Below are 55590 nucleotides of genomic sequence, written 5' to 3' on the forward strand. Positions count from 1 at the left end.
CTGCTGGACATCTACCGCAAGCTGCGTCCGGGTGAGCCGCCGACCAAGGAGTCGGCGCAGACCCTGCTGGAGAACCTGTACTTCAACCCCAAGCGGTACGACCTGGCCAAGGTCGGTCGCTACAAGATCAACAAGAAGCTCGGGGTCGGCAGTGAGATCAGCCAGGGGACGCTGACCGAAGAGGACGTCGTCGCCACGATCGAGTACATCGTCCGGCTGCACGCCGGCGAGGAGTCGATGCCGGCCGCCGCCGAGGCGCCGATCGACACCGTGATCGTCGAGGTCGACGACATCGACCACTTCGGCAACCGCCGCCTGCGCAGCGTTGGCGAGCTCATCCAGAACCAGGTCCGCCTGGGTCTGGCCCGTATGGAGCGCGTCGTGCGCGAGCGGATGACGACCCAGGATGTCGAGGCGATCACGCCGCAGACCCTGATCAACATCCGCCCGGTCGTGGCGTCGATCAAGGAGTTCTTCGGCACCTCCCAGCTGTCGCAGTTCATGGACCAGACCAACCCGCTGGCCGGCTTGACGCACAAGAGGCGTCTGTCCGCGCTGGGTCCTGGTGGTCTGTCGCGTGAGCGGGCCGGTTTCGAGGTTCGTGACGTGCACCCGTCGCACTACGGCCGGATGTGCCCGATCGAGACGCCGGAAGGCCCGAACATCGGCCTGATCGGTTCGCTGGCCTCTTATGGCCGGATCAACGCCTTCGGTTTCGTCGAGACGCCTTATCGCAAGGTCATCGACGGAAAGGTGACCGAGCAGATCGACTACCTGACCGCCGATGAGGAAGACCGTTTCGTCAAGGCGCAGGCCAACACGATCCTCAACCCTGACGGCACGTTCGCCGACGCGCGGGTCCTGGTCCGTACCAAGGGTGGCGAGACCGAGCTGGCGCGGGCCGACGAGGTCGACTACATCGACGTGTCGCCGCGCCAGATGGTGTCGGTCGCCACGGCGATGATCCCGTTCCTGGAGCACGACGACGCCAACCGCGCGCTCATGGGCTCCAACATGCAGAGGCAGTCCGTGCCGCTGCTCAAGAGCGAGGCGCCGCTGGTCGGCACCGGCATGGAATACCGTGCCGCGACCGACGCGGGCGACGTCATCAGCGCCGAGAAGGCGGGTGTGGTCGAGGAGGTCTCGGCCGACTACGTCACCGTGATGAACGACGACGGCACCCGTACGACTTACCGTGTCGCCAAGTTCAAGCGTTCCAACCAGGGCACGTCGTTCAACCAGAAGCCGATCGTGGCCGAGGGCGACCGGGTGGAGGTCAACCAGGTCATCGCCGACGGTCCGTGCACCGACAGCGGTGAGATGGCCCTGGGCAAGAACCTGCTGGTGGCGTTCATGCCGTGGGAGGGTCACAACTACGAAGACGCGATCATCCTGTCCCAGCGGCTGGTCCAGGACGACGTCCTGTCCTCGATTCACATCGAGGAGCACGAGGTCGACGCCCGCGACACCAAGCTGGGCCCGGAGGAGATCACCCGGGACATCCCGAACGTCTCCGAAGAGGTCCTGGCCGACCTCGACGAGCGCGGCATCATCCGCATCGGCGCCGAGGTCGTACCCGGCGACATCCTGGTCGGCAAGGTCACCCCGAAGGGCGAGACCGAGCTGACCCCGGAGGAGCGGCTGCTGCGCGCGATCTTCGGTGAGAAGGCCCGCGAAGTCCGCGACACCTCGCTGAAGGTGCCGCACGGCGAGCAGGGCAAGGTCATCGGCGTCCGCGTCTTCTCCCGTGAGGAAGGCGACGAGCTGCCGCCCGGCGTCAACGAACTGGTCCGCGTGTACGTGGCCCAGAAGCGGAAGATCACCGACGGCGACAAGCTGGCCGGCCGGCACGGCAACAAGGGCGTCATCTCCAAGATCCTGCCCGTGGAGGACATGCCGTTCCTGGAGGACGGCACCCCGGTCGACATCATCCTCAACCCGCTGGGCGTGCCCGGCCGGATGAACGTCGGCCAGGTGCTGGAGACCCACCTCGGCTGGATCGCCGCCCGCGGCTGGGACATCTCCGGGGTCCAGGAGGCCTGGGCCGAACGGCTGCGTGACAAGGGCTTCGAGAAGGTCGCCCCGCGCACCAACATGGCCACCCCGGTCTTCGACGGCGCCCACGAGGAAGAGATCGTCGGGCTGCTCGACAACACCATCGCCAACCGCGACGGGGACCGCATGGTCCAGCAGAGCGGTAAGGCCAAACTGTTCGACGGCCGCTCCGGCGAGCCGTTCCCGTACCCGATCTCGGTCGGCTACATCTACATCCTCAAGCTGCTCCACCTGGTCGACGACAAGATCCACGCACGTTCGACCGGCCCGTACTCCATGATCACCCAGCAGCCGCTCGGCGGTAAGGCCCAGTTCGGTGGCCAGCGCTTCGGTGAGATGGAGGTGTGGGCTCTGGAGGCCTATGGCGCTGCCTACGCCCTTCAGGAGCTGCTGACGATCAAGTCCGACGACGTCCTGGGCCGCGTGAAGGTCTACGAGGCGATCGTCAAGGGCGAGAACATCCCCGAGCCGGGAATTCCCGAGTCCTTCAAGGTCCTCATCAAGGAAATGCAGTCGCTGTGCCTGAACGTCGAGGTGCTCTCCAGCGACGGCATGTCCATCGAGATGCGCGACACCGACGAGGACGTCTTCCGCGCCGCGGAAGAGCTCGGCATCGATCTGTCCCGGCGTGAGCCGAGCAGCGTGGAAGAAGTCTGAGGGGGAGATCGCACAAAATGCTAGACGTCAACTTCTTCGACGAGCTCAGGATCGGCCTCGCGACGGCCGACGACATCCGTCAGTGGTCGCACGGCGAGGTAAAGAAGCCAGAGACCATCAACTACCGCACCCTCAAGCCGGAAAAGGACGGGCTCTTCTGCGAGAAGATCTTCGGTCCGACCCGCGACTGGGAGTGCTACTGCGGCAAGTACAAGCGCGTCCGGTTCAAGGGCATCATCTGTGAGCGCTGTGGCGTCGAGGTAACTCGCGCCAAGGTGCGTCGTGAGCGGATGGGCCACATCGAGCTGGCCGCGCCCGTCACGCACATCTGGTACTTCAAGGGCGTCCCGTCTCGCCTTGGCTACCTGCTCGACCTCGCCCCGAAGGACCTGGAGAAGGTCATCTACTTCGCGGCGTACATGATCACGCATGTCGACACCGAGATGCGTGAGCGTGACCTGCCCTCGCTGGAGGCGAAGATCTCCGTCGAGCGGCAGCACATCGAGCAGCGCCGTGACGCCGACGTCGAGGCCAGGCAGAAGAAGCTCGAAGGCGACCTGGGCGAGCTGGAGGCCGCGGGCGCCAAGGGCGACCAGCGCCGCAAGGTTCGCGAGGGCGCCGAGCGCGAGATGCGTCAGCTTCGCGACCGGGCCCAGCGCGAGCTGGACCGGCTCGACGAGGTCTGGAGCCGCTTCAAGAACCTCAAGGTCCAGGACCTTGAGGGCGACGAGCTGCTCTACCGCGAGATGCGCGACCGCTTCGGCCGCTACTTCAAGGGCGGCATGGGCGCGCAGGCGATCCAGGACCGTCTGATCAGCTTCGACCTCGACGTCGAGTCTGAGAACCTGCGCGAGACGATCCGCAGCGGCAAGGGCCAGAAGAAGGCCCGCGCGCTCAAGCGGCTCAAGGTCGTGTCGGCGTTCCTCAACACCACCAACTCGCCGCGCGGCATGGTGCTCGACTGCATTCCGGTCATCCCGCCGGACCTGCGCCCGATGGTGCAGCTCGACGGTGGCCGGTTCGCGACCTCCGACCTGAACGACCTGTACCGCCGGGTCATCAACCGGAACAACCGCCTCAAGCGTCTGCTCGACCTCGGTGCCCCCGAGATCATCGTGAACAACGAGAAGCGGATGCTCCAGGAGGCCGTCGACGCGCTGTTCGACAACGGCCGTCGCGGTCGCCCGGTCACCGGTCCCGGCAACCGTCCGCTCAAGTCCCTCAGCGACATGCTGAAGGGCAAGCAGGGCCGCTTCCGCCAGAACCTGCTGGGCAAGCGAGTCGACTACTCCGGCCGTTCGGTCATCGTCGTCGGCCCGCAGCTCAAGCTGCACCAGTGCGGTCTGCCCAAGCAGATGGCGCTGGAGCTGTTCAAGCCGTTCGTGATGAAGAGGCTGGTCGATCTCAACCACGCCCAGAACATCAAGTCGGCCAAGCGGATGGTCGAGCGGGCGCGTCCGGTCGTGTGGGACGTGCTCGAAGAGGTCATCACCGAGCACCCCGTGCTGCTCAACCGTGCTCCGACGCTCCACCGCCTGGGCATCCAGGCGTTCGAGCCGCAGCTGGTCGAGGGCAAGGCCATCCAGATCCACCCGCTCGTCTGCACCGCGTTCAACGCGGACTTCGACGGCGACCAGATGGCCGTGCACCTGCCGCTGTCGGCTGAGGCCCAGGCCGAGGCACGCATCCTGATGCTCTCGACCAACAACATCCTCAAGCCGGCCGACGGCAAGCCCGTGACGATGCCCACCCAGGACATGGTCATCGGCCTCTACTGGCTGACCACCCACAAGGACGGCGCCAACGGCGAGGGCCGGGTCTTCGGCTCGATCGCCGAGGCCCAGATGGCCTTCGACCGCCACGAGCTGGAGATTCAGGCGAAGATCCAGATCAGGCTCAAGGACGTCCTGCCGCCCCGTGAGTGGGTCGCGCCGGAGGGCTGGGAGCAGGGTGACCCGATCCGCCTGGAGACGACGTTCGGCCGGTGCCTGTTCAACCAGACGCTCCCGGCGAGCTACCCGTTCGTCAACTTCCAGGTCGGCAAGAAGCAGCTGTCCACGATCGTGAACGAGCTGGCCGAGACCTACCCCAAGGTCGACGTGGCCAACTCGCTCGACGCGCTCAAGGACGCCGGCTTCCGCTGGGCGACCCGTTCCGGCGTCACGATCTCGATCGACGACGTCGTCGCGCCGCCGAACAAGGCCGACATCATGGAGAACTACGAGCGCCGGGCCGACAAGGTCCAGCGCGAGTACGAGCGCGGCCTGATCACCGACGAGGAGCGCCGTCAGGAGCTCATCGAGATCTGGACGCACGCCACGGCCGACGTCGAGACCGACATGGTCAACGCCTTCCCGGCGACCAACCCGGTCTGGATGATGGTCAACTCCGGTGCCCGAGGCAACAAGATGCAGGTGCGTCAGATCGCCGGCATCCGTGGCCTGGTGTCCAACACCAAGGGTGAGACGATCCCGCGTCCGATCAAGGCCTCGTTCCGCGAGGGCCTGTCGGTGCTGGAGTACTTCATCTCCACCCACGGACAGCGGAAGGGTCTGGCCGACACCGCCCTGCGTACCGCCGACTCGGGTTACCTGACCCGTCGTCTGGTGGACGTCGCGCAGGACGTCATCGTGCGTGAGATCGACTGCGGCACCGACCGCGCGGTCCCGCTGCACGTCGGCGAGCGGGACTCCTCGGGCAACCTGGTCAAGGCGGAGAACGCCGAGTCCAACGTGCACGGCCGCATCCTGGCCGAGGACGTCGAGGTCGACGGCAAGGTCATCGTGGCGGCGGGTGTCGACATCAACGACAACCACGTCACCGCGCTGGTCGAGGCCGGCATCGAGACCGTCCGCACGCGCAGCGCGCTCGTCTGCGAGGCCAAGATCGGCGTCTGCGCGACCTGCTACGGCCGCTCGCTGGCGACCGGCAAGCTCGTCGACGTCGGCGAGGCGGTCGGCATCATCGCCGCCCAGTCGATCGGTGAGCCGGGCACGCAGCTGACGATGCGTACCTTCCACACCGGTGGTGTGGCGGGCGCGGACATCACCCACGGTCTGCCCCGTGTCCAGGAGCTCTTCGAGGCGCGCATCCCCAAGGGTGTCGCCCCGATCTCCGAGGCCGAGGGCAGGGTCCGCATCGACGAGACCGACAAGTCCCGCAAGCTCGTCATCACTCCGGACGACGGCTCGGAGGAGATCGCCTACCCGGTCTCGATGCGTTCGCGCCTGCTCGTCTCTGACGGCATGCGCGTGACGGTCGGCCAGCAGCTGGTCGCCGGTGCGGTCAACCCCAACGAGGTGCTGCGCATCCTCGGCCCGCGGGCCGTGCAGCTGCACCTGGTGGCGGAGGTCCAGCAGGTCTACCGCTCGCAGGGTGTGTCGATCCACGACAAGCACATCGAGATCATCGTGCGGCAGATGCTCAAGCGCGTGAACGTGCTGGAGTCCGGCGAGACCGACCTGCTGCCCGGCGAGCTCGTCGAGCGTCCGCGCTTCGAGCAGATGAACCGCGAGACGGTGGCGGAGGGCGGCTCTCCGGCCGCCGGTCGTCCGGTGCTCATGGGCATCACGAAGGCGTCGCTCGCCACCGAGTCGTGGCTGTCGGCGGCCTCCTTCCAGGAGACGACCAGGGTCCTGACGGACGCGGCGATCCACGCCAAGTCCGACTCGCTCCTGGGCCTGAAGGAGAACGTCATCATCGGTAAGCTCATCCCGGCCGGTACGGGCATGCCCCAGTACCGCAACATCCGGGTCGAGCCGACCGAAGAGGCCAAGGCGGCCATGTACACCGTTGGTGGATACGACGGTTCCGCGGCGGACTACACCTTCGGCACCGGTAGCGGCGAGGCCGTTCCGCTGGAGGAGTACGACTTCGGTCAGTACAACCGCTAGTCAGCTCTTCGAAGCACCGCGTCCGGGTCTTGGTGATCCGGGCGCGGTGCTTTGTTTTGTCGTTACGGCCGGCCCGGTGGGCCCCATCCGCCATACAGGGCCGGGCTCCCTCCAGGGGCACGCTCCTCCGGTTTACGGGGCTGGGCGCCGCTACGTGCGCGCTGTGGGCCGCCTGGGTGGTCGGAGGGTAGCGGGGCTACCTCGCCAGGTTGATGCCCAGTATGTCCATCCAGCGCCCGCATGGCCGTGTGGTCTGCCGCGCGAGTCATCCTGGTGAAGCGCGACCAAATACTCCGCGGGCCGGATACAATAGGCGCGGAGCAGTAGCCGGGCATGCATCGAAGAGGCCCAGCGACCAGCAGTAGTGACAGAAGCGAGTCCGCTTTGTCGCGCTGCTTTGACGTGTCGCGTGGGCCTGGGTAGTCTAGAGCATCGTGCCCGTCGTTAGCGGGCTCTCGGCTGTGCGCTCATATTTGGGAGCGTCGGACGGCTTCCTGGCTCGAAGTCCCCTCGGATGTGTCTGTGCGAAGTGCGCGACACGCCCGAGCGCGGGGGCGCCGAGACAGGGAAAACCAGCAGGTCATGACACCGGCAGAACCTGCGAATGAACAACAGACGTATTACCGGCCAAGGCACGAAACGGAGTGGCAGTGCCCACTATTCAGCAGTTGGTCCGCAAGGGCCGGCAGGACAAGGTCGCCAAGACCAAGACTCCTGCCCTAAGGGCGAATCCGCAGCGGCGAGGTGTATGCCAGCGCGTTTACACCACGACCCCCAAGAAGCCCAACTCGGCACTGCGCAAGGTGGCCCGTGTGCGGCTCACCAACGGCATCGAGGTCACGGCGTACATCCCGGGTGTGGGCCACAACCTGCAGGAGCACTCCATCGTGCTCGTGCGCGGCGGTCGTGTGAAGGACCTGCCGGGTGTCCGCTACAAGATCATTCGCGGTTCGCTGGACACCCAGGGTGTCCGCAACCGCAAGCAGGCTCGCAGCAAGTACGGCGCGAAGAGGGAGAAGAGCTAACTATGCCTCGCAAGGGTTCTCCCGGCCGCCGTCAGCTCATGTCTGACCCGGTTTACAGCTCGCCCCTGGTCACCGCTCTGATCAACAAGGTGCTCCTGGACGGCAAGCGTTCCATCGCGCAGTCGATCGTGTACGGCGCCCTTGAGGGCTGCAGGGACAAGACGGGCAACGACCCGGTCGTCACCCTGAAGCGCGCGCTTGACAACGTCAAGCCGACCCTCGAGGTCCGCAGCCGTCGCGTTGGTGGCGCGACCTACCAGGTGCCGGTCGAGGTGCGCGCCGCGCGCAGCACGACCCTGGCCCTGCGCTGGCTGGTGCAGTACTCCCGCGCCCGCCGCGAGAAGACCATGACCGAGCGCCTCATGAACGAGCTCCTCGACGCCAGCAACGGCCTCGGGGCGAGCGTCAAGAAGCGCGAGGACACCCACAAGATGGCCGAGTCCAACAAGGCCTTCGCCCACTACCGCTGGTAACCCCGGCGGGTTCGACGAGACGACGAGGACGCGAGAGAAGTGGCCGCAACGACCGCCCTTGACCTGGCGAAGGTCCGAAACATCGGGATCATCGCCCATATTGACGCGGGTAAGACCACCACGACTGAGCGCATCCTGTTCTACACCGGCATCAACTACAAGATCGGTGAAGTCCACGACGGCGCAGCCACCATGGACTGGATGGAGCAGGAGCAGGAGCGTGGCATCACGATCACGTCTGCCGCGACGACCTGCGAGTGGGCCGGTCACACGATCAACCTGATCGACACCCCGGGCCACGTCGACTTCACCATCGAGGTCGAGCGCAACCTTCGTGTCCTCGACGGTGCGGTCACCGTGTTCGACGGTGTCGCGGGCGTCGAGCCGCAGTCAGAGACGGTGTGGCGTCAGGCCGACCGCTACAACGTCCCCCGCATCTGCTTCGTGAACAAGATGGACCGGGTCGGCGCGGAGTTCCACCGTTGCGTCGACATGATGGTCACCCGTCTTGCCGCGACTCCCGCGGTCATCCAGCTTCCCTGGGGCGTCGAGGCCGGCTTCCGCGGCGTCATCGACCTGGTGAAGATGAAGGGCCTGCTCTGGAGCGAGGACGCGGCCAAGGGCGAGATGTACGACGTCGTCGACATCCCGGCCGACCACGCCGAGGCAGCTCGCGAGTGGCGTGACAAGCTCGTCGAGACCGTCGCCGAGAACGACGACGAGATGATGGAGCTCTTCCTCGAGGCCATCGAGCCCACCGAGGAGCAGCTGGTCGCGGCCATCCGCCGCGCGACGCTGTCCAGCGCCATCAACCCGGTTCTCACCGGCACCGCGTTCAAGAACAAGGGCGTGCAGCCCCTGCTCGACGCGGTGGTCGCCTACCTCCCCGCGCCGACCGACATCCCGGCCTTCGAGGGCCACGCGGTCGGCAACGAGGACAAGGTCGTCGTACGTCACGCGGACCCGGCCGAGCCGTTCTCCGCGCTGGCCTTCAAGATCGCGAGCGACCCGCACCTGGGCAAGATCACCTACATCCGCATCTACTCCGGCACGCTCGAGGCGGGTTCACAGGTCGTGAACTCGGTGAAGGGCAAGAAGGAGCGGATCGGCAAGATCTACCAGATGCACGCTAACAAGCGTGAGGAGCGCCCGGTGGCCTCCGCCGGTCAGATCGTCGCCGTCATGGGTCTCAAGGACACCACGACCGGCGACACCCTGTCCGACCCGGCCAACCAGGTCGTGCTCGAGTCGATGACGTTCCCGGCTCCGGTCATCAACGTCGCGATCGAGCCCAAGACCAAGGGCGACCAGGAGAAGCTGTCGACCGCGATCCAGCGGCTGGCCGAGGAGGACCCGTCCTTCCAGGTCCGTCGTGACGAGGAGACCGGCCAGACGGTCATCTGGGGCATGGGCGAGCTTCACCTGGAGATCCTCGTCGACCGTATGCGTCGCGAGTTCAAGGTCGAGGCCAACGTCGGTCGTCCGCAGGTGGCCTACCGCGAGACCATCCGCCGCACGGTGGACAAGGTCGACTACACCCACAAGAAGCAGACGGGTGGGTCCGGCCAGTTCGCGCGGGTCATCATCAAGCTCGAGCCGCTGGGCGAAGGCAACGACGGCTACGAGTTCGAGAACAAGGTCACCGGTGGCCGTGTCCCGAGGGAGTACATCCCCTCGGTCGACGCGGGTGCTCAGGAGGCCGCCGAGTTCGGCGTGCTGGCCGGCTACCCGATGGTGGGCGTGAAGGTGACGCTGATCGACGGTGCCGCGCACGACGTCGACTCCTCGGAAATGGCCTTCAAGATCGCCGGCTCGATGGCCTTCAAGGAGGCCGCTCGCAAGGCCGATGCTGTACTCCTCGAGCCGATGATGGCCGTCGAGGTCACCACGCCCGAGGACTACATGGGTGACGTCATCGGTGACCTCAACGGTCGCCGCGGACAGATCCAGGCGATGGACGAGCGGGCGGGAGCCCGTGTCGTTTCGGCGCTCGTACCGCTTTCTGAGATGTTCGGCTACGTGGGCGACCTGCGTAGCAAGACGCAGGGGCGCGCGAGCTACAGCATGCAGTTCGACTCCTACTCGGAGGTGCCCCCGGGCATCGCCAAGGAGATCGTCGCGAAGGCCCGGGGCGAATAGTCCCGGGACCCCCGGCTGGGCCTCGCCAAGCCGTAAAGGGGCTTCGGCCTCTGGTGGGGCGGTGCGAGCCGCCCCACCGTCTAGGGGTTCGGGATCACCCGGGCCCGAGTGTGTAGACGAAAGTCAGACAGATTCTCAAGGAGAGAACCAGTGGGCAAGGCCAAGTTCGAGCGGAACAAGCCGCACATGAACATCGGCACCATTGGGCACATCGACCACGGTAAGACCACGCTCACCGCGGCGATCACCAAGGTGCTTCACGACCGTTTCCCCGAGCTGAACAAGGCGACGCCGTTCGACAAGATCGACAAGGCGCCCGAGGAGAAGGCCCGCGGAATTACGATCTCCATCGCGCACGTCGAGTACCAGACCGAGAAGCGCCACTACGCCCACGTGGACTGCCCCGGTCACGCCGACTACGTGAAGAACATGATCACCGGTGCCGCGCAGATGGACGGTGCGATCCTCGTGGTCGCCGCCACTGACGGCCCGATGCCGCAGACGAAGGAGCACGTCCTCCTGGCCCGCCAGGTCGGCGTCCCCTACATCGTCGTGGCCCTCAACAAGGCCGACATGGTCGATGACGAGGAGATCCTGGAGCTCGTCGAGCTCGAGGTCCGTGAGCTCCTGTCCGCTCAGGAGTTCCCCGGCGACGACCTGCCGGTCGTCCGCGTCTCCGCGCTCAAGGCTCTCGAGGGCGACTCGAAGTGGGCCGACAGCATCATCGAGCTGATGAACGCGGTCGACGAGAACGTGCCCGAGCCGCCCCGTGAGACGGACAAGCCGTTCCTCATGCCGGTCGAGGACGTCTTCTCGATCACCGGTCGTGGCACGGTCGTCACCGGCCGTATCGAGCGCGGTGTCGTCAAGATCAACGAGCAGGTCGACATCATCGGCATCAAGCCGGAGAAGACGACCACCACCGTCACCAGCATCGAGATGTTCAACAAGATGCTCGACGAGGGTCACGCGGGCGACAACGCCGCGCTGCTGCTCCGTGGTATCAAGCGCGACGACGTCGAGCGCGGCCAGTGCATCATCAAGCCGGGCACGACCACCCCGCACACCGAGTTCGACGGCCAGGTCTACATCCTGTCGAAGGACGAGGGCGGCCGCCACACGCCGTTCTTCAACAACTACCGCCCGCAGTTCTACTTCCGTACGACTGACGTGACCGGTGTCGTGCACCTCCCCGAGGGCACCGAGATGGTCATGCCGGGCGACAACACCGAAATGCGCGTTGAGCTGATCCAGCCCATCGCCATGGAGGACGGTCTGAAGTTCGCGATCCGTGAGGGTGGCCGCACCGTCGGCGCCGGCCGGGTCGTCAAGATCATCAAGTAGTACGATCGCGGGGCGGCGGTCGGCCCTCGGAAGAAGGCCGACCGCCGCGCCACGAGGGCAGGAGTCCCTACGGCTTCCGCCCTCAGGCTCCACGGGAAAGCCGTGATCTCGCAGTGGCTTCGGAGTGACCGAAGTAACTGCCGGATCACGGAAGAAAACGGCAGATCGACAACGTCTGTCACGTGGGGCCGTGCGGGTTCGACCTGCACGAACAGCGGCAACAGGCCGCACGATACTTTTTCAGACGACAGCGAAGGACACCGAGGCCACTATGGCGGGACAAAAGATCCGCATCCGGCTTAAGGCCTATGACCACGAGGTCATCGACAGCTCGGCCAAGAAGATCGTCGAGACGGTGACGCGGACTGGCGCGAAGGTCGCGGGCCCGGTGCCGCTGCCGACCGAGAAGAACGTGTACTGCGTCATCCGCTCGCCGCACAAGTACAAGGACAGCCGCGAGCACTTTGAGATGCGCACGCACAAGCGGCTGATTGACATCATCGACCCGACGCCCAAGACCGTCGACTCGCTCATGCGGCTCGACCTCCCCGCGGGCGTCGACATTTCGATCAAGCTCTGAGGGAACGCACTGACATGGCTAAGACGATCAAGGGCGTCCTGGGCAAGAAGCTCGGCATGACCCAGGTCTTCGACGCGGACAACCGGATGGTTCCGGTGACCGTGGTGGAGGCCGGTCCGTGCGTGGTGACCAGGGTCCGCACCGCCGACAAGGATGGCTATTCCGCCGTTCAGCTCGGCTTCGGACAGGTCGACCCGCGGAAGGTCAACAAGCCGCTCGGCGACTACCTGCGTAAGCACGACATCACCCCGCGCCGTTACTTCGCGGAGATCCGCACCGACGACGCGAGCGACTACACCCTGGGCCAGGAACTGCTGGCCGACACCTTCGAGGCCGGCCAGTTCGTCGATGTGACGGGCAAGAGCAAGGGCAAGGGCTTCGCCGGTGTCATGAAGCGGCACGGCTTCAAGGGTCTGGGCGCGTCGCACGGTACGCAGCGCAAGCACCGCTCGCCGGGTTCCATCGGTGGCTGCGCCACCCCGGGCCGCGTATTCAAGGGTCTGCGCATGGCTGGTCGGATGGGTAACGTCCGCACCACCGTGCAGAGCCTCAAGGTTCACGCCATCGACGTCGAGAACGGTCTCATCCTGATCAAGGGTGCGATCCCCGGCGCCAACGGCAGCCTGGTCCTCGTCCGTACCGCTGCTAAGAAGGGGGCTGCCAAGTGACCAGCATTGACGTCCTCGACGCCAGCGGTAGCAAGGCCGGCACCGTCGACCTGCCCGAAGACATCTTCGGCGCCAAGGTCAACATTCCGCTGATCCACCAGGTGGTCGTGGCCCAGCTCGCCGCTCGCCGGCAGGGCACCCACAAGGCCAAGACCCGTGGCGAGGTCAGGGGCGGCGGCAAGAAGCCGTACCGCCAGAAGGGCACCGGTCGCGCCCGTCAGGGCTCGACCCGCGCGCCGCAGTTCACCGGTGGTGGCGTCGTCCACGGCCCGGTGCCGCGCGACTACTCGCAGCGGACGCCCAAGAAGATGAAGGTCGCCGCCCTGCGTGGCGCCCTGTCGGACCGGGCCGGCGGCGGTCGCGTGCACGTGGTGAGCGGCCTGGTCACCGGCGAGACGCCGAAGACCAAGGCGGCTCTCGAGGCCCTGCGTAAGATCACCCAGTCCAGGACCGTCCTCCTCGTCGTCGACGAGGCCGACGAGCTGACCTGGCTGAGCCTGCGCAACGCTCCCGAGGTCCACCTGCTGGACTCCGGGCAGCTCAACACCTACGACGTGCTCTGCCACGACGACGTGGTCTTCACCCAGGAGGCGTACGACCAGGTCGTGGCGCGGCTGTCGGCAGGGTCGGCCAATTCGAGTGAAGGGGCAGACGCCTGATGGAGAAGATCGCCGACCCGCGCGACGTCATCATCAAGCCGGTCGTCTCTGAGAAGAGCTACGGCCTGATCGATGAGAACAACAAGTACACGTTCCTGGTGAAGAAGACCGCGAACAAGACCCAGGTCAAGATCGCCGTCGAGCAGATCTTCGGGGTCAAGGTCACCAGCGTGAACACGATCAACCGGCAGGGCAAGCGCAAGCGCACCCGCACCGGTTTCGGCAAGCGTCCCGACACCAAGCGCGCGATTGTGAGCCTGGTCGAGGGCGATCGGATCGACATCTTCGGTCAGATCGGCTAGCAGCCATAGAAGTAGGCGGGCCGTACGGCCTGCCAGGGGTCGAGACCGTCGCACGTCCGTGCGGCGGGCTCACCCATGTAACCGACGAAGGATGAACGAAAAAGATGGGCATCCGTAAGTACAAGCCGACGACTCCGGGTCGCCGCGGGTCGAGTGTCTCGGACTTCTCCGAGATCACCCGCAGCACGCCCGAGAAGTCGTTGCTTGCGCCCCTTCATGGCAAGGGCGGCCGCAACGTACACGGCCGGGTCACCGCGCGCCACCAAGGCGGCGGTCACAAGCGCGCCTACCGGATCATTGACTTCCGTAGGCATGACAAGGACGGCATCCCGGCGAAGGTCGCTCACATCGAGTACGACCCCAACCGCACCGCCAACATCGCTCTGCTGCACTACGCCGACGGCGAGAAGCGCTACATCATCGCGCCGACCGGCCTCAAGCAGGGCGACCGCATCGAGAACGGCGCCGGGGCCGACATCAAGCCGGGCAACTGCCTGCCGCTGCGCAACATCCCGACGGGTACCTTCATCCACGCGGTGGAGCTCCGTCCGGGCGGCGGCGCCAAGCTCGGCCGCTCCGCGGGCGCTCAGATCCAGCTGCTCGCCAAGGAAGGCCAGTACGCCACGCTGCGTATGCCGTCCGGCGAAATGCGCATGGTCGACGTGCGCTGCCGGGCGTCGGTGGGTCAGGTCGGTAACGCCGAGCAGGCCAACATCAACTGGGGCAAGGCCGGCCGTATGCGGTGGAAGGGCAAGCGCCCGACCGTCCGTGGTGTCGCCATGAACCCCGTTGACCACCCGCACGGTGGTGGTGAGGGTAAGACCTCCGGTGGTCGCCACCCGGTGAACCCGAAGGGCAAGCCCGAGGGCCGCACCCGCCAGGCCAACAAGTCCAGCGACCGGCTGATCATCCGCCGCCGGAGCAAGAGGAAGAAGCGGTAGGAGCAGCCGATATGCCACGTAGCCTTAAGAAGGGTCCCTTCGTGGACGGCCACCTCGCCAAGAAGGTGGACGCCCAGAACGAGAAGGGCACCAAGACCGTTATCAAGACGTGGTCGCGGCGCTCCATGATCGTGCCTGACATGCTCGGGCACACGATCGCCGTACACGATGGCCGCAAGCACGTCCCGGTGTTCGTCACCGAGTCGATGATCGGCCACAAGCTGGGAGAGTTCGCCCCGACGCGCACCTTCCGCAGCCACGTCAAGGAAGACCGCCGCAGCCGGCGATAAACGCCTTCAGAAGCAGTTAAGAGGAGTAAGCGATGGAAGCCAGGGCTCAGGCGCGGTTCGTCCGCGTCACGCCCCTCAAGGCCCGCCGTGTGGTGGACCTTATTCGCGGGCTGCCCGCTTCGGAGGCGCAGGCCGTGCTGCAGTTCGCTCCCCAGTCGGCGAGCGAGCCGATCTACAAGGTGCTCTCGAGCGCCATGGCAAACGCAGAGCACAACTTCGATCTCGACCCCCAGACGCTCTTCGTGAGCCGGGCGTGGGTCGACGAGGGCCCGACGCTGAAGCGGTTCCGTCCGCGTGCCCAGGGTCGTGCCTATCGGATCAACAAGCGGACGAGCCACATCACCGTGATCGTGGAGTCCCGCGAGCCGAAGGGAAGGACCCGATAGTGGGCCAGAAGGTTAACCCGCACGGGTTCCGCCTCGGCATCACGACCGACTTCAAGAGCCGGTGGTACGCCGACAAGCTGTACAAGTCGTACGTCGCCGAGGACGTGTCGATCCGTCGCATGCTGCAGAAGGGCATGGAGCGGGCCGGTATCTCCAAGGTGGAGATCGAGCGCACGACCGACCGCGTCCAGGTCGACATCCACACCGCCCGGCCGGGCATCGTCATCGGCCGTCGCGGCGCGGAGGCCGACCGGATCCGTGGCGACCTGGAGAAGCTGACCAAGAAGCAGGTTCAGCTCAACATCCTCGAGGTGAAGAACCCCGAGATCGACGCCCAGCTCGTCGCGCAGGGTGTCGCCGAGCAGCTCTCCAGCCGTGTCTCGTTCCGCCGCGCCATGCGCAAGGCGATGCAGTCGGCCATGAAGAGCGGCGCCAAGGGCATCCGGGTGCAGTGCTCCGGTCGTCTTGGCGGCGCCGAGATGTCGAGGTCGGAGTTCTACCGCGAGGGCCGCGTGCCGCTGCACACGCTCCGCGCGGACATCGACTACGGCTTCTACGAGGCCCGCACCACCTTCGGCCGCATCGGCGTGAAGGTGTGGATCTACAAGGGCGAGGCGCCCACGAGCCGCGCCGAGCGCGAGGCGGCGGCTGCCGGCGCACGTGCCGGCCAGCGTCGCGAGCGTGACGACCGTCGCGGTGGCGGCGGTGGCGGTGGCGACCGTCCGCGCCGTGGTGGCGCCGGTGGCGCCCGTCGCGGTGGCGGTCGTGGCGACCGTGCCCCCAGGACTGAGGCGGCCTCACAGGCTGCCCCCGAGACCGGCCCGGCTGCGCAGCCGGGTGCTGAAGGGAGCTGACCATGCTGATCCCGCGCAGGGTCAAGCACCGCAAGCAGCACCGGCCCGACCGCAGTGGCGCCGCCAAGGGTGGCACCAGGGTCGTGTTCGGCGAGTTCGGCATCCAGGCTGTTGAGCACTCCTACGTGACCAACCGCCAGATCGAGTCGGCTCGTATTGCGATGACCCGTCACATCAAGCGTGGTGGAAAGGTGTGGATCAACATCTACCCCGACCGCCCGCTGACCAAGAAGCCGGCTGAGACCCGCATGGGTTCCGGTAAGGGTTCGCCCGAGTGGTGGATCGCCAACGTCAAGCCGGGTCGCGTCATGTTCGAGCTTTCCGGTGTCGCCGAGTCGGTTGCCCGCGAGGCACTCACTCGCGCGATCCACAAGCTGCCCATGAAGTGCAAGATCGTTAAGCGTGAAGTTGGTGAGGCGTGATGGCTAAGGGCCTGACCGCCGGCGAGCTGCGAGTCGAGGACGAGGACACCCTGGTCCAGAAGCTCAAGGAAGCCAAGGAGGAGCTGTTCAACCTCCGCTTCCAGGCAGCGACCGGACAGTTGGAGAGCCACGGGCGGCTGCGCGCCGTCCGCCGCGAGATCGCCCGTATCTACACCGTGATGCGCGAGCGCGAGCTTGGCATCATCACGGTCGAGAAGGAGACGAGCGATGGCTGAGACCGAGACCACAGAGACCACCGAGACGAACGACGACGCGCGGAACTTCCGCAAGGTCCGTGAGGGCCTGGTCGTCAGCGACAAGATGGACAAGACCGTCGTCGTCGCCGTCGAGGACCGGGTCAAGCACCGTCTGTACGGCAAGGTCATCCGCCGTACGACCAAGTACAAGGCGCACGACGAGGCCAACGCCTGTGGCGTCGGCGACCGCGTGCTGCTGATGGAGACCCGCCCCCTCTCCGCCACCAAGCGGTGGAGGGTCGTGGAGATCCTCGAGAAGGCCAAGTAACCTAACGGCTTCTCGGATATACGCGCCTCGTGGGGGCCGCCAAGCCCCCATGACGGTGTCCAAGGACGCGAGGCTCCGGCCTCGCGTCGCCTGCGGTGCGGCTCCAGGGCTGTGGCCGGAGGAAAAAGACCATAGAGGTTCCGCCAGGCTCGGCATCGACGAGAACCGGCGCGACTAATCAGGAGAAAACAGTGATCCAGCAGGAGTCGCGGCTCAAGGTCGCCGACAACACGGGTGCCAAGGAGATTCTTTGCATCCGCGTTCTCGGTGGCTCGGGCCGACGCTACGCCGGTATCGGCGACGTCATCGTCGCCACCGTCAAGGATGCCCTGCCCGGTAGCACCGGCGTCAAGAAGGGCGACGTGGTCAAGGCCGTCATCGTCCGCACGGCCAAGGAGCGCCGCCGGCCGGACGGCTCCTACATCCGCTTCGACGAGAACGCCGCCGTCATCATCAAGGACAGCGGTGACCCTCGCGGCACCCGTATCTTCGGCCCGGTGGGCCGTGAGCTGCGCGACAAGAAGTTCATGCGCATCATCTCGCTCGCGCCGGAGGTGCTGTAATGCCGAAGCTGCATGTGAAGAAGGGCGACCTCGTCCAGGTCATCACCGGCAAGGACAAGGGTGCCAAGGGTCATGTCATCGCCACCCTCCCGCGGGAAGACCGCGTGGTGGTCGAGGGCGTCAACATGATCAAGAAGCACACCAAGGAGACCCACCAGGGCCCGCGTGGCGCCAAGACCGGCGGCGTGCAGACCATGGAGGCTCCCATCCACGTGAGCAACGTGAAGAAGCTCAAGGACGAGAAGCGCGAGGACAAGCCCGCCGACAAGAAGGCCGAGGACAAGGCCGACGAGACGGGTGAGGACAGCTGATGACTGCCACGACCACTGAGACCGAGCGTCCGACGCCGCGCCTCAAGACGAAGTACCGCGAGGAGATCGCGGCCAAGCTTCGCGAGGACTTCGGCATCGAGAACGTCATGCAGATCCCCGGCCTGGTGAAGATCAAGGTCAACATGGGTGTCGGCGAGGCGGCTCGCGACTCGAAGCTCATCGAGGGCGCTGTGCGCGACCTCACCGTGATCACCGGCCAGAAGCCGGCCGTCGTCCGGGCGCGCAAGTCCATCGCCCAGTTCAAGCTGCGCGAGGGCATGCCGATCGGCGCGCACGTCACGCTCCGCGGCGACCGGATGTGGGAGTTCCTCGACAGGCTGCTGTCGCTGGCGCTGCCCCGCATCAGGGACTTCCGTGGCCTGTCGCCCAAGCAGTTCGACGGCAACGGCAACTACACGTTCGGTCTGACCGAGCAGGTCATGTTCCACGAGGTCGACCAGGACAAGGTCGACCGGCCGCGGGGCATGGACATCACGGTCGTGACCACCGCGAAGACCGACGACCAGGGCCGGGCGCTGCTGAAGCTCCTCGGGTTCCCCTTCAAGGAGGCCTGATCATGGCGAAGAAGTCGCTGATCGCCAAGGCAGGGCGTAAGCAGAAGTTCGAAGTCCGGGCGTACACCCGCTGCACGCGTTGTGGCCGGCCCCGCGCCGTCTACCGCAAGTTCGGGCTCTGCCGCGTGTGCTTCCGTGAGATGGCGCACCGGGGCGAGCTGCCCGGCATCACCAAGTCCAGCTGGTAGTTACCCTAGGGGGCGGCCACGTGTCGCCCCCGTGGGGGCTGCTCGCCGTACATATGTAGAACTGTCAAACCGGGTGCTCTCCCAGAGAGCACCCATGACCGCGCCGAAGGTCCACCGGTAGAGCTCCGCTTCACCGACTGGAAACCGCGGCGAGGAAGGCCACTGGCCATGACGATGACCGACCCGATCGCAGACATGCTGACGCGTCTGCGTAATGCGAACTCGGCGTATCACGACAGCGTGACCATGCCGTATTCGAAGATCAAGGCGCACATCGCCGAGATCCTCCAGCAGGAGGGTTACATCCAGGCTTGGACCGTCGAAGACGCCAAGGTTGGCAAGAACCTCGTGGTGGAGCTCAAGTTCGGGCCTACCCGTGAGCGGTCGCTCGCGGGTCTGCGCCGGGTGTCGAAGCCCGGTCTGCGGGTGTATGCGAAGAAGGACAACCTGCCTCGCGTTCTGGGAGGGCTGGGTGTCGCGATCATCTCGACGTCCGCCGGTCTCATGACCGACAAGCAGGCCGGCAAGCGTGGCGTGGGCGGGGAAGTCCTCGCCTACGTCTGGTAGAGGGGAGGAACACAGCATGTCGAGAATCGGACGGCTGCCCATCCCTGTGCCGAGCGGCGTTGACATCGCGATCAGCGGCCAGGATGTCCAGGTCAAGGGCCCGAAGGGCACGCTTTCTCATACAGTCGCGGACCCCATCACGGTGGGTCGCGATGACGACGGCGCCATCGCCGTCACCCGGCCCAACGACGAGAACAAGGTCCGTGCGCTGCACGGCCTGTCGCGGACGCTGATCGCCAACATGGTGCAGGGCGTCACGCAGGGCTACTCCAAGACCTTGGAGATCGTCGGCGTCGGTTACCGCGTTCAGGCCAAGGGCCCGACGCAGCTGGAGTTCGCACTGGGCTTCAGTCACCCGGTCATCGTCGACGCCCCTGAGGGCGTCACCTTCCGCGTCGAGAAGCCGACCCTGTTCCACGTGGACGGCATCGACAAGCAGAAGGTCGGCGAGGTCGCGGCCAACATCCGCAAGTTGCGCAAGCCTGACCCGTACAAGGGCAAGGGCGTGCGTTACCAGGGCGAACAGATCCGCCGCAAGGTCGGAAAGGCTGGTAAGTAGGCATGGCTCCGAAGACTGCGTTCGGCAAGCACACGGCTGCCCGCACCGTCTCGCGGGCCCGCCGTCACCGCCGCGTCCGCAAGAACGTCGTCGGTACGGCCGCGCGTCCGCGCTTGGTCGTCAACCGTTCGACTCGTCACCTGTTCGTGCAGATCGTGGACGACTCCGTCGGCCACACGCTGGTGAGCGCGTCCACCATGGACTCCGCGCTGCGCACGCTCGAGGCTGACAAGACCGAGAAGGCCAAGAAGGTCGGCGAGCTCCTCGCTCAGCGGGCCAAGGAAGCCGGGATCACGGCGGTCGTGTTCGACCGCGGTGGCAACCGCTACGCCGGGCGCATCGCCGCTCTGGCGGACAGCGCCCGCGAAGGTGGGCTCGAGTTCTGATATGGCAACTGAGATGAGGAACCACTGATGGCTGCAGCTCCGCGTCGCGGTGGCGGCACCGGTGGCGAGCGGCGGGACCGTCGTGACGATCGCCGCGGTGGCGCCGCCGACAAGGGCGTCTCGTACATCGAGCGCGTAGTGAAGATCAACCGAGTGGCCAAGGTCGTGAAGGGTGGTCGTCGCTTCAGCTTCACCGCCCTCGTCGTCGTCGGTGACGGCAACGGCCTGGTCGGCGTCGGCTATGGCAAGGCCAAGGAAGTACCCGCGGCCATCGCCAAGGGCGTCGAAGAGGCCAAGAAGCACTTCTTCAAGGTCCCGAGGATCCAGGGCACCATCCCGCACACCGTGCAGGGTGAGGAGGCGGCCGGTGTCGTCTTCCTGCGTCCGGCTTCCGCCGGTACCGGCGTCATCGCCGGTGGCCCGGTGCGCGCCGTTCTGGAGTGCGCCGGCATCCACGACGTCCTGTCCAAGTCGCTCGGCTCGGACAACCCCATCAACATCGTGCACGCCACGGTGGCGGCTCTGAAGGGTCTTTCCCGGCCCGAGGAGATCGCCGCCCGCCGTGGTCTGCCGATCGAGGACGTCGCTCCGGCCCGGATGCTGAAGGCTCAGCGCGAAGGCATCGCCGAAGCGGCGGCCGCCAAGGCGGTGAGCTAGTCATGGCACGCCTGAAGATCACTCAGGTTCGCTCGAAGATCGGTGGCAAGCAGAACCAGCGTGACTCGCTGCGTTCGCTTGGCCTGAAGCGAATCGGCGATGTCGTCGTCAAGGAGGACCGGCCCGAGATTCGCGGCATGGTCTCCGTGGTGACGCACCTCGTCGAGGTGGAAGAGGTCGACTAGTCATGACTGACAAGGCTCCGCTCAAGATTCACGACCTGCGTCCGGCCCCCGGCGCCAACAAGGCCAAGATCCGCAAGGGTCGCGGCGAGGCGTCCAAGGGTAAGACGGCCGGTCGCGGTACCAAGGGCAGCCACGCCCGTACGACGGTCCCCCTCGGTTTCGAGGGTGGCCAGGTGCCGCTGCAGAGGCGTCTGCCGAAGCTCAAGGGCTTCTCCAACGCGCTGTTCAAGACGACCTACCAGGTCGTCAACCTGGACAAGCTCGGCGAGCTGTTCCCCGAGGGTGGCGAGGTCACCGTCGAGACGCTGGTCGCCAAGGGCGCTGTCCGCAAGAACCAGCTGGTGAAGGTGCTCGGCACCGGCGAGATCTCGGTCGCGGTGAACGTGCGGGCGCATGCCTTCTCGTCCTCCGCGAAGGAGAAAATCGCCGCTGCTGGGGGTTCCGTTACCGAGCTGTAAGAGCTATTACGAGGCGTGGGGGCTCTGACCATGGGCCCCCACGCCCGTAGTGCGTTAGAGTTCGCGAGACGGCAGGATTCTGTCCGGCTCGTTTTGACATGAGACTTCTGATGGCAGATCCCCGCACCATCGCATACTCACACCGCCTTATAGGCGCGCAGGAGGGACCGTGCTGACCGCGTTTACCCGGGCGTTCCGGACGCCGGACCTGCGCAAGAAGTTGCTCTTTACCCTGGGCATCATCGCGCTGTTCCGACTCGGCTCGGTTCTTCCGACTCCGGGAGTTCACGTCCAGAACCTTGCGTCCTGCTTTGATCAGGTCCGCAACGGTGAAAACGGCAATATCTACGGGATGGTGCAGCTGTTCAGCGGCGGCGCGCTCCTGAAGCTGTCGGTGTTCGCTCTGGGCATCATGCCGTACATCACCGCCAGCATCATTCTCCAACTTCTCGTCGTCGTGATCCCACGCCTTGAAGCCCTCAAGAAGGAGGGGCAGGCCGGTCAGACGAAGATCACACAATATACGCGTTATCTGACGATCGGTCTGGGCATCCTGCAGTCGACGGCGTTCATCGCGCTGGCGCGCTCCGGGCAGCTCTTCCAGGGCTGTGACAAGGACGTCCTGCTCGACCCCGACAACATCTTCATGATCGTCACGATGGTCGTCATCATGACGGCCGGCACCTCGGTCATCATGTGGCTGGGCGAGCTCATCACCGACCGTGGTGTGGGCAACGGCATGTCGATCCTCATCTTCACGCAGGTCGTCGCGGTCTTCCCGTCCGAGCTGGCCAGCATCTTCCAGGCCAACAAGTTCACCTTCGCCGTCGTCATGGTGGTAGGCGTCTTCATGATCGCCGCCGTGGTCTTCGTCGAGCAGGCGCAGCGCCGCATTCCGGTGCAGTACGCCAAGCGGATGGTCGGACGCCGGATGTACGGCGGCACGTCCACCTACATCCCGCTGAAGGTCAACCAGGCCGGCATCATCCCGGTCATCTTCGCGTCCTCGCTGCTCTATCTGCCGCAGCTGCTGACCTCGCTGTTCGCCAACGCGGAGAACCCCAACGCGGTCGTGCAGTGGATTTCGGCGAACCTCACCAAGGGCGACACGCCCATCTACATGATCACGTTCTTCGTCCTGATCGTGTTCTTCACCTACTTCTACGTGTCCATCACCTTCAACCCCACTGAAGTGGCTGACAACATGAAGAAGTACGGTGGGTTCATTCCGGGCATCCGCCCGGGACGGCCGACGGCTGGTTACCTGAGTTTTGTGCTCACCCGTCTGACCGCCCCCGGCGCGCTCTATCTGGGTCTGATCGCCATGATCCCGATCGTCGCGCTCGCGGTGGCCGGAGCGAGCCAGAACTTCCCGTTCGGAGGGACGAGCATTCTGATCATGGTTGGCGTCGGCCTGGACACGGTCAAGCAGATCGAGAGCCAGTTGCAGCAGCGTAATTACGAAGGCTTCCTGCGGTAGTGCGTCTCGTTCTGGTCGGGCCCCCCGGAGCGGGTAAGGGGACACAGGCCCAGTACATCGCGTCGAACCTGTCCATCCCGAAGATCTCGACAGGTGACATCTTCCGTGCCAACGTCTCCGGGGGCACGGAGCTCGGCAAGCTCGCCAAGACGTTCATGGACCGCGGCGACCTGGTGCCCGACAAGGTCACCATCGCCATGGTCCGCGACCGTCTCGCCGAGGACGACGCGCAGGACGGCTTCCTGCTCGACGGCTTCCCCAGGAACGTGGCTCAGGCCGAGATCCTGCGCGACATGCTGAAGGAGTGGGGCCAGGCGCTCGACCTGGTCCTGGAGCTGGTAGTTGACGACGACGAGGTGGTCAGGCGGCTGGCCGGCCGCCGCACCTGCAGCCAGTGCGGTCGCATCTGGCACGTCGAGTTCGATGACAAGAAGGACGACCGGTGCGACGCCTGCGGCGGCACGCTGTTCCAGCGTGACGACGACAAAGAGGAGACGGTCAGGCATCGCCTGGAGGTCTACCAGGAGCAGACGGCGCCGCTGGTGTCCTACTACGCGGACGAGGGCATCCTCGTGGGTGTCGACGCGACCGGTCCGGTCGAGGAGGTCACCCAGCGGGCCATGGAGGCCATCCGCCCTTTCATGGGGTAAGCCCGATGGCCGACTGCGGAGGTGGCACGGATTTCCGTGCCACCTCGCGGCTATTGTGAGGGAATTGGGCTCCCACATCTGCCCGTTGAGACCCCGGGGGGTGCCACACGTGTTCAAGAAGAACCGGCATGGAATCCAGATCAAGACGCCCGAGCAGCTCGACAAGATGCGGGCGGCCGGTCTGGTGGTCGGGCGAACGCTCGATCTGTTGAAGCGCTCCGTCGAGCCGGGGATGACACCCCTGGACCTCGACGCCATCGCCGAGAAGGCGATCAGGGATGAGGGCGCCATCCCGTCGTTCAAGGGCTATCAGGGGTTTCCCGCCACGATCTGCGCCTCGGTCAACGAGGAAGTCGTCCACGGCATCCCGACGAGCGCCCGCGCGCTGCGCGAAGGCGACGTCATCTCCATCGACTGCGGCGCCATCCTCGACGGCTGGCACGGCGACTCGGCGGTCACGGTGCCGGTGGGGGAGGTGGACCCGAAGCTCACCGAGCTCATGCGGATCACCGAGGAGTCGATGTGGCGGGGCATCGCCGCGCTGACCGTCGGCCGCCACCTGTCGGACATCGGGTACGAGGTGGAGCGCTACATCAAGTCGCAGGGCCGCTTCGGCATCCCACCCGAGTACGGCGGCCACGGCATCGGCACCGAGATGCACATGGACCCGTGGATCGCCAACCACGGCCGCCCCGGCAGGGGACCCGTGCTGGAGGCCGGGATGTGCCTGGCGATCGAGCCCATGGTCAACCTTGGTACGGAGCGCACGCGCGTACTGGCCGACGATTGGACCGTCGTGACGATCGACGGGAGGCAGTCCGCACACTTCGAACACAGCGTCGCGGTGACACATAATGGTCCTTGGGTGCTAACCGCCCTCGATGGGGGCGAAGAGCGCTTGGCGCAGCCGTAGACGAGCCGGGAGTGGTGGGTATGGCGCAGAGCCCCGAGATGCGTGCCTCGGACGTCGACAGAGATCGGGTGGCCGGCGTGCTCCGGGAGCACACCGCGCAGGGCCGCATCACGATGGACGAGTTCAACGAGCGGCTCGAACAGCTCTACCAGAGCAAGACCTACGGCGAGCTGGCCCGGCTGACCGCGGACCTGCCGGACGTGGACCTGCGCAACCCGCCCGCCAAGTTGACCGAACCCACCCCGGCGCCCAAGAGCGGCATGCACTCGGGGATGCGCGCGGCCTGGAGCGCGTGGGCCGCGGCCAGCTCGATCAACTGGGTGATCTGGCTGATCGTGAGCGTCACCTCCGGGCACATGATCTACCCCTGGCCGCTGTGGGTGATGGGTCCCTGGGGTGCGATTCTGCTGATCAGCACCATCTTCGGAGGCGGTCAGAAGCGTCAGTGAGTGTGTAGTACTGCACTGTGTGTATTCGTCCGCAGAAGGCGGCGAATGTCCTTCCTAACGTAAGCGGTGCCGGACAACAGAGGGGCTCACCCGAGCAGTCCCGGTCCGGTACGGGGAACCGTCTTACAGGAGGACACAGTGGGTATTCGTCACCTTCTCGCGGGCACCGCTCTCGCCGGCTCGATGGTCGCCGGGGCGCTGGCCATCGCTCCCACGGCCCAGGCAGACGCCGCGACCGCCACCCAGGCGCAGAGCGCCCAGGCCGGCCCGAGGCACTTCTTCGGCCCGTACTTCTCCAACGGCTCCGAGAACGGCGGCCACGAGTCGTACTTCAAGGGCTACTGGCAGCAGCGCGGGGGCAGCTACTACTTCTACGGCGACCTGTACGACCGTCACCACAACGACGGCGACTACAGCTACGTGTGGTTCAAGTACTACGACCGCCACGGCGACTTCCACCGCAACTGGTATCGGTCCGACGACCGCCGTCACTTCGACAGCATCCGCTTCAAGAGGGACTTCAAGATCCAGGTGTGCGAGGGCGGCTCGCGCAACAGCGGCTGCGGCGGCTGGCACGACGTCTTCTAAGCACATCAGCGTCTTCAAGGCACATCAGGGGGGAGTCATCCCAGGGGGTGTGCTGACTCGAGAGGGCCCGCCGGTTCGCCGGTGGGCCTTTGCTGTGCCGCCCGAACCGCTGTGCCGCTCGAATCGCTGTGCCGCTCGAATCGCTGTGCCGCTCGGCCCATTCGGGTTCGCGGGTGCGGTAAGCTGACTCGTGGTTGTGTCAGGACACCTGACACGCGTTTCGCGTTTTTGTCTCAGGTGTCGTACACTCCTTACTCGGCTCACTATGACTATCACGCGTCGGTGCCCGTTGCCGGACGCCGCTCTCTTCGAAGCGTGAGGTCGCGGCTGCTTAGTGAACCGGAGCCTCAGACGATCGATCAGTGAAACGCGAGGAATTTTGGCCAAAAAAGACGGCGCCATCGAGATCGAGGGCACTGTGGTCGAGTCGCTCCCGAACGCTATGTTCCGGGTGCAGCTTGACAACGGCCATAAGGTCCTGGCCCACATCAGCGGACGGATGCGGATGCACTACATCCGGATCCTGCCCGACGACCGGGTAGTCGTGGAACTGAGCCCCTACGACCTGAGTCGTGGGCGGATCGTCTACCGATACAAGTAAGACGTCTGAGGAACACGAAGGACAATGAAGGTAAAGCCGAGCGTCAAGAAGATCTGCGACAAGTGCAAGGTGATCCGCCGGCACGGTCGCGTCATGGTGATCTGCGACAACCTGCGCCACAAGCAGCGTCAGGGTTAGTCGCCGTAAGGCTTCTCCGAGTCCGCCCCGGTTTCAGGGAGCGGGCTCGACGCATGAGAAGCCTGAGACAGTAATCGCGCGTCACACCTGAGCAGGCGGCCTGATTTCCGGGCCGTACCACCCAGGAGACCCTCGGTCGGAGGCCGAGGCCCTCACCCCGGGCATGGGGAGGGGTCGTGAGGCGCAAGACCTCCGCCACAACGAAGGAGAATGCCCGACCATGGCTCGCCTGGTTGGCGTCGACCTCCCCCGCGAAAAGCGGCTGGAGATCGCTCTCACCTACATTTACGGAATCGGCCGCACCCGTGCGCTGGAGGTCCTCGAGGCCACCGGTGTCAGCGGCGACACCCGCGTGCACCAGCTCACCGACGCTGAGCTCGTCCCGATGCGTGACTACATCGAGGCGAACTTCAAGATCGAGGGTGACCTGCGCCGTGAGGTTCAGGCCGACATTCGCCGCAAGATCGAGATTGGGTGCTACCAGGGCATCCGGCACCGCAAGGGCCTGCCTGTCCACGGTCAGCGCACGCAGACCAATGCGCGCACCCGCAAGGGCAAGAAGAAGACCGTGGCCGGCAAGAAGAAGCCCGGTAAGAAGTAGTCCACGCAGCCGCGGGACCGAACACCTCAGGAGTGAAGGCAAAGGATGCCTCCTAAGAGCCGTCAGGGTGCGCCCAAGAAGGTGCGCCGCAAGGAAAAGAAGAACGTCGCTCATGGGCACGCCCACATCAAGAGCACGTTCAACAACACGATCGTTTCGATCACCGACCCCAACGGGAACGTGATCTCCTGGGCCAGCGCCGGCCACGTGGGTTTCAAGGGCTCCCGTAAGTCCACCCCGTTCGCCGCTCAGATGGCCGCCGAGAACGCCGCCCGCCGCGCCATGGAGCACGGCATGCGCAAGGTTGACGTCTTCGTAAAGGGTCCCGGCTCCGGCCGTGAGACCGCGATCCGTTCCCTTCAGGCCACCGGCCTCGAAGTGGGTTCGATCCAGGACGTCACCCCGGTTCCGCACAACGGCTGCCGTCCGCCGAAGCGCCGCCGCGTCTGACACCCAGGAGAATCTGAGAAATGGCTCGTTACACGGGTGCGGACTGCAAGCTCTGCCGCCGCGAGAAGACCAAGCTCTTCCTCAAGGGCAGCAAGTGCGAGTCCGCGAAGTGCCCCATCGAGATCCGTCCTTACCCGCCGGGTGAGCACGGCCGCGGACGTCCCAAGGAGTCCGAGTACCAGCTTCAGCTTCGTGAGAAGCAGAAGACCCGCCGCATTTACGGCGTCCTCGAGAAGCAGTTCCACAACTACTACGAGGAAGCCACCCGCAAGAGCGGCAAGACCGGTGAGGCGCTGCTCCAGATCCTGGAGAGCCGTCTCGACAACGTGGTCTACCGCGCCGGGTTCGCCCAGTCGCGCGACGCCGCTCGCCAGCAGGTCCGTCACGGACACTTCCTGGTCAACGGCAAGAAGGTCGACATCCCCTCGTACCGCGTGCGTGAGCACGACATCATCGAGGTCCGTGAGACCAAGCGCAACCTGCTCCCGTACGAGGTGGCTCGCGCCACCGCCGGTGACCGCTCGGTCCCGGCGTGGCTCGGCGTCGTACCGGACAAGGTCCGCGTCCTGATCCACCAGCTGCCGGTCCGTCAGCAGATCGACACCCAGGTTCAGGAACAGCTGATCGTCGAGTACTACTCGAAGTAAGTAGTGGTTGAGGTGCGGTTCGCCGCACCTCAACTAGGCTTGTATCGGAGTGGCGTCATATAGCGGGCGCCACACGAAAAGGGGAGACCCCACATGCTGATCGCTCAGCGCCCGACTCTTCTCGAAGAGTCGATCGACGACACCCGATCCCGATTCGTCATCGAGCCGCTGGAGCCGGGTTTCGGCTACACCATCGGCAACTCGGTCCGCCGCACGCTGCTGTCGTCCATTCCGGGCGCGGCCGTGACGAGCATCCGGATCGAGGGCGTGCTGCACGAGTTCTCGACCGTTCCCGGGGTCAAGGAAGATGTCACCGACATCATCCTCAACCTCAAGGAGCTCGTCGTCTCCTCCGAGCACGACGAGCCGGTCGTGATGTACCTGCGCAAGCAGGGCCCGGGTGAGGTAACCGCCGCCGACATCGCGCCGCCGGCCGGTGTCGAGGTGCACAACCCCGAGCTGCGCATCGCCACGCTCAACGGCAAGGCGAAGCTGGAAATGGAGCTGACCGTCGAGCGCGGTCGCGGCTACGTCTCCGCCGCGCAGAACAAGCAGCCGGGTCAGGAGATCGGCCGTATTCCGATCGACTCGATCTACTCCCCGGTGCTCAAGGTCACGTACAAGGTCGAGGCGACCCGAGTCGAGCAGCGTACCGACTTCGACCGCCTGATCCTCGACGTCGAGACCAAGCCGGCCATGAAGCCCCGCGACGCGGTGGCCTCCGCCGGTAAGACCCTCGTCGAGCTCTTCGGCCTGGCCCGTGAGCTCAACGTCGAGGCCGAGGGCATCGACATCGGCCCGTCGCCGACCGACGCCGCCCTGGCCGCCGACCTGGCGCTGCCGATCGAGGAGCTGAACCTCACCGTTCGCTCCTACAACTGCCTCAAGCGCGAGGGCATCCACACCGTGGGTGAGCTCGTCGCCCGCAGCGAGCAGGACCTGCTCGACATAAGGAATTTCGGCGCCAAGTCGATCGAAGAGGTCAAGCAGAAGCTGCACGAGATGACGCTGGCGCTCAAGGACTCCCCGCCCGGGTTCGACCCGAGCGCGGTGGCCGGCGCCGGTTACGACGACGACGACAGCGCGTACGTCGAGACCGAGCAGTACTAAGCCATCGCGAGGGCTCTGCCTCGCGACTCCCCGCGCCGAGCGGTTCCCGCTCGGCGCGGGCGACGGTAACGGCTCGCATCGCCCCTAGAGCGACTGCGACCGGCCCGACTCCGGTACCTGGTACGGCCGGGGCGGGTTAACTCACAAGGAGAACGCAATGCCCAAGCCCACCAAGGGTGCACGTCTTGGCGGCAGCCCGGCGCACGAGCGGCTGATCCTGGCGAACCTCGCCACGGACCTGTTCCGCCACGGCAAGATCCGCACCACGGTTGCCAAGGCCAAGCGCGTCCGTCCGCTGGCGGAGCGCCTGATCACCAAGGCGAAGAAGGGCGACATCCACAACCGTCGCCAGGTGCTCACGGTCGTCAAGGACAAGGGCGTCGTCCACCACCTGTTCACGGACATCGCGGTGACGTTCGCCGAGCGTCCCGGCGGTTACACCCGCATCACCAAGGTGGGCGCTCGTAAGGGTGACAACGCCCCCATGGCGGTGATCGAGCTGGTGACCGAGCCGCTGAACCCGGTTCGCGTGTCGCGCACGGAGGCTCCGGCCGCCGCTGCCGCTCCCGCTCCCGCCGCTGAGGCCGAGACTGAGGCGCCGGCTGCCGCGGAGACCGCCGCGTCGGACGAGGCCGCCACGGCTGAGGCCGCTGACTCGGGTTCGGCCGAGGCTGAGGCCGGCGAGGCGAAGAAGGACGAGGCCTGATCCGTCAGGTCGGCTGAAGTCGGGCCCAGATCCCCTCTACGCGGGGATTCCGGGCCCAGTTGAATCGGGCTCGGGCCCCTCTTGCGGGGGTTCGGGCCTGTTCGCGTTTTGGGGAGGGCGATGGTGGTACGGCTCCGGCTTGATCTCGGCTATGACGGGACCGACTTCTCCGGGTGGGCCAGGCAGCCGGGGCTGCGTACGGTCCAGGGGGAGATCGAGCAGGCTCTCGGCAGGATCCTGCGGCTGGCCGAGCCACCGGCGCTGACTGTCGCCGGGCGTACGGATGCCGGGGTGCACGCGCGTGGGCAGGTGGCGCACGTCGATCTTCCCGTGGAGGCGTTCTCCGCCCTCGACCGCAACCACCGGAGATCCGCCGGGTCCGAGCCTGTGGCGGGTTTTCCGGCTGTCGGCTCCATGGGAGTCGGCGCGGTGTTGCCGCTGGACGTGGATGAGCGGCTCGCTACACTCCTGCGGCGGCTGGCCGGGGTACTGGAACCAGACGTGCGCGTTCATCGGGTCTCCGTGGCTTCTGAGGGCTTTGACGCGCGGTTCTCCGCTCTGTCACGGCGGTACGCGTACCGCGTGAGTGACGCGGCCGGTGGGGTGGATCCGTTGCGGCGCCGGGAGGTGGTCTGGCACAACCGGCCGCTGGACCTGGACGCGCTGAACGCGGCGGCCACGCATCTGCTCGGCGAGCACGACTTCGCCGCCTTCTGCAAGAAGCGCGAGGGGGCCACCACGATCCGGCGGCTGCAACGGCTCGACTGGGTGCGGGAAGGCGACGGGGTGCTGGTCGCCACCGTGGTCGCCGACGCGTTCTGCCACTCGATGGTGCGGTCGCTGGTCGGCTCTCTCCTGTCGGCCGCCGATGGGCGCCGGCCCGTCGAGTGGCCCGGGCAGGTGCTGGGGCGGGCCGTACGGGACTCCGGGGTGCATGTGGCGCCCGCGCACGGCCTGTGCCTGGAAGAGGTGACCTACCCGCCGGACGCGGAACTCGCCGCGCGCGCCCTCGCGACCCGGCGCGTCCGCACGCTGGGCGATGATCCGCCCGCGATCGACGAGCCGTAACCCGGCGGGTCCGTACGTGGGCGGTGACTCGCCCGCGATCGACGAGCCGTATCCCGGCGCGTCGATCCGCCCGCTGTCGACGAGCCTGGCCCCGTGCCGAGCGGGTTGTCAGTCGTTGGTGAGGCGGCGTTCCAGGGCCTGGGAGGTCTGGTCGCGGAAGGCGCCGCTGACCTTGCCGAGTGTCTTCTCCTTGGTGCCGGGTGTGTGGCCGTCGGCGTACGTGGCGTAGCTGAAGACGATGTAGCGGCCCCAGACCAGCCCCGCGGCGTAGCCGCCCGCGATCTCCACGCGTTCGCCGCCCGTGCCCGCCGCCGCGGGCAGGCCGCGGAACCAGACGTTGCGGCCGAGGTTCTTGGCCTTGTCGGCGCTCATGGCGGCCTCTTTGGTCGGCAGTACGGCGATGCCGGTCGTCACGGCGTAGCGGCGCTTGGTGTCCACGTACGTCGCTCGTACGATCCGGCTGCACTTCTGCTCGCGCAGCGCGTCGGCGAAGGGACCGGAGGCGGCCTTCTCGCAGCTCCCCGTCATGTCGGTCTTGACCTTGGAGAAGACGGCTCCCTCCGCCTCGATCTTCTTCTTCGGGAACGCCTCGGAGAGCGACATCTTGCGCGGGTCGGTCTGCTCGGAGTTGAGGATCGAGGTGGCGGGGACGACCGGAGTCGTGGAGGCATCGGGGCTGACGATGGCCGGGGGTGCCGTCGTCGGCGGTTCCTTGGCGGCCGTCGTGGCGGCGGGCGGCGGGGCGCTCACCGACTTGTAGGCGAAGAAGCCGCCCGTGGCGACGCCTGCCAGTGCGAGCACGCCCAGGGTGATGAAGAGGGTTTTCCGGCCCGCCGGCTTGCCGGGCTGGCCGGTGGCGGGCGGTGTCGCCTGGAACGGCGACTGCTTGAACGGTCCCTGCCCGTAGGCGGCGGGCGGTGTGGAGCGGTCCTGCGCGGCCGGGACGGGCAGGGCGGGGGTGGGTTTCTGGCCCCATACCTCGAACGGGAGGTCGGGGACGTTGCCCTTCTGTTCGGTGCCCTTCTGTTCGGTCCCGCCAGGGGGGATCGGCGGCCAGACCGGGACGTCGCTCGGCTCGGCCGGGTGTCCGGCGGCGTGCGGGTCGAAGGCGGGTGGTGGGGTGCCGGCGTCGAAGGCGTGCGGGCGAGCGTTGGGGCCGAAGGCGTGGGGGGCCGTCGCGTCGAACCCCGGCGCGGTCGCATTCGGGTCGAAGGCGGGCCCGGTGGTGTTCGGGTTGAAGGTGCTGGGGGCGCCGGTGTCGGGGTTGAAGGCGTGGGGGGCTGTCGCGCCGGACGCGGGCGTAGTGGGGTTCGCGCCGGACGCGGGCGTAGTGGGGTTCGCGTCGAAGGTGGGATCGGTGGCGTTCGGGTCGAAGGTCGGTGGGGCCGCCTCATTGACGGCGAAGGGGCGGGCGGACGCGCCCCTCGCGTCGTAGGGGGCGGTCAGGTTCGGGTCGGTCTGGTAGTCCTCGGCGTCCTCCGAGGGGTCGGCCTCTTCGTAGTCGGCCGCGGGCTGTCCGAACGTGGGGCCCTTGGTCGTCGGCCCGCCGTACACGGAGCTCTTGGGCGCGGGGTCGCTGTCGCCGGATGTGGGGGCTCCGGGCGGGATGATGCCCCCCGGGCGGGTGGGGGAGTCGTCCGGGGGCGAGCTGTCCGATGGGACGTTCCAGGGCGATGTCGGGGCGGACACGTCGTCGGAATCCGGTTCCACGGCGAGTTCGCCCGTGGCGGCGGGCCAGGGCGGCATGGCGGGCGGGTCCGAGACGGGGGCGGGCCATACCTGCATGCCCGCGGCCGCCGCGGTGAAGGCCGGTGGCGGCTCCCACGACGGCGCACCGGGCACCACAGGGTCGACCGCCCAGGTGGCGGGCTCCTCGGGGATGGGTGCGGGCCAGGCGCCGGACGCCGGAGACCATCCGGCGCCGGGCCGGCCGGGAGCCGGGGCGTCCTGTCCCGGTTCGGCGCTCGGCCACGAGGGCTGGGGACCGGAGGGCGGACTGCCCGATTCGGACTCGGCGGACTGCCATGGAGGCTGAGCGCCCGGCCCGCCGGTGTGTGACGGAGGCTGGGCGCCTGGCCCGGCGGGGTGTGACGGAGGCTGAGCGCCTGGCCCGGCGGGGTGTGACGGAGGCTGAGCGCCTGGCGCCGGGCTGTGCGACGGAGGCTGGGCGCCCGGTCCCGGAGCGGTGGGTGGCCGCGTGGGTGCGGAGCCGGCGGGCGGAGGGCCCGCGGCAGGAGGTCGCGGAGACGGGGACGGGGTGCCGGGCTGGGCGCCGAGGTTGCGGGGCAGGCGGCCGCGCATGGGGCGCGGCGGGCCCTGAGGGTCGGCGAACCAGTCGTACGGCGCGGCGTCGTCGCCCGCCACCTCCCACGGCTGCGCGCCGGGGAAGGCCGGCAGGCCGGGAAGGTCGGACTGGTCCTCGGCCGAGGCCGGGTCCGACGGCTGCGGTTCGAACGGCTGCCACTCGGACGGCGAGTCGAAGGCCGATGCCCCGGTCACCGTCTGCTCAGCATCCGATGGCGTACCCGGGAAAGCGGGCAGCATGTCATGACCGGCATCGTCATAAGCGGCACTCCCGTAAGCGGCACTCCCGTAAGCGGCACTCCCGTAACCGGCGCTGTCAGAGCCGGAGTCAGCGCCCGCGCCGGGCTCCGGTGGCGATGCTGGAGTAGCTCCGGGCGCCTCGTGAGACGCCCGTGACTCGGGATATTGAAGGGGCTGGCCGAAGCTCGGCGGTGGCGTCGCCGGTGCGGCCGAGCCGTCAGATTCCCTACGATCGTTGTCAGACCCAGGTTCCTGGCCACGCATAAGGGGGAGCCTAGCGAGAGTCGCGAGATCGTTATGCCGGTATGGGCGTTCCCGACTGGATCATCGATGCCGTTTGGGTACGTATCAAAAGGTTTGAGGCTTTCAGCTGCCCGGGTGGCCGGTCAGCGTGCGGGAGTCAAGGGCCTTGAAGACGGTGGCCTTGGTGATGTCGTCGACCGCCTGGAAGAGCTTCTTCTGCCCCTTCTTGTCGGGCTTGCTGCCGTCCTTGTTCTGGAACCAGATCATGACGGCGTAGTGGCCGTGCATCCACATCTGGGTGCCGCCGCTCCCGGTGCCGAGGCTCTTGGTGAGCGAGTCCTTGCCGGCCAGCGGCTTGACGTAGTCGGTCTTGCTGCCGACCGACTGCACCTTGGTCGCGGTCTTGCTGGACTTGAGGTTGGCCACGCCGACCGTGCCCATCAGCTTGCCGGCCTTGTCGCGGAAGCTCGCGCGGATGATCTGCGTACACTTGCCGGCCTTGAGGGCCTTCTGCAGCTTGTCGCCGACGGCTCCGTCGGAGCACTTCTTGACCTTGCTGGTGACGGTCATCGTGTACGAGCGGCCGCCGACGGCGATCTTCTTGGTCGCGAACAGCTCCTTGACCGTGAGCGGCTCGGGGTCGGTCTTGCGATCGGCCGCGTAGCTGTACTTGCCGGGAGGGGACGACGGCAGCGGCGCGGAGGTGCGGCGGGCCGCCTGGGTCTCGGCCTGGTCGGCGCCGCCTGACTTGAACATCACCACGAGGCCCGCGACGAACAGGCCGAGCACCGCGACGCCGCCGAGCGTGAACCAGAGCGGCCCACGCGAGCGTTTGCCCTCGTCGTAGGGGCTCCATGTCGTGCTGCGGCGCGCCGGTTCGGCGACCGGCTCGGCCGCGGCCGGTTCCTTGGCCCTGCGACCGGTGGCAGCCCCGATCGGTTCGAAGGGGTTGCGGGAGCCGCCGGGTTCGGCCGTGTCACGGGCCCTGCGAGAACGGCGGGGGGTGCTCTCCGTGCTGGTGTCACGTTCGTCGGGAAAACCCATGCGGCGACATTACCGTGAAGTGGTCATGAGTAGCCGAAGTCCTGCGTCCACCACGGACCGCCGGCCCCGGCCACCACGCCGACGCCGATGGACTCGATGCGGCAGTTGAGGATGTTCTGGCGGTGGTCCTTGCTGTCGAGCCAGCCGCGGACCGCTTCTTCGGGAGAGGTGTAGCCGCGGCCGATGTTCTCGGCGGCGCCCGCGCGGTATCCGGCGCGCTCCATCCGGTCCCACGGCGAGGAGCCGTCGGGGGAGTCGTGGGTGAAGCGGCCGCTGCTCGCCATCTCAAGGGAGTGCGCGCGGGCGGAGCGGGTCAGCCTCGCGTCGGTCCGGAGGCGGCCGCAGCCGCGCTTGAGCCTGGCGGCGTTGGTGAGGCTGACGACCTTGGCCGCCATCGCCGGCGACATCTCGGCGGTCTGCTCGCCGAGCACCCGCGTGGGATCTTCGGCGGTGTAGCCGGGCACCATGTTGCCGTCCGGGCTCTTCGTGGGCTTGGCCCTGACGCTGCCGCGCGGGACCCCGGCGGTGCTCTCCCTGGGGATGCGGCCCGCGTACGGCAGCGCCTTCTTGGCCGTGGGCGTGACCGTGGGCTTGGCCTTGGCCGCGGCGGGCGGGGCCGTCTCGTTGAGGTAGATGTGGCCGGTTTCTTCGACGTTGTCCGTCAACCGCCCGATCAGCACACCCGTGAACAGAACCGCCATAAGACAGGCGAGCACCCCCAGATGGTTCCGGCGCCGTGCGCTCCGCTGGGTGTGCCGGGTGAGAGAGGTGTGCCACATGCCACACCCAACGATAGAGATGTCTGGTCCTGGGAAAGAAGGGATCCCAGGGAACCGAAATCGAACCGTTCTGTGTCAGGTAGACTGATCGCAGGTTACCGGTCTTTTGACCAGCACCCTTAAATGCGGGTAGCCTAATCAATCGTTGTGTGCATAGGTCCAGCGCGACCGATGCGCGGCGCGTCCGGCGTCATCTCCCATCATCGAGCCCATCGGGCCGGGGAGACGGAAGGTCCGGGCTGCCGTGTGCCCGCACCGACCGACCCTAGAGCTGTCGCTTCCCGACAGCGCCGAAGACGCGAGCATAAAGAAGGCTACGACCGTGCGCACGTACTCACCGAAGCCCGCCGACGTTCAGCGTCAGTGGTACGTCATCGACGCGACCGATGTCGTGCTGGGCCGGCTGGCCAGCCACGTCGCGATCCTGCTCCGCGGCAAGCACAAGCCGATCTTCGCCAACCACGTCGACACCGGCGACTTCGTCGTCGTCATCAACGCGGACAAGATCGCGCTCACCGGCAACAAGCGTGAGCAGAAGAAGGCCTACCGCCACTCGGGTTACCCGGGCGGTCTGCGTTCCGTCAGTTATGGCGAGCTCATGGACAAGCGGCCGGACAAGGCCGTCGAAAAGGCCGTCAAGGGCATGCTGCCGAAGAACTCCCTCGGCCGGAAGATGGCCAAGAAGCTCAAGGTCTACGCGGGGTCCGAGCACCCGCACCAGGCCCAGCAGCCGGTGCCGTTCGAGATCACCCAGATCGCCCAGTAGTAGTCCGAAAGATTTAGAGGAGAACCGTGGCTGAGCCCACCGGTGTCGAGACGGCCGTCGAGGCCGAGGTGGAAGAATTCTCCGGCGAGGAGTTCCCTTCCGAGTACACCACCGAGTCCACCGCCAGCGCTGACGCTCCCGTGCGCAAGCCCGTCACCACGGGCAACTCGTACGGCACCGGTCGCCGTAAGGAGGCGATCGCCCGCGTGCGCATCGTCCCCGGCACCGGCAAGTGGACGATCAACGGTCGTTCGCTGGACGTCTACTTCCCCAACAAGGTCCACCAGCAGATCGTCAACGAGCCCTTCGTGGTGCTCGGCGCCGAGGAGGCGTTCGACGTCATCGCGCGCATCGACGGTGGCGGCGTGACCGGCCAGGCCGGCGCGCTGCGCATGGGCCTGTCCCGTGCGCTGGCGATCCTTGATGTCGAGACCAACCGAGCGCCGCTGAAGAAGGCCGGCTTCCTCACCCGTGACGCCCGCGCCACGGAGCGGAAGAAGTACGGCCTCAAGAAGGCCCGTAAGGCTCCGCAGTACAGCAAGCGCTAAATTGGCGCGTCTTTTCGGCACCGACGGGGTTCGTGGGGTCGCTGGTCGCGACCTCACGGCGGAGCTCGCCATGGACCTCTCGGTCGCGGCGGCTCACGTCCTCGGCGATGCGGGCGCGTTCACGGCCACAGGACGTCGTCCTGTGGCCGTCGTAGGCCGGGACCCGCGTGCCTCGGGGGAGTTCCTCGAGGCCGCAGTGGTCGCCGGCCTTGCGTCGTCCGGAGTGGATGTGCTGCGCCTCGGCGTGCTGCCCACCCCGGCCGTCGCCTACCTCACCGCCGCGCTCGGCGCCGACATCGGCGTCATGCTGTCGGCGTCGCACAACGCGGCACCGGACAACGGCATCAAGTTCCTGGCCCGGGGCGGTTTCAAGCTGTCCGACGCGGTCGAGGACGAGATCGAGCGGCGGCTCGGCGAGGACTGGACCTTTCCCGTCGGCTCCGCCGTGGGCCGGGTGCGTGATGCCTACGGTGAGGCCGACCGCTACATCTCCCATGTGCTGACCACGGTCAGTGGCCGGCTCGACGGTCTCGACATCGTCGTCGACTGCGCACATGGCGCCGCTCACATGGTCGCCCCCGAGGCGCTGGTGCGATCCGGAGCCAGGGTGGAGGCCATCGGCGCGCGGCCCGACGGCCTCAACATCAACGCCGGCTACGGCTCCACCCACCTGCCCAAGCTGCAGCAGGTCGTCGTCTCGCGCGGCGCCGACCTCGGCATCGCGTATGACGGCGACGCCGACCGCTGCCTGGCGGTCGACCACACCGGCGCGATCATCGACGGCGACCAGATCATGGCGATCCTCGCGGCCGACATGCACGCCGAGGGCACGCTGGCCAAGGACACTGTGGTCGCGACCGTGATGTCCAACCTGGGCTTCAAGCTGGCCATGCGCGAGGCGGGCATCCACGTCGTGGAGACCGCGGTGGGCGACCGCTACGTGCTGGAGCGCATGAAGTCCGACGGCTACAACCTGGGTGGTGAGCAGTCGGGGCACGTCATCATGCTCGACCACGCGACCACCGGCGACGGCCTGCTCACCTCGCTGCACCTGCTCTCGGTCGTGGCCAGGTCGGGCAAGTCGCTGCGCGAGCTGGCCGCGGTGATGACGCCGCTGCCGCAGATCCTGATCAACGTCAAGGACGTGGACCGGGGCAAGGCGTCGGTGCCCGAGCTCACCGAGGCCGTGGCGCTGGCGGAGAAGGAGCTGGGTGAGACGGGCCGGGTGCTGATCAGGCCCAGCGGCACCGAGCCGATGATCCGCGTGATGGTCGAGGCCTCGTCCGAGGAGCACGCCTCCGAGGTCGCCGGTCGGCTGGCCGACGTGGTCCGGGTCGCCTGCGTCTGAGGCTTTTCCGGTGAGGGGCACGGCGGCGCCGTGCCCCTCACGCGTATCCTGCGGCTGGTGAGCGTGACTGTGCTGATCACCGGTGGGCGGGCGCCCGTGGCGCTGGACCTGGCCAGGAAGTTCGCCAGGTCGGGTGCGCGGGTCGTGGTGGCCGAGAGCTCGCGGGCGCAGCTCTGCGCGCGGTCCTCGGCCGTGGCGGTGAGCCATCGGGTGCCGCCGCCCAACCGGGCTCCCGAGGCGTTCGCCGACGCGCTGGCCGACATCGTCAAGCTGGAGGGCGTGCGGCTGGTCGTACCCACCTGCGAGGAGATCTTCTGGGTGGCCCGAGGGCGGAAGCGGCTGCACTGCGAGGTGCTGGCCGAGCCGCTCGGGACCCTGCGGGCGTTGCACAGCAAGTGGGAGTTCGTCCAGCTGGCGAAGGGTTTCGGGCTGTCGGTGCCCGAGACGGCGCTGGTGACGTCGCAGGCCGACCTGGCCGGGATCCGGCGCCCGTTCATCCTGAAGCCTGTTTTTTCGCGCTTTGGTACGAAAGTGCAGGTTGTACGGGGAAATATCGCGTTAAGGGCGGGCGAGGGGCCCTGGGTGGCTCAGGAACTGCTCGACGGGACGCAGATCTGCACCTACTCCGTGGCGGTGAAGGGGCGATTGGTGGCTCATGCCGCCTACGCGGTGGAGTTCACGGCTTCTGGGGCTTGTGTGAGTTTCGAGCCGGTGGAGCACGCCGAGGTGGACGCCTGGGTGACGGAGTTCGTCGCGCGGGTCGGATTCAGCGGGCAGATCGCCTTCGACTTCATGGTCGGCGACCGGGTGCTGCCGATGGAGTGCAATCCACGGGCCACCAGCGGGGTCCATCTGCTGGGCGACGAGCTGGCCGGGGTGCTGCTCGGTGACGTACCCGACCGGCCGCTGCGGCCCGCGCCGGGCACGCGGGCGATGATCGGGCTGGCGATGCTGGGCTTCGGCCTGGCGGGAGTACGCTCCTGGCCGGAATTGCGCCGGTGGGCGAGCGTGGTGTCGGCCGCTGACGACGTGATCGCGGTGGAAGGGGACCGGGGGCCGTTCCTGGCGCAGTTCGGGGTGCTGTGGGAGAACTGGATCCGCTCGTTGTGGACGCGGCGGTCACTGATCGAGTGCTCGACGTACGACATCGAGTGGGACGGCCGGTGAAGGCCGAGCTGTTCACGAAGGACACCCTCGGCGAGCTGCCCTGGCCCGACACCGAGGACGGCGCCTACGCGCGTGACTACCTGGTGCCGCTGGTCGAGCACGGGACCGAGGCGTTCGTCACCAATGTGGCCACGACCTACGGGGTGCTGCTCGTGGACGGGCGCATTGTCCTGCCGGTGTCGGTCAATGATGGTGAACAGGGGAACGCGTGGGTGTGCTCGCCGTACACGCACTATGTGACCTATGCCGGTGAGGAGCTGCGCGTGCTCGGCAGCGGGGTGCTGCGCGCGGTGCTGGCGGCTGCGCTGGCCGCGCTGGGCGCGCTGTGCCGGTGGGCGGAGCTGGACCGGGTGGTGCTGGTCAACAACTGGCTGCTGTCCACGAACCTCTATCCGGCCATCGAGCCCGCCCATGAGCGGGCCGCCATCCGCTTCCTGCGGGAGCGGTTCCCCGGGCACGCCGTCGGGTTCTGCTCGGTGAACCGGCGGATCGACGGCTGTGTGATGGTGCCGGGGCGGCGGATCTACCTGGTGCGGCCGGGGGAGCAGGAGGCCCGGCATCGCAAGCGGTGGCGGCGCGATCTGCGGCTGATCGGGCGCAGAGGGTATGAGGTGGTGCGGCCGGGAGAGGGTGATGCGGCTCGGGTGGTCGAGCTCTATGACCTGCTTTATCTGGATAAGTACTCACGGAACAATCCGCAGTTCACCGAGCGGTTCGTCCGCGAGACCATGCGGGCGGGCACGATCACCTACTGGGCGCTGGCCAGGGACGGGCGGATCGACGGGGTGCTCGGCTACTTCCACCGCGACGGGACGCTGACCACGCCGATCTTCGGCTACGACACCGCGCTGCCGCAGGGGATCGGGCTCTACCGGATGCTGAGCGCGCTGGTCTACCAGATCGCTGTGGACGAGGGGCTGTCGGTCAACGACAGTGCGGGTGCGGGGGAGTTCAAGCGGCTGCGTGGGGCGGTGCCGGAGATCGAGTATCGGGCCGTGTACGTCGGGCATCTGCCATGGCGGCGGCGTACGGGGTGGGTGATGCTGGCCTGGCTGCTCGACCGGGTCGCGGTGCCGGTCATGCGGCGTTACGAGCTTTGAGGGCTTTTGAGGGCTTTTGAGGGAGTGGGATGCGGAGTGATCTGCTGGCTCAGGTGTTCGCCGCCTGTGAGCGTACGCCCCGGGCGACGGCGATCGTGGGGGCGCGGGGGCGGGAGCTGACGTTCGGCGGGCTGCGCGAGCGGGCGCTGCGCATCCGCGACCGGCTGGTGGCGGAGGGGCTCGGGCGCGGCGACGGCGTGCTGTACGCCGTCGAGCCCTCGCCGGACGCGATCGCCGTGGCGCTGGGCGTGGTCGCCGCGGGCGGGGTGCTGGTGCTGGCCGATCCCGGCCTCGCGCCGGAGATCCTGCGGGCCCGGCTCCGGCTGGCCCGGCCGCGCTGGGTGGTGGCGGGGTCGCTGCTGTACGCGGTCACGTCGTTCGCGCCGCTGCGCGCGCTGGCCAGGCGCCGGGGCGTGCTCCTGCCCGGCCTTCGCGATCCGCTGCCGGAGCTGGAACTGCGCCACGCCTACACCGGCCGGTGGCTGCCCGGCGTGCCGAGAGCGGCGGTACGGTTACGCGGCCTGGACGGCCCGCCGCTCCACGCCGGCCCTGGTCCCGGCATCGACCCCGGCGCGGGCGCCGGTCTGGGTGCGGATGCGGCCGACGCGACCGGGGCGGGTGCGGTCGGCGCGATCGGTGCGAGTTGGGGTGAAGTGGATGATCCGGCGGCGGTGATCTTCACTTCCGGTACCACCGCGCACCCAAGGGCCGTCGTCCACACCCGCGCGTCCCTCGCCGCCGGGCTGGAGATCTTCAGGGACCGCTTCCCCGTCGAGCCCGGCGACGTCGTCCACACCGACGGCCTCATGCTCGGCCTGCCCGCGCTCATCGGCGGCGCCACCTGGTCGATGCCCGGCCCGGCCAAGCTGATCTTCGAGCGCCGGGTGACCCACCTGTACTGCGTGCCCGTCGAGCTGGCCGGGCTCGTCGCCCGGGTGGAACGGCTGCCGGAGAGCCTGCGCCACCTGCTGCTCGGCTCGGCTCCCGCGCCCCCTGCCGTACTGCGGAAGGCGATCGCCGCCGCACCCGGCGCGGAGGTGCTGAGCGTGTACGCGATGACGGAGGCGCTGCCGATCGCGCTGGCGAGCGCGGCCGAGAAGCTGGCCTGCGCCGAGGGAGACCTGCTCGGTGCGCCGCTGCCGGGAGTCGGCGTGCGGTTCACCGAGGATCAGGAGCTGGTCGTCAGCGGCCCGCACGTGGCGCGCGGCTACCTGGGCGAACCGCCGCACGACGAGGTGGCCACCGGCGACCTGGTCCGCCTGGACGGACAGGGCCGCCTCGTCCTGCTCGGCCGGAAGAAGGACATGATCCTTCGCGACGGCTTCAATATCTACCCGAGCCTGTACGAACCGGCCATCGCCGCGCTGCCCGGCGTGGCCGACGCGGCCATCGTCGGCCTGGCCGATCCGGTCACCGGGGACGAGGAGGTCGTACTGGCGCTGGTGCCCGGCGACGGCTTCCAGGAGGCGGCGGTACGCGCCCGGCTGCCCGCGCTGGTCGACGCGGGCGCGCTGCCCGACCGGATCGCGGTGCTCCCGGACTTCCCGCGATCCAGCAGGCGCAAGCTCGACCGGGCGGCCCTGCGCGCGGCCATCGGCCGCCCGTGAGCTATTCGTCGCCCGTCAGTGTGAAGACGCGCAGCCGCTGTCCCGCCCAGAGCACCGCACCCAGCGTCACGATGATCAGCGCCGGTACGGCGAAGCCGAGTGTCACGTTGGCCTCCAGGAACGGGTTGCCGGAGAGCTGGTCGGCGATCGTCAGAGCCCACTGCTGGATGGAGAACTTCTGCGCCCCCGGTACGAACGTGCCGACCAGCGTCTCCCACAGCAGCGCGTAGATGATCCCGATCGTGACCGCGTGCCGGGTCAGGATGCCGAGCAGCAGGAACACCGCGGCGTAGGCGATGCCTGCGCACAGCGCGCCGACCGCGAAGCCCACCGCGAGGCCGTCCTCGTTGCCCACCAGCAGCCAGGCCGCGAAGTACGTCGGGACCGCCGAGAACACCGCCAGCAGCGATGCGGCCACCAGGAACTTCGTCTGCGCTATGACCGGCCGGGAGATCGGCTTGGACATCAGGTGGATGATCGTGCCGTCGTCGATCTCCGGGGCGATCACCCCGGTGCCCGCGATGAGGCCGAGCAGCGGAAGCATCGTGCCGATGGCGAACTTGTCCATCAGCAGTTCGGCCGAGTGCGGGTCGTGGCCGCCGAACACCCGCAGCATGACGGCCAACCCGATCAATGCGAGCGGTAGCAGAAGCAGAAGGAAGATCCTCCGCCTGCCCAGCAACGCCCGGTAAGTGATACCAGCAACGACCGGATTCATTGCCCCACCCCATCGGTCGCTGGGATCCGGTGTCTTCCTCGCGGGTTCATCACGTGCTCCGGTTGATCAGGTAGGCGAAGACGCTCTCCAGGTCCTCGTCGGCGGGGGAGACCTCGTGCAGGCGGATCCCTTCGGTGCGGGCGACGCGCGGTAGCAGCCACGCGAAGCGCCGGAACTCGACCGCCTGGATCTCCAGCCCGCCCGCGCCGAGCGAGACGCCGCCCGCCGAGCTGTCGAGCATCAGGGCGGCGGCGAGCTTCCTGTCGTCGCTCGACCGGATCCTGAACAGGTGCGGCCGGTCGGTCATCAGCCGGCGGATCTCGCGGAAGTTGCCCGAGGCGGCGTGCCGGCCCGCGACCAGTACCTCGATCTGCTGGGCGACCCGCTCGACCTCCTCCAGGATGTGCGAGCTGAACAGGATCGTCTTCCCCGCCGTGCCCATGGAGCGGATCAGGTCCATCAGGTGCAGCCGCTGGCGCGGGTCCATGCCGTTGAACGGCTCGTCGAGCAGCAAAACCGGCGGGTCGTGGACGAGCGCGGCGGCGACCTTCACCCGCTGGCGCATGCCCTTGGAGTAGGTCTCGACGCGGCGGTCCTTGGGCTCCTCCATCTCGACCGTGGCCAGCGCCTTGCGGGCGGCCTCGATCGGATCGGGAAGTCCGTGGAGCCGGGCGGCGGACAGGACGAACTGCCAGCCGGTGAGGAACCCGTAGACACCCTCCCGTTCAGGAACCAGGCCGATGTTCTTATAGATGTGGTGGTTTTTCCAGATCTGGGTGCCGTCCATCGTCACCGTGCCGCCCGAGGGGGCCAGGAACCCGGCCATCAGGTGCAGCAGTGTCGACTTGCCCGCGCCGTTGGGGCCGAGCAGGCCGGTGACGCCGGGACCGATCGTCATCGTGACGTCGTTGACCGCCACCACGTTGCCGTACCAGCGAGAGACCTGTGCGAGCTCGATCTTCATCGGGCGGCCGCCTTCCGATAGCGGGCCGCGAGCGCCGCCAGGCCGATCCCGATGAGCACGACCACGAGGATCGCCGGGACGGGCCCCGGCGGGTAGCCGCCGTCCGGAACGTTGGCCGTGGTGCTGAACAGCCACACCTGTACGGCGTCGACCAGCCAGAACGGGTTGAGCAGCCAGGCCCACGCGGCTCCCGACTCGTTGCCCGTCGAGGACAGCGTGCCGTAGATGACCGGGACGGAGGCCGAGGTGAGCAGATAGAGGGCGATGACGGAGGCGACGCCGAGCCCGCGCCTGGGCGTCAGCGAGGCGATGGCCAGGCCGAACGACGACAGCAGGAGCGCGAGCACCAGCGCCATGGCCAGGGCCCCGAAGTACTCCTTGGTCTGCGGCGGCCCGTCCATGTCGATGAGCAGTTCGCCCACGTAGATCAGCGTGAGCGGCACGGCGAGCAGCAGGAACAGCGCCGCGGTCATGGCGATGACCTTGGCGGCCACGTACTCGGCGATCGTGACCGGACGTGACAGGTACAGCGGCAGCACCCGGAAGCGCAGGTCGGGCGCCACGACCGTCGGCGCCTGCGCGGCCAGGAAGATGGCCACGACCGGCTGCATGTAGGTCGCGAAGCCGCTGTAGGCCATGCCGCGCTGCTTCAACAGGGCCATCATCGCGATCGACACGACCGCGGGCAGCAGCATGATGACGCCCAGGGCGAACGGAATGATCTTGCTGCGTGCCGTACGCCCGAGGCCGAAGACGCCGCGCAGGCTGTGGACGGTGAGCGCGCGCGTCGAGTAGCCGCGGCCGAGTCGCGGACCGTCGTAATGGCGGTAACCGATGTCATAGATCTCAGACACCCGCGTCGACCTCCTCCCTGAAGACGTCCTCGATGCGGTGGCGGCCCTGTTCCAGGCGAATCAGGCAGAGGTCGAGATCGACGGTCGCGTCGCGGATCGCGTCGAACGTCTCCGGGCCCGCCACCTTGACCAGCAGCAGGCGGCCGTGCTGGACGGCGCTGTGGCCGAGCTCGGACAGCCGCTCGGCGAGCGGCTGCGTGCCCTCCTCGACCTCGACCGTGACGGTCTGCGTGGCCTGGGTGAACTCGGCGATCGCGGAGGAGCGCAGCAGCCGGCCCCCGTCGATGACGATCACGTGGTCGCAGATCCGCTCCAGCTCGCCGAGCAGGTGCGAGGTGACGAGCACGCTGATGCCGAAGTCGGTGCCGATGCGCCTGATCAGCGCCAGCATCTCGTCCCGGCCGCGCGGGTCGAGCCCGTTGGTCGGCTCGTCAAGGAATACCAGCTTGGGGTCGTGCACGAGCGCCTGGGCCAGCTTGACCCGCTGCTTCATGCCGGTGGAGTAGCCGCCGATGGCGCGGTAGCGCTCCTCGGCCAGGCCGACGTGGCGCAGCACGTCGGCGGCGCGCTCGCGGGCCGCCGTACGCGGCAACCCGGACATCTGGGCAAGGTGGACGACCAGCTCGGTGGCGGACACGTCAGGGGGAAGACAGTCGTGCTCGGGCATGTAGCCCACGAACCTGCGGATCTCGGCGCCCTGCGTGGTCACGTCGAGATCGAGCACCCGCGCGCCGCCCCCGGTCGGGGGCAGCAGGCCCAGCAGGATCTTGATCAGCGTCGACTTGCCGGCGCCGTTAGCCCCGACCAGGCCGGTGACACCGGACCCGACGGTGACCGTCAGCTGGTCGAGTGCCGTGACGGTCGGGAAGCGTTTGGTCAGCCCCTCGGTAGCGAGGATGTGCATGGTCCGGACCCTACCGGCCGGGTATGGGGTGTGGCCTCGTTCACACGGATGAACGATGTCCTACTTGAGGCCAGAATTTCCGCTGGATGGCCAAGGTGACGGTGCCCGAGATGATCATTCCGGCGATGTTCAGCGCGAGTTGCGCGACCGATCCGCCGACCTCGCCCCAATCGCTGAGCGCCAGCGCCACGGCCACGTAACCGGCGGCGGGAACCGTGGTGACCGAGATGAAGACGCCGATCAGGGCCGACGACTTGCCCGCCGTGATCGACAGCACCCCGGCGGCGCCCGCCAGCAGCGCCACGATGAACGACCAGCGGTCGGGCTTGACGATGAACTGGACCTCCTGGTTCACGCGCAGGTTGCTCAGGTCGATCCAGCCCATCCAGCGCGAGACCAGCGCGCAGGCGAACGTGATCGCGATCGCCACCGCGAACCCGACGACCAGGGTCTTGAGCGAGGTGATGATCAGTCGGCTCCGGCCGCGGAGCAGGCCGAAGCAGATGGCCGCGATGGCGCCGAACTCGGGTCCGAGCACCATCGCGCCGACGATCAGGATGGGCGAGTTCTGCAGGACGCCGATGCCCGCGAGCTGCGTGGCGATCGCGAGGAACGCCAGGTACGCCCACGTGATGCGCGACTCGGCCTGCACCCTCTGGGCGAGCTCCGCCCAGATGACCGCGTCGTCGGGGTCGCCGGGAGCCTCCTCGACGGCGTCCGTGGCGACCTTGGACAGGGCCAGATGCACCTGCTCGACGGCGATCGACCCCTCGTCCTGCACCCACTTGAGCCGGTCGATCACCTCGTTGGCCGCTTCGCGCGCGACGTCGCAGAGGATCAGATCGCCCTTCGGCTCGCGGGCCGCGCCGGGCAGCACGGCGACGTTGGTGACGCCCGTGCACTCGTCGAGCACGGCCGTCACCTCCTCCGTACGGGTGGACGGGGTGATCAATCGCAGATGTAGCACTGGGTCATTCTTGTCCATTGGATGTTGATGGGCCGTTGACTACCGTACGCGAGGGTCTCTCACATGAGGCAGACGTTCAGGTGTCACGAGGACGGCGAGGACTGCTGGTTCGCCGACATAGACGATCAGGGGTGCGCGGGCAGGTTCGCGACCTACCTGTTCGAGGAGGCGTTCAGGTACGGCGAAGCCGTACCCGCCTGACGGAGTGGTCGGCGCCCTTCTGCATGACCAGGCCGGCGCGGCCACGGGTGGGGGCGATGTTCTCGATCAGGTTGCGCTCGTTGATGTCGCGCCAGACGTTGACCGCGAACTCCGTCGCCTCCTCGTAGGAGAGGTCGGCGATGTACTTGAAGTAGGACTTGGGGTCCTCGAAGGCGGTGCGGCGGAGCTTGTGGAAGCGGTCGACGTACCAGGCCCGGATGTCTTCCACCTTGGCGTCGACGTAGATCGAGAAGTCGAAGTAGTCGTTGACCGCCAGGGATGTGGGTGGAGCGGGCTGCAGCACGTTCAACCCCTCAATGATCAAGATATCCGGATTTTTCACTATTTGTTTGGCGCCGGGGATGATGTCGTATTCGAGGTGGCTGTAGACCGGGGCCTGCACCTCAGGCAGCCCGGCCTTGACCTCGGCGACGAACCTGACCAGCGCCCTGCGGTCGTAGCTCTCGGGGAAGCCCTTGCGATGCATGATCCCCTTGGACTCCAGCACCGCGTTGGGATAGAGGAAGCTGTCGGTGGTGAGCAGCTCCACGTGCGGATGCTCGGGCCAGCGGGCCAGCAGTGTGTGCAGCAGCCGCGCCGTCGTCGACTTCCCGACCGCGACACTGCCCGCGATGCCCAGGATGTACGGCACGTGCTGCCCGGGATGCCCGAGAAAAGCGCTCAGCACGCTACTGCGTTGTTTGGACCCGGTGAAGTGGAGGTTCAGCAGCCGGGTCAGGGGGAGGTAGATGTCGGTGACCTCGGTGAGGTCGATGGGGTCGTCGACGCCACGCAGCTCTTCCAGCTCTTCCTCGGTGAGAGTCAAGGGCGTGTTCTTGCGGAGTTCGCTCCACTGCTCCCTGCTCAGTTCAACGTAGCCGTTGTTCACCTTGGCAGCGTATCGACGGCCGACAAACGCGCTCTCGACCGGGTGGCACTCTCTATCCACAGCCTGTGGATAAATACATGGGATTACTTAGGACCAGTTTGGGGTAAGGCGGTGGACCGCGCCTGGGGATCTCACCAAACCGGGCATGCGGCGATTTGTCAGCGGCTACTGTTCGGAGACCTGAGCTTCGGGAGGGCTTGTGGACCGTCGTCGCTTTCTGACCAGAGCAGGGCTGGCCGCCGCGGCCGGCATCACCGGGCCGTTCGCCGGAGTGGCCTGCGCGGGCGCCAGGGGCGGGGTCACACGGGCGACCGGCTACGGGCCGCTGAAGGCGGTGCGCGACGCGCGTGACGGCAAGGTCCGGTTGCATCTGCCCGACGGGTTCAAATACCGCTCCTTCAGTCCGGCGGGCAGCAAATACTCCGACGGCTCCATCGTGCCGGGCAGGCACGACGGGATGGGCGCGTTCCGGGGGCCGCGCGACACCGCGATCCTGGTGCGCAACCACGAGGTCAGCGGAGCGGTCGGCGCCTTCGGCGACAAGGACAAGGCCTACGACCCCGCGGCCGGCGGCGGCACCTCGACCCTCCACGTCACCCGCTACGGCGAGGTGCTCAAGAGCGCCCCATCGCTCAACGGCACCATGATGAACTGCTCCGGCGGCCCGATGCCCTGGAACGCCTGGGTGAGCTGCGAGGAGACCGTCAACGGCCCCGACGTGGCCAACGACTTCTCCGGCGGCGACAACGGCAAGCTGACCCGCAAGCACGGCTACATCTTCGAGGTGCCGGTGTCGGGCACCTCCAACGCCAAGCCGATCAAGGCCGCCGGGCGGTTCGCGCACGAGTCGGCCGCGTTCGACCCGCAGGCGGGGGCGCTCTACCTGACCGAGGACTGCTTCTCCTTCGCCTCCGGCTTCTACCGCTACACGCCGCCGAAGCATCCGCTCAAGGCCGGGCGGCTGCTCGACGGCGGCCGGCTGCAGATGCTCGCGATCAAGGGCTCGCCGCGCAAGGACCTGTCCAAGGGGCAGCGGCCCGGCGCGACGTACAACACGGTATGGGTGACCATCGACGACCCCGACCCCACCTTCACCGGCAAGCCGTCGAACGACGAGGCCGTCCAGGCCGTCGGCAAGCAGGGGCGGGCCGAGGGCGCGGCGATCTTCTCCCGGCTCGAAGGGGCCATCTACCACCAGGGCACCGTGTACTTCTGCTCCACCCAGGGCGGCGCCACCGCCGAGGGTGACACGCCGCCGTCCGGGTTCGGCAAGGGGCGCGGGCAGGTGTGGGCGTACGAGACGTGGACCGGGCGGCTCCGGCTGGTGTACGAGTCGCCGCGCTCGTCGGTGCTGGACCTGCCCGACAACGTGACGGCCAGCACCCGCGGCACGCTGGTGCTCTGCGAGGACGGCGACGGCGACAACTTCCTGCGCGGCCTCACCAAGCAGGGCCAGATCTTCGACTTCTGCCGCCTGGAGCCGGTGGCGGGCGACCCTGGCGCGGAGTTCGCGGGCTCCACCTTCGGCCCCGGCGGTCACACCTTGTACGTCAACGTCCAGTCCAAAGAGGGCACCTCGTTCGCCATCTGGGGACCCTGGCAGCGGGGCTCGTTCTAGCCCGCCAGCTCCGCGACCGCCTCGGCCACCTGGTCCACCTCCGCGTCGGTGTTGTAGTAGTGCGGTGACAGGCGCAGGCACCAGTCGACGTCCTTGTCGCCGAAGTCGAACTGGGCGAACTCCCGGAAGCTGAGCGCCGAGTTGATCCCCTTGGCGTCCATGGCCGCCTTGAACGGCTCCGGCCGCCACCCCTCGATGGTGAAGGTGGCGATGGCGCCCAGCTCGGGGCCCTTTTCGAGGACGCGTACCCCTGGAACGGCCGCTAGCAGGACGCGCAGCCGGGCGGCCAGCGCGGGCGAGCGGCGCGCGATGGCCTCGACACCGACCTCGCGGGCGTAGCGGGCGGCGGCCGCGCAGCCCAGCACGGTCGCGTAGGGGAACTCCCACTCCTCGAACCGCGCGGCGGACTCGGCGGGCTGGTAGCGGTCCGGCCCGGTCCAGCGGGCGCCGCGCATGTCGATGAACAGCGGCTCGTACCCCGCCTTCAGCACCCGGTCCGACACGTAGAGGAAGCCGGAGCCACGCGGGCCGCGCAGGAACTTCCGGCAGGTGGCGGTGAGCAGGTCGCAGCCGATCGCGGCCACGTCGATGGGGTACTGGCCGACCGACTGGCACGCGTCGACCATGTACAGCAGGTCCAGCTCGCGGCAGTGGCGGCCGATCTCGGCGACCGGCTGGACCAGCCCGGAGTTGGTGGGAATGTGGGTGGCGCTCACCAGCCGGGGCCGGTGCTCCCGCATGAGCGCGGCCATCGCCGCCACGTCCACGCCGCCCTCCGGCGCGTCCGGCGCGTGCACGACGCGCACGCCGAAGCGCTTGCGCAGGGACAGGAACGCGATCTGGTTGGAGATGAAGTCGTTGCGCGTGGTCAGGATGACGTCGCCGGCCTCGAACGGGATCGAGGACAGAGCGGTGGCGAAGGCATGGGTGGCGCTACCGGCGAACGCGATGTTTCGAGGAGCACAGTTGATCAGGGCGGCGAGCTCTGAGTAGAACTCGCGGACCTGGACGGCACGGGCCGCCGCCGCCTCATAGCCGCCGATCTGGGCTTCCAGTCGCAGGTGGTCGAGCATCGTGGCCAGCACCGGAGCGGCCAGCAGCCCGCATCCGGCGTTGTTGAAGTGCACGACCCGCTCGCACCCGGGGGTGTCGGCCCGCAGGCTCTCGACGTCGAGTAGCGGTCCCGAGTCGGGGGCGAAAGCGCTATTATCCAGTCTCATGTCGGATAGTAGCAGTTCGGCGGAACTGGCAGCGCGGCTGCGTGCCCTGCTGTCCGGCATGGCGCCGGGCGACCGCCTGCCCAGCAGCCGCGACCTGGTCCAGCGCTACCGGGTGGGCCCCGTCACCGTGTCGCAGGCCATCGCCGCCCTGGCCGCCGAGGGCGCGGTGATCACCCGTCCGGGCAGCGGCACGTTCGTGGCGCCGCGTGCCAGGGCGGGCACCGAGGTCGCCGACACCGCCTGGCAGACGGTCGCGCTCACCGACCGGGCCGTGGACACCCGCTCGCTGACCGACGCGCTCGGCCCGCCGCCCGCCGGGACGATCACCCTGGATGGCGGCTACCTGCATCGGTCGCTGCAGCCGACGCGGGCCATGGCCGCGGCGCTGGGCCGCGCGGCCCGTCGGCCCGATGCCTGGGACCGGGCGCCCGCGATCGGCCTGTCACCGCTGCGCGCCGTGTTCGCCACCATGGCCGGCGGCGGTGTCACACCGGAGGACGTACTGATCACCGCGGGCGGGCAGAGCTCGCTGTCGATGGCGTTCCGGGCCATCGCGGGACCCGGCAACCCGGTCCTGGTGGAGTCGCCCACCTATCCCGGCGCCATGGCCGCCGCCCGCGCGGCCGGGCTCAGCCCGGTGCCGGTGCCCATGGACGCCGACGGGCTGCGGCCGGACCTGCTGGCCGAGGCGTTCGAGCTGACCCGCGCGCGGGTGCTGTACTGCCAGCCGGTCCACCACAATCCGACCGGCGCGGTGCTGACGCCCGAGCGCCGCCGCCAGGTCGTCGAGGTGGCCAGGGCGGCGGGGGCGTTCGTGATCGAGGACGACTTCGCCCGGTACCTGGGCCACGGCGGGCCCGTGCCGCCGCCGCTGGTGGCCGACGACCGTGACGGCACCGTCGTGTACCTGACCTCGCTCACCAAACCGGCCGCGCCGAGCCTGCGCATCGGGGCGCTGGTGGCGCGCGGTCCGGTGATGGCGCGGCTGCGGGCCGTCCGCCTGGTCGACGACCTCTTCATCTCCCGCCCGCTTCAGGAGGCCGCGCTGGAGCTGGTCAGCTCGCCGTCCTGGGAACGGCACCTCCGTACGCTGGCCACGGCCCTGCGCGAGCGGCGCGCGGAACTGGCCGCCGCCCTCGCGCGCGAGCTGCCCGGCTGGAGCGTAGCGCGGCAGCCCGCCGGCGGGCTGCACCTGTGGGCGCGGCTGCCCGACGGGCTGAGCGACACGGCGGTGGCCGGCGCCGCCCGGCAGCTCGGGGTCGCGGTCAGCGCGGGCAGCCGCTACTTCGCCACCGAGGTGCCCGCCGCGTGGCTGCGCCTCGGGTTCGCCGAGACGGCGGACGCCGCCGAGCTGGTCGAGGGCGTACGGCGGCTGGCCCGCGTCTGAGACCGACCCCGCGTACGGCGGCCGGCGCGCATCGGAGACCCCGCTGATTGAAGGCGGACAGGAGGTTATTCATACTCCGAAAGGACACTCGCGACAGGAGGGCTCCTCGTGCTCTACATCTTCGGCTTCGAGCGGATCGGCGTAGCCGTGAGCGATCTCTACTTCGTCGACCCCAATCCGATGAAGGGCCAGGAGGGCGCCGAGCACGGCGTCCGCCTCGAAGTGCGGATGCTCGAACCAGGGCAGCTGAAGGGTTCCATCTATTCGGCGCGGCCCATCAACCTCGACCGGCCCATCTGGCGCGTCGACCTGCTGGAATCGGTCGACGGCAGCCCCGGCAGCTTCGACCGCACCCACCACCATCCGGCCTTCACCGGATGGGACCCGGGCCCGCGCGTCTTTGACAGGGAGCTGTCGAGCGATCCCCTTCAATGGCTGGCGGGCAAGCTGGCGGACCTGGACGCCGTGCTGGAAAGGACGGGGGTGGAGCGCGACGAGTCGATCGCCGCGGACGTGGCCGAACTGCGCCTGTGCGTCCCCGAGATCGTCGAGAGCGTCAGCCGCCTGCTCACCAGGGTGGCGAAGGGTGAGCTCGGCAGGGCGCCCGGTGAGGGGCCGACCGACAGCGTGCGGGCCAGCTGGCTGTAGGCACGCGCCGGTTAACCTGAGGGGATGATCCTGGGCATCGGCGTGGACGTGGTCGACATCGCGCGGTTCGAGTCGGCGCTGGAACGCACGCCGGGGCTGCGCGAGCGGCTGTTCACCGAGGTCGAACGGCCGCTCGCCGTACACTCGCTGGCGGCCAGGTTCGCCGCCAAGGAGGCCGTCGCCAAGGCGCTCGGCGCGCCGAAGGGGCTCGGGCACCTGGAGGCCGAGGTGCGCTGCGACGAGAGCGGCAAGCCCGAGCTGCGCGTCACCGGCAAGGCCGCCGAGGTCGCCTACGGCCTGGGCGTCAAGCGCTGGCACATCTCGCTCAGCCATGACGCCGGTGTGGCGATGGCCTACGTGATCGCGGAGGGATAGCTTCAGATCATGCGTACCGCCTACACCGCCGACCAGATCAGGACCGCCGAGCGCGCGCTGATGGCGCGGCTGCCCGACGGCACGCTCATGGACCGCGCCGCCACCGGGCTCGCCGCCGTCTGCGCCGGCCTCCTCGGCAAGGTGTACGGGACGCGCGTGCTGCTGCTCATCGGCAGCGGCGACAACGGCGGCGACGCCCTGTACGCCGGGGCCCGCCTGGCCGGGCGTGGCGCCCGGGTCGAGGCCGTCCTGGCGGGCTCCAAGACCCATGAGGCGGGACTGGAGGCGTTCCGCCGGGCGGGTGGCACGATCGCCGGGCCCGACGCCGTCGACCGGGCCGAGCTGATCGTCGACGGGCTGGTGGGGATCGGGGCGACCGGGGCGTTGCGGGAGCCGTACGCGGGGCTGGCCGAGGCGGCCAACGCCGCGCCCGGCCTGGTCGTCGCGGTGGACGTGCCCAGCGGCGTCGACGCGAGCACGGGTCAGGTGGACGGGGTGGCCATCGCGGCGCAGGTGACCGTGACCATGGGCGCGCCCAAGACCGGGCTGCTCGTCGATCCGGGCGCGGGCAACGTGGGCGAGATCGAGCTGATCGACATCGGGCTCGGCCCCTACCTGCCCGACCCCGACGTCGTGGCGTTCACCCACCGCGACGTCGACGGCCGGTTGAAGCAGCCGATGGGCGAGTCCGACAAATACCGCAGGGGCGTCCTGGGCGTCGCGGCGGGCAGCGACCGCTACACGGGCGCCGCCGTGCTCGCCGTGGGCGGCGCGCTGCGCGCGGGCGCGGGGATGGTGCGTTACGTGGGGCCGAGCGAGCCGGTGGCCCAGGTACGCACCCACTGGCCCGAAGCGGTCATCACCGAGCTGAGCGAGCCGTCGATCGACGAGGTCGGCCGGGTGCAGGCATGGGTGCTGGGGCCCGGTCTCGGCACCGGCGACTGGGCGCACGAACTGGCCGCCAGGGTGCTGGCCAGTGACGTGCCCGTCCTGATCGACGCCGACGCCCTGACGCTGGTCGCCCGTGACCGGGCGCTGCTCCGGCGTACCGCCCCGGTGCTGATCACGCCGCACGCGGGCGAGCTGTCGCGGCTGCTGGAGGTGGACCGCGAGGCGATCGAGGCGGGCCGGCTCCGGTACGCCCGCCAGGCGGCGGCGGAGCTGGGCGTGACCGTCCTGCTCAAGGGCTCGACCACGGTCGTGGCCGAGCAGGGCCGGCCGGTACGCGTCAACCCGACCGGCACGGCCTGGCTGGCCACCGGCGGCACGGGGGATGTGCTGTCCGGGGTGGCCGGCGCGCTGCTCGCCCAGGGGCTCGACTGCTTCGACGCGGGCTCGTGCGGGGCCTACTTGCACGGGCTGGCCGGCCGGATCGCGGCCGAGGACGCACCCCTGACGGCCGCGGACGTGGCCTCGGCGGTTCCGGTGGCGATCCGTGCGTTGCGCGACTCTTCCAAGTGAGCCGGAGCCCGCCCGGCCGACCTCAGCAGGGGCGATTCGCGCTCGACCACGTGAGCGAGCTGCCAGACTGGAGGGATGACATCCCCGATGGCGACGCCCGCGGAGGCGCGGGTCGATCTGGCCGCGATCAGGCACAACGTGGCGCTGCTCAAGGAGCGCGCGGGCGGCGCCGAAGTGCTTGGAGCCGTCAAGGCCGACGCCTACGGGCACGGGCTCGTACCGACCTCCGAGGCCGTGCTGGAGGGTGGCGCGAGCAGGCTCGGCACCGCCTTCATCCGTGAGGCGCTCGCGCTGCGCGCCGGTGGCATCACCGCGCCACTGCTGGCGTGGATCATCACCCCCGGAGAGCCGCTGGACGAGGCGCTCGAAGCCGAGATCGAGCTGTCGGCGGCCGACGCGCCGGTGCTCGACGAGATCGCCGCCGCGGCGCGGCGCACCGGGCGTACCGCCAAGACGCACCTGGAGGCCGACACCGGCATGAGCAGGGGCGGCGCCCCGCTCGCCGCCTGGCCGGAACTGCTGGCCAGGGCGCTCGCCCTCCAGGCCGAGGGCGCGATCGAGATCGTCGGCCTGTGGTCCCACTTCGCCTGCGCGGACGTGCCGGGGCATGGCTCGATCGACCGGCAGATCGAGGCGTACGAGGCGGCGCTCAAGCAGGCCGAGCAGGCCGGCGCCGCCGGGTCCCACGTCATCAGGCACCTGGCCAACTCCGCCGCGATCCTGACGCTGCCGCGCACCCACTACGACATGGTCCGGCCCGGCATCGCCATGTACGGGCTCAGCCCGGTCCCCGAGCTGGGCGACTTCGGGCTGCGACCGGCGATGACGCTCGTGGCGCGGATCGCTCTGGCCAAGCGGGTGCCGGAGGGCTCGGGAGTGTCCTATGGGCACCTTTATGTCACGAGTTCCGAGACCACGCTTGGTCTGGTGCCGCTCGGGTACGCCGACGGGATCCTCCGGCACGCGACGGGGCGGGCAGAGGTTCTGGCGGGAGGTCGCCGAAGGGCGATAGCCGGCCGGGTGTGCATGGACCAGTTCATGATCGACATGGGTGACGAGCCGCTCGCCGCGGGGGACGAGGTCGTCCTGTTCGGGCCTGGTGGGAGGGGTGAGCCGACCGCTCAGGAGTGGGCGGATAACCTCGGCACGATAACGCATGAGATCGTGACCAGGAT

General features: G+C 68.1%; 63 protein-coding genes (1 of these 63 only partly in view). 53 read left to right on the top strand and 10 right to left on the bottom strand.

The window, feature by feature from the left end; translation table 11 throughout:
* From rpoB to truA, 40 genes are all read left to right on the top strand, one after another.
* Positions 1 to 2712 (top strand): DNA-directed RNA polymerase subunit beta (gene rpoB / locus AB0B64_RS22685; protein ID WP_358179464.1); only part of this gene is annotated, 2712 nt, incomplete at its 5' end.
* Positions 2713 to 2729: 17 nt separating this feature from the next.
* Positions 2730 to 6605, top strand: coding sequence for a DNA-directed RNA polymerase subunit beta' (locus tag AB0B64_RS22690; RefSeq protein ID WP_357948159.1), 3876 nt, complete (start codon positions 2730 to 2732; stop codon positions 6603 to 6605).
* 650 nt (positions 6606 to 7255) lie between these two features.
* The gene (gene rpsL / locus AB0B64_RS22695) at positions 7256 to 7630 is read left to right on the top strand and encodes a 30S ribosomal protein S12 (protein ID WP_214633169.1); all 375 of its coding nucleotides are present in this window, start codon (positions 7256 to 7258) and stop codon (positions 7628 to 7630) included.
* A gap of 2 nt (positions 7631 to 7632) precedes the next feature.
* Positions 7633 to 8103, top strand: coding sequence for a 30S ribosomal protein S7 (gene rpsG / locus AB0B64_RS22700; protein ID WP_138670613.1), 471 nt, complete (start codon positions 7633 to 7635; stop codon positions 8101 to 8103).
* A gap of 39 nt (positions 8104 to 8142) precedes the next feature.
* Positions 8143 to 10242: an elongation factor G gene (gene fusA, locus AB0B64_RS22705; protein ID WP_357948162.1), complete on the top strand. Its 2100-nt coding sequence runs from the start codon at positions 8143 to 8145 to the stop codon at positions 10240 to 10242.
* A 150-nt stretch (positions 10243 to 10392) separates the two neighbouring features.
* Positions 10393 to 11586: an elongation factor Tu gene (gene tuf / locus AB0B64_RS22710; protein ID WP_225293953.1), complete on the top strand. Its 1194-nt coding sequence runs from the start codon at positions 10393 to 10395 to the stop codon at positions 11584 to 11586.
* A gap of 271 nt (positions 11587 to 11857) precedes the next feature.
* On the top strand, positions 11858 to 12166 hold the full coding sequence (gene rpsJ, locus AB0B64_RS22715) for a 30S ribosomal protein S10 (protein WP_012887830.1): 309 nt from the start codon (positions 11858 to 11860) through the stop codon (positions 12164 to 12166).
* A 14-nt stretch (positions 12167 to 12180) separates the two neighbouring features.
* Complete coding sequence (gene rplC / locus AB0B64_RS22720; protein ID WP_225293952.1) at positions 12181 to 12834, top strand: 50S ribosomal protein L3; 654 nt, start codon at positions 12181 to 12183, stop codon at positions 12832 to 12834.
* Positions 12831 to 13493 carry a 50S ribosomal protein L4 gene (gene rplD / locus AB0B64_RS22725; RefSeq protein ID WP_357948166.1) on the top strand — a complete coding sequence of 221 codons (663 nt, stop codon included), beginning with the start codon at positions 12831 to 12833 and terminating at the stop codon, positions 13491 to 13493. Before rplC ends, rplD begins: the two co-directional genes overlap by 4 nt.
* On the top strand, positions 13493 to 13795 hold the full coding sequence (rplW, locus tag AB0B64_RS22730) for a 50S ribosomal protein L23 (protein WP_221519391.1): 303 nt from the start codon (positions 13493 to 13495) through the stop codon (positions 13793 to 13795). The genes rplD and rplW overlap by 1 nt, the downstream gene beginning before the upstream one ends.
* Positions 13796 to 13899: 104 nt before the next feature.
* The gene (gene rplB / locus AB0B64_RS22735; protein WP_225293948.1) at positions 13900 to 14736 is read left to right on the top strand and encodes a 50S ribosomal protein L2; all 837 of its coding nucleotides are present in this window, start codon (positions 13900 to 13902) and stop codon (positions 14734 to 14736) included.
* An 11-nt stretch (positions 14737 to 14747) separates the two neighbouring features.
* Complete coding sequence (gene rpsS / locus AB0B64_RS22740; protein ID WP_225293946.1) at positions 14748 to 15026, top strand: 30S ribosomal protein S19; 279 nt, start codon at positions 14748 to 14750, stop codon at positions 15024 to 15026.
* Between the two features lie 32 nt (positions 15027 to 15058).
* A complete protein-coding gene (rplV, locus tag AB0B64_RS22745) occupies positions 15059 to 15412 on the top strand; it encodes a 50S ribosomal protein L22 (RefSeq protein ID WP_219539598.1) in 354 nt (117 codons plus the stop codon).
* A complete protein-coding gene (rpsC, locus tag AB0B64_RS22750) occupies positions 15412 to 16266 on the top strand; it encodes a 30S ribosomal protein S3 (RefSeq protein WP_357948170.1) in 855 nt (284 codons plus the stop codon). Before rplV ends, rpsC begins: the two co-directional genes overlap by 1 nt.
* A gap of 2 nt (positions 16267 to 16268) precedes the next feature.
* Positions 16269 to 16688, top strand: coding sequence for a 50S ribosomal protein L16 (gene rplP, locus AB0B64_RS22755; protein ID WP_219539596.1), 420 nt, complete (start codon positions 16269 to 16271; stop codon positions 16686 to 16688).
* Entirely contained in the window at positions 16688 to 16924 is a 237-nt protein-coding gene (rpmC, locus tag AB0B64_RS22760) for a 50S ribosomal protein L29 (RefSeq protein ID WP_214633180.1), read from the top strand. Before rplP ends, rpmC begins: the two co-directional genes overlap by 1 nt.
* Complete coding sequence (gene rpsQ, locus AB0B64_RS22765; protein ID WP_219539595.1) at positions 16917 to 17213, top strand: 30S ribosomal protein S17; 297 nt, start codon at positions 16917 to 16919, stop codon at positions 17211 to 17213. Before rpmC ends, rpsQ begins: the two co-directional genes overlap by 8 nt.
* Before the next feature lie 191 nt (positions 17214 to 17404).
* Positions 17405 to 17776 (top strand): 50S ribosomal protein L14, encoded by a 372-nt coding sequence (rplN, locus tag AB0B64_RS22770; RefSeq protein WP_225293942.1) that lies wholly within the window; start codon positions 17405 to 17407, stop codon positions 17774 to 17776.
* Positions 17777 to 17784: 8 nt separating this feature from the next.
* Positions 17785 to 18087 carry a 50S ribosomal protein L24 gene (gene rplX / locus AB0B64_RS22775; protein ID WP_225293984.1) on the top strand — a complete coding sequence of 101 codons (303 nt, stop codon included), beginning with the start codon at positions 17785 to 17787 and terminating at the stop codon, positions 18085 to 18087.
* Entirely contained in the window at positions 18087 to 18662 is a 576-nt protein-coding gene (gene rplE / locus AB0B64_RS22780; RefSeq protein WP_225293940.1) for a 50S ribosomal protein L5, read from the top strand. Before rplX ends, rplE begins: the two co-directional genes overlap by 1 nt.
* Positions 18663 to 18664: 2 nt before the next feature.
* Positions 18665 to 18850 (top strand): type Z 30S ribosomal protein S14, encoded by a 186-nt coding sequence (locus tag AB0B64_RS22785; RefSeq protein ID WP_090769707.1) that lies wholly within the window; start codon positions 18665 to 18667, stop codon positions 18848 to 18850.
* A gap of 168 nt (positions 18851 to 19018) precedes the next feature.
* The gene (gene rpsH / locus AB0B64_RS22790) at positions 19019 to 19417 is read left to right on the top strand and encodes a 30S ribosomal protein S8 (protein WP_192789898.1); all 399 of its coding nucleotides are present in this window, start codon (positions 19019 to 19021) and stop codon (positions 19415 to 19417) included.
* Between the two features lie 16 nt (positions 19418 to 19433).
* On the top strand, positions 19434 to 19976 hold the full coding sequence (gene rplF, locus AB0B64_RS22795) for a 50S ribosomal protein L6 (protein WP_225293938.1): 543 nt from the start codon (positions 19434 to 19436) through the stop codon (positions 19974 to 19976).
* 2 nt (positions 19977 to 19978) lie between these two features.
* Positions 19979 to 20362, top strand: a complete 384-nt coding sequence (gene rplR / locus AB0B64_RS22800) for a 50S ribosomal protein L18 (protein ID WP_225293936.1) — start codon at positions 19979 to 19981, stop codon at positions 20360 to 20362.
* Between the two features lie 27 nt (positions 20363 to 20389).
* The gene (rpsE, locus tag AB0B64_RS22805; RefSeq protein WP_049572667.1) at positions 20390 to 21019 is read left to right on the top strand and encodes a 30S ribosomal protein S5; all 630 of its coding nucleotides are present in this window, start codon (positions 20390 to 20392) and stop codon (positions 21017 to 21019) included.
* Between the two features lie 2 nt (positions 21020 to 21021).
* Entirely contained in the window at positions 21022 to 21204 is a 183-nt protein-coding gene (gene rpmD / locus AB0B64_RS22810) for a 50S ribosomal protein L30 (RefSeq protein ID WP_080043226.1), read from the top strand.
* Positions 21205 to 21206: 2 nt separating this feature from the next.
* Entirely contained in the window at positions 21207 to 21662 is a 456-nt protein-coding gene (gene rplO / locus AB0B64_RS22815) for a 50S ribosomal protein L15 (protein ID WP_357948174.1), read from the top strand.
* A gap of 169 nt (positions 21663 to 21831) precedes the next feature.
* Positions 21832 to 23142, top strand: coding sequence for a preprotein translocase subunit SecY (secY, locus tag AB0B64_RS22820; protein ID WP_225293931.1), 1311 nt, complete (start codon positions 21832 to 21834; stop codon positions 23140 to 23142).
* Positions 23142 to 23792, top strand: a complete 651-nt coding sequence (locus AB0B64_RS22825; RefSeq protein WP_225293929.1) for an adenylate kinase — start codon at positions 23142 to 23144, stop codon at positions 23790 to 23792. Before secY ends, AB0B64_RS22825 begins: the two co-directional genes overlap by 1 nt.
* Positions 23793 to 23901: 109 nt before the next feature.
* Positions 23902 to 24705, top strand: a complete 804-nt coding sequence (gene map / locus AB0B64_RS22830) for a type I methionyl aminopeptidase (RefSeq protein WP_358179467.1) — start codon at positions 23902 to 23904, stop codon at positions 24703 to 24705.
* 20 nt (positions 24706 to 24725) lie between these two features.
* Entirely contained in the window at positions 24726 to 25154 is a 429-nt protein-coding gene (locus tag AB0B64_RS22835; RefSeq protein ID WP_357948180.1) for a DUF1707 domain-containing protein, read from the top strand.
* Positions 25155 to 25292: 138 nt separating this feature from the next.
* On the top strand, positions 25293 to 25742 hold the full coding sequence (locus AB0B64_RS22840; RefSeq protein ID WP_357948183.1) for a hypothetical protein: 450 nt from the start codon (positions 25293 to 25295) through the stop codon (positions 25740 to 25742).
* 379 nt (positions 25743 to 26121) lie between these two features.
* On the top strand, positions 26122 to 26343 hold the full coding sequence (gene infA, locus AB0B64_RS22845) for a translation initiation factor IF-1 (protein WP_012887858.1): 222 nt from the start codon (positions 26122 to 26124) through the stop codon (positions 26341 to 26343).
* Between the two features lie 24 nt (positions 26344 to 26367).
* Positions 26368 to 26481 (top strand): 50S ribosomal protein L36, encoded by a 114-nt coding sequence (gene rpmJ, locus AB0B64_RS22850; RefSeq protein WP_003956441.1) that lies wholly within the window; start codon positions 26368 to 26370, stop codon positions 26479 to 26481.
* A gap of 220 nt (positions 26482 to 26701) precedes the next feature.
* Positions 26702 to 27082 carry a 30S ribosomal protein S13 gene (gene rpsM, locus AB0B64_RS22855; RefSeq protein WP_214633192.1) on the top strand — a complete coding sequence of 127 codons (381 nt, stop codon included), beginning with the start codon at positions 26702 to 26704 and terminating at the stop codon, positions 27080 to 27082.
* 45 nt (positions 27083 to 27127) lie between these two features.
* Positions 27128 to 27532, top strand: coding sequence for a 30S ribosomal protein S11 (gene rpsK / locus AB0B64_RS22860; RefSeq protein ID WP_020542285.1), 405 nt, complete (start codon positions 27128 to 27130; stop codon positions 27530 to 27532).
* A 20-nt stretch (positions 27533 to 27552) separates the two neighbouring features.
* On the top strand, positions 27553 to 28179 hold the full coding sequence (gene rpsD, locus AB0B64_RS22865) for a 30S ribosomal protein S4 (protein WP_357948186.1): 627 nt from the start codon (positions 27553 to 27555) through the stop codon (positions 28177 to 28179).
* Positions 28180 to 28272: 93 nt separating this feature from the next.
* Positions 28273 to 29289: a DNA-directed RNA polymerase subunit alpha gene (locus AB0B64_RS22870; RefSeq protein ID WP_214633194.1), complete on the top strand. Its 1017-nt coding sequence runs from the start codon at positions 28273 to 28275 to the stop codon at positions 29287 to 29289.
* Between the two features lie 157 nt (positions 29290 to 29446).
* Positions 29447 to 29995: a 50S ribosomal protein L17 gene (rplQ, locus tag AB0B64_RS22875; RefSeq protein WP_357948189.1), complete on the top strand. Its 549-nt coding sequence runs from the start codon at positions 29447 to 29449 to the stop codon at positions 29993 to 29995.
* A gap of 120 nt (positions 29996 to 30115) precedes the next feature.
* Positions 30116 to 31063 (top strand): tRNA pseudouridine(38-40) synthase TruA, encoded by a 948-nt coding sequence (gene truA, locus AB0B64_RS22880; RefSeq protein WP_358179469.1) that lies wholly within the window; start codon positions 30116 to 30118, stop codon positions 31061 to 31063.
* Between the two features lie 108 nt (positions 31064 to 31171).
* Here truA and AB0B64_RS22885 read toward each other — a convergent pair whose 3' ends face one another.
* The 3 genes from AB0B64_RS22885 to AB0B64_RS22895 all read right to left on the bottom strand — a co-directional run bounded on the left by AB0B64_RS22885 (position 31172) and on the right by AB0B64_RS22895 (position 35673).
* Positions 31172 to 33562 carry a hypothetical protein gene (locus AB0B64_RS22885; protein ID WP_358179471.1) on the bottom strand — a complete coding sequence of 797 codons (2391 nt, stop codon included), beginning with the start codon at positions 33560 to 33562 and terminating at the stop codon, positions 31172 to 31174.
* 411 nt (positions 33563 to 33973) lie between these two features.
* Positions 33974 to 34894 (bottom strand): hypothetical protein, encoded by a 921-nt coding sequence (locus AB0B64_RS22890; protein ID WP_357948197.1) that lies wholly within the window; start codon positions 34892 to 34894, stop codon positions 33974 to 33976.
* Positions 34895 to 34917: 23 nt separating this feature from the next.
* A complete protein-coding gene (locus AB0B64_RS22895; RefSeq protein WP_357948199.1) occupies positions 34918 to 35673 on the bottom strand; it encodes a CAP domain-containing protein in 756 nt (251 codons plus the stop codon).
* 322 nt (positions 35674 to 35995) lie between these two features.
* On the opposite strand from AB0B64_RS22895, the gene rplM reads away from it, so the two are divergent.
* From rplM to AB0B64_RS22925, 6 genes are read left to right on the top strand one after another with little or no spacing between them, the layout of a single operon-like run.
* Positions 35996 to 36439 (top strand): 50S ribosomal protein L13, encoded by a 444-nt coding sequence (gene rplM, locus AB0B64_RS22900; RefSeq protein ID WP_219531477.1) that lies wholly within the window; start codon positions 35996 to 35998, stop codon positions 36437 to 36439.
* Positions 36440 to 36465: 26 nt separating this feature from the next.
* Positions 36466 to 36987 (top strand): 30S ribosomal protein S9, encoded by a 522-nt coding sequence (gene rpsI, locus AB0B64_RS22905; protein WP_357948202.1) that lies wholly within the window; start codon positions 36466 to 36468, stop codon positions 36985 to 36987.
* Between the two features lies 1 nt (position 36988).
* A complete protein-coding gene (gene glmM, locus AB0B64_RS22910) occupies positions 36989 to 38335 on the top strand; it encodes a phosphoglucosamine mutase (protein WP_357948204.1) in 1347 nt (448 codons plus the stop codon).
* 57 nt (positions 38336 to 38392) lie between these two features.
* On the top strand, positions 38393 to 39502 hold the full coding sequence (locus AB0B64_RS22915) for an ATP-grasp domain-containing protein (RefSeq protein ID WP_358179473.1): 1110 nt from the start codon (positions 38393 to 38395) through the stop codon (positions 39500 to 39502).
* A complete protein-coding gene (locus AB0B64_RS22920; protein ID WP_358179475.1) occupies positions 39418 to 40602 on the top strand; it encodes a GNAT family N-acetyltransferase in 1185 nt (394 codons plus the stop codon). Before AB0B64_RS22915 ends, AB0B64_RS22920 begins: the two co-directional genes overlap by 85 nt.
* 29 nt (positions 40603 to 40631) lie before the next feature.
* A complete protein-coding gene (locus tag AB0B64_RS22925; protein ID WP_358179477.1) occupies positions 40632 to 42209 on the top strand; it encodes a class I adenylate-forming enzyme family protein in 1578 nt (525 codons plus the stop codon).
* A 1-nt stretch (position 42210) separates the two neighbouring features.
* Here the strand turns inward: AB0B64_RS22925 and AB0B64_RS22930 are convergent, their stop codons facing one another.
* The 5 genes from AB0B64_RS22930 to AB0B64_RS22950 are packed head-to-tail and all read right to left on the bottom strand — an operon-like array spanning position 42211 to position 46616.
* Positions 42211 to 42927 carry an ABC transporter permease subunit gene (locus AB0B64_RS22930; RefSeq protein ID WP_357948214.1) on the bottom strand — a complete coding sequence of 239 codons (717 nt, stop codon included), beginning with the start codon at positions 42925 to 42927 and terminating at the stop codon, positions 42211 to 42213.
* Positions 42928 to 42976: 49 nt separating this feature from the next.
* Complete coding sequence (locus AB0B64_RS22935; RefSeq protein WP_358179479.1) at positions 42977 to 43891, bottom strand: ABC transporter ATP-binding protein; 915 nt, start codon at positions 43889 to 43891, stop codon at positions 42977 to 42979.
* Positions 43888 to 44745 (bottom strand): ABC transporter permease subunit, encoded by an 858-nt coding sequence (locus AB0B64_RS22940; protein ID WP_357948220.1) that lies wholly within the window; start codon positions 44743 to 44745, stop codon positions 43888 to 43890. Before AB0B64_RS22940 ends, AB0B64_RS22935 begins: the two co-directional genes overlap by 4 nt.
* Positions 44738 to 45649 carry an ABC transporter ATP-binding protein gene (locus AB0B64_RS22945; protein ID WP_358179481.1) on the bottom strand — a complete coding sequence of 304 codons (912 nt, stop codon included), beginning with the start codon at positions 45647 to 45649 and terminating at the stop codon, positions 44738 to 44740. Before AB0B64_RS22945 ends, AB0B64_RS22940 begins: the two co-directional genes overlap by 8 nt.
* A 40-nt stretch (positions 45650 to 45689) precedes the next feature.
* Positions 45690 to 46616: a DUF389 domain-containing protein gene (locus AB0B64_RS22950; protein WP_357948226.1), complete on the bottom strand. Its 927-nt coding sequence runs from the start codon at positions 46614 to 46616 to the stop codon at positions 45690 to 45692.
* A 63-nt stretch (positions 46617 to 46679) separates the two neighbouring features.
* On the opposite strand from AB0B64_RS22950, the gene AB0B64_RS22955 reads away from it, so the two are divergent.
* Positions 46680 to 46817: a hypothetical protein gene (locus AB0B64_RS22955; protein ID WP_357948228.1), complete on the top strand. Its 138-nt coding sequence runs from the start codon at positions 46680 to 46682 to the stop codon at positions 46815 to 46817.
* Here the strand turns inward: AB0B64_RS22955 and coaA are convergent.
* Positions 46789 to 47706: a type I pantothenate kinase gene (gene coaA / locus AB0B64_RS22960; RefSeq protein ID WP_357948231.1), complete on the bottom strand. Its 918-nt coding sequence runs from the start codon at positions 47704 to 47706 to the stop codon at positions 46789 to 46791. The genes AB0B64_RS22955 and coaA overlap by 29 nt on opposite strands.
* Positions 47707 to 47905: 199 nt before the next feature.
* Between coaA and AB0B64_RS22965 the strand changes: the two genes are divergently transcribed.
* A complete protein-coding gene (locus AB0B64_RS22965; protein ID WP_357948234.1) occupies positions 47906 to 49324 on the top strand; it encodes an alkaline phosphatase PhoX in 1419 nt (472 codons plus the stop codon).
* On the opposite strand, the gene AB0B64_RS22970 is transcribed toward AB0B64_RS22965, so the two are convergent.
* Positions 49321 to 50544 carry an aminotransferase class V-fold PLP-dependent enzyme gene (locus tag AB0B64_RS22970; protein ID WP_358179483.1) on the bottom strand — a complete coding sequence of 408 codons (1224 nt, stop codon included), beginning with the start codon at positions 50542 to 50544 and terminating at the stop codon, positions 49321 to 49323. The genes AB0B64_RS22965 and AB0B64_RS22970 overlap by 4 nt on opposite strands.
* Between AB0B64_RS22970 and AB0B64_RS22975 the strand changes: the two genes are divergently transcribed.
* The 5 genes from AB0B64_RS22975 to alr all read left to right on the top strand — a co-directional run.
* Positions 50543 to 51931, top strand: a complete 1389-nt coding sequence (locus AB0B64_RS22975; RefSeq protein ID WP_358179485.1) for a PLP-dependent aminotransferase family protein — start codon at positions 50543 to 50545, stop codon at positions 51929 to 51931. The genes AB0B64_RS22970 and AB0B64_RS22975 overlap by 2 nt on opposite strands.
* 108 nt (positions 51932 to 52039) lie before the next feature.
* The gene (locus tag AB0B64_RS22980; protein WP_358179487.1) at positions 52040 to 52579 is read left to right on the top strand and encodes a hypothetical protein; all 540 of its coding nucleotides are present in this window, start codon (positions 52040 to 52042) and stop codon (positions 52577 to 52579) included.
* 24 nt (positions 52580 to 52603) lie between these two features.
* Positions 52604 to 52954, top strand: a complete 351-nt coding sequence (locus tag AB0B64_RS22985; RefSeq protein ID WP_225293879.1) for a holo-ACP synthase — start codon at positions 52604 to 52606, stop codon at positions 52952 to 52954.
* A gap of 9 nt (positions 52955 to 52963) precedes the next feature.
* Positions 52964 to 54415, top strand: coding sequence for an NAD(P)H-hydrate dehydratase (locus AB0B64_RS22990; protein ID WP_358179489.1), 1452 nt, complete (start codon positions 52964 to 52966; stop codon positions 54413 to 54415).
* A gap of 87 nt (positions 54416 to 54502) precedes the next feature.
* On the top strand, positions 54503 to 55590 hold the 5' portion of the coding sequence (alr, locus tag AB0B64_RS22995; protein WP_357949468.1) for an alanine racemase. Its footprint extends 43 nt past the window's final position; the window shows 1088 of its 1131 coding nt (coding positions 1-1088); it begins with the start codon at positions 54503 to 54505; its stop codon lies beyond the right edge, outside the window.

Origin of the sequence: Nonomuraea sp. NPDC049129, assembly GCF_040648495.1 — a bacterium.
Lineage (GTDB): Bacteria > Actinomycetota > Actinomycetes > Streptosporangiales > Streptosporangiaceae > Nonomuraea.

What these genes read in the sequence shown, in the direction of transcription:
- rpsG (WP_138670613.1), top strand. Translation starts at nt 7,633, where the DNA reads ATGCCTCGCAAGGGTTCTCCCGGCCGCCGTCAGCTCATGTCTGACCCG.
- AB0B64_RS22895 (WP_357948199.1), bottom strand. Translation starts at nt 35,673, where the DNA reads ATGTGGCACACCTCTCTCACCCGGCACACCCAGCGGAGCGCACGGCGC.
- rpsE (WP_049572667.1), top strand. Translation starts at nt 20,390, where the DNA reads ATGGCTGCAGCTCCGCGTCGCGGTGGCGGCACCGGTGGCGAGCGGCGG.
- rpsM (WP_214633192.1), top strand. Translation starts at nt 26,702, where the DNA reads ATGGCTCGCCTGGTTGGCGTCGACCTCCCCCGCGAAAAGCGGCTGGAG.
- AB0B64_RS22930 (WP_357948214.1), bottom strand. Translation starts at nt 42,927, where the DNA reads ATGAATCCGGTCGTTGCTGGTATCACTTACCGGGCGTTGCTGGGCAGG.
- rpsH (WP_192789898.1), top strand. Translation starts at nt 19,019, where the DNA reads ATGACGATGACCGACCCGATCGCAGACATGCTGACGCGTCTGCGTAAT.
- truA (WP_358179469.1), top strand. Translation starts at nt 30,116, where the DNA reads ATGGTGGTACGGCTCCGGCTTGATCTCGGCTATGACGGGACCGACTTC.
- rplP (WP_219539596.1), top strand. Translation starts at nt 16,269, where the DNA reads ATGCTGATCCCGCGCAGGGTCAAGCACCGCAAGCAGCACCGGCCCGAC.
- rplC (WP_225293952.1), top strand. Translation starts at nt 12,181, where the DNA reads ATGGCTAAGACGATCAAGGGCGTCCTGGGCAAGAAGCTCGGCATGACC.
- AB0B64_RS22785 (WP_090769707.1), top strand. Translation starts at nt 18,665, where the DNA reads ATGGCGAAGAAGTCGCTGATCGCCAAGGCAGGGCGTAAGCAGAAGTTC.
- rplQ (WP_357948189.1), top strand. Translation starts at nt 29,447, where the DNA reads ATGCCCAAGCCCACCAAGGGTGCACGTCTTGGCGGCAGCCCGGCGCAC.
- AB0B64_RS22990 (WP_358179489.1), top strand. Translation starts at nt 52,964, where the DNA reads ATGCGTACCGCCTACACCGCCGACCAGATCAGGACCGCCGAGCGCGCG.
- rpmD (WP_080043226.1), top strand. Translation starts at nt 21,022, where the DNA reads ATGGCACGCCTGAAGATCACTCAGGTTCGCTCGAAGATCGGTGGCAAG.
- rpmC (WP_214633180.1), top strand. Translation starts at nt 16,688, where the DNA reads ATGGCTAAGGGCCTGACCGCCGGCGAGCTGCGAGTCGAGGACGAGGAC.
- rpsD (WP_357948186.1), top strand. Translation starts at nt 27,553, where the DNA reads ATGGCTCGTTACACGGGTGCGGACTGCAAGCTCTGCCGCCGCGAGAAG.
- rpmJ (WP_003956441.1), top strand. Translation starts at nt 26,368, where the DNA reads ATGAAGGTAAAGCCGAGCGTCAAGAAGATCTGCGACAAGTGCAAGGTG.
- AB0B64_RS22970 (WP_358179483.1), bottom strand. Translation starts at nt 50,544, where the DNA reads ATGAGACTGGATAATAGCGCTTTCGCCCCCGACTCGGGACCGCTACTC.
- AB0B64_RS22890 (WP_357948197.1), bottom strand. Translation starts at nt 34,894, where the DNA reads ATGGGTTTTCCCGACGAACGTGACACCAGCACGGAGAGCACCCCCCGC.
- AB0B64_RS22925 (WP_358179477.1), top strand. Translation starts at nt 40,632, where the DNA reads ATGCGGAGTGATCTGCTGGCTCAGGTGTTCGCCGCCTGTGAGCGTACG.
- AB0B64_RS22835 (WP_357948180.1), top strand. Translation starts at nt 24,726, where the DNA reads ATGGCGCAGAGCCCCGAGATGCGTGCCTCGGACGTCGACAGAGATCGG.
- rpsJ (WP_012887830.1), top strand. Translation starts at nt 11,858, where the DNA reads ATGGCGGGACAAAAGATCCGCATCCGGCTTAAGGCCTATGACCACGAG.
- rpsK (WP_020542285.1), top strand. Translation starts at nt 27,128, where the DNA reads ATGCCTCCTAAGAGCCGTCAGGGTGCGCCCAAGAAGGTGCGCCGCAAG.
- AB0B64_RS22955 (WP_357948228.1), top strand. Translation starts at nt 46,680, where the DNA reads ATGAGGCAGACGTTCAGGTGTCACGAGGACGGCGAGGACTGCTGGTTC.
- AB0B64_RS22985 (WP_225293879.1), top strand. Translation starts at nt 52,604, where the DNA reads ATGATCCTGGGCATCGGCGTGGACGTGGTCGACATCGCGCGGTTCGAG.
- rplR (WP_225293936.1), top strand. Translation starts at nt 19,979, where the DNA reads ATGGCTCCGAAGACTGCGTTCGGCAAGCACACGGCTGCCCGCACCGTC.
- rplF (WP_225293938.1), top strand. Translation starts at nt 19,434, where the DNA reads ATGTCGAGAATCGGACGGCTGCCCATCCCTGTGCCGAGCGGCGTTGAC.
- AB0B64_RS22975 (WP_358179485.1), top strand. Translation starts at nt 50,543, where the DNA reads ATGTCGGATAGTAGCAGTTCGGCGGAACTGGCAGCGCGGCTGCGTGCC.
- rpsQ (WP_219539595.1), top strand. Translation starts at nt 16,917, where the DNA reads ATGGCTGAGACCGAGACCACAGAGACCACCGAGACGAACGACGACGCG.
- rplV (WP_219539598.1), top strand. Translation starts at nt 15,059, where the DNA reads ATGGAAGCCAGGGCTCAGGCGCGGTTCGTCCGCGTCACGCCCCTCAAG.
- AB0B64_RS22690 (WP_357948159.1), top strand. Translation starts at nt 2,730, where the DNA reads ATGCTAGACGTCAACTTCTTCGACGAGCTCAGGATCGGCCTCGCGACG.
- rplB (WP_225293948.1), top strand. Translation starts at nt 13,900, where the DNA reads ATGGGCATCCGTAAGTACAAGCCGACGACTCCGGGTCGCCGCGGGTCG.
- AB0B64_RS22945 (WP_358179481.1), bottom strand. Translation starts at nt 45,649, where the DNA reads ATGCACATCCTCGCTACCGAGGGGCTGACCAAACGCTTCCCGACCGTC.
- AB0B64_RS22935 (WP_358179479.1), bottom strand. Translation starts at nt 43,891, where the DNA reads ATGAAGATCGAGCTCGCACAGGTCTCTCGCTGGTACGGCAACGTGGTG.
- rplO (WP_357948174.1), top strand. Translation starts at nt 21,207, where the DNA reads ATGACTGACAAGGCTCCGCTCAAGATTCACGACCTGCGTCCGGCCCCC.
- rplE (WP_225293940.1), top strand. Translation starts at nt 18,087, where the DNA reads ATGACTGCCACGACCACTGAGACCGAGCGTCCGACGCCGCGCCTCAAG.
- rpsS (WP_225293946.1), top strand. Translation starts at nt 14,748, where the DNA reads ATGCCACGTAGCCTTAAGAAGGGTCCCTTCGTGGACGGCCACCTCGCC.
- rplW (WP_221519391.1), top strand. Translation starts at nt 13,493, where the DNA reads ATGGAGAAGATCGCCGACCCGCGCGACGTCATCATCAAGCCGGTCGTC.
- AB0B64_RS22870 (WP_214633194.1), top strand. Translation starts at nt 28,273, where the DNA reads ATGCTGATCGCTCAGCGCCCGACTCTTCTCGAAGAGTCGATCGACGAC.